This is a genomic window from Streptomyces sp. NRRL F-5122 (genome assembly GCF_001507435.1).
GTDB lineage: Bacteria > Actinomycetota > Actinomycetes > Streptomycetales > Streptomycetaceae > Streptomyces > Streptomyces lannensis.
The window spans coordinates 1-57,671 of the sequence record NZ_LMWH01000259.1; the positions used below are offsets into that span (position 1 = coordinate 1).

A 57,671-nucleotide genomic window follows, 5' to 3' on the forward strand; every position below is an offset into this window, starting at 1 on the left:
TCATCACCGACCTCGCCGTCCTCGACATCACCCACGACGGACTCCTCCTCACCCAAACCGCACCCGGCGTCGGCATCGACGAGATCAACGCCAAGACCGGCGCCGAGGTGGCTGTGGCGAAGGAACGCGCGTGAAGGGCGACGGCGACACCACCGGCGGGGGGAAACCCACCGCCCCCCGCCGCGACGACGGCATCCCCTCCCCGTGCATCGGTGTGGGCCAGGGCCGCACCCCCGCCCCCGAACGCTAGGACCCCGCATGGCTCTCACTCAGCACGACATCGACGTCGAGATCGCGGCCGAACACGCCGCCTACGAGAAGCGGGTGGCCGAGGGCGCGCCCGTCGAGCACCATCCGCGCCGCGACTACGCCCCGTACCGCTCCTCCGTGCTGCGCCACCCCCGGCAGCCGCCGATCACGATCGACGTCGGCCAGGACCCCGAGATGGTGGAACTGTCCTCCCCGGCCTTCGGCGAGCGCGACATCACCGAGATCGACAACGACCTCACCCGGCATCACCGCGGCGAGCCCATAGGCGAGCGGATCACCGTCTCCGGGCGGCTCCTTGACCGCGCCGGACACCCGGTTCGCGGCCAGCTCGTCGAGATCTGGCAGGCGAACTCCGCCGGGCGCTACGCGCACCGGCGCGAGCAGCACGACGCCCCGCTGGACCCCAACTTCACGGGCGTGGGCCGTACGGTCACCGACGCCAGCGGCTTCTACCGCTTCACCACCATCCAGCCCGGGCCCTACCCCTGGCGCAACCATGTGAACGCCTGGCGCCCGGCGCACATCCACTTCTCGCTCTTCGGGAGCGCCTTCACCCAGCGGCTCGTGACGCAGATGTACTTCCCGAACGACCCGCTCTTCCCGTACGACCCGATCCTGCAGTCCGTGACCGACGACGCCGCCCGGCAGCGGCTGATCGCGACGTACGACCACAGCCTCTCGGTGCCCGAGTTCTCACTCGGTTACCACTGGGACATCGTGCTCGACGGCCCGAACGCCACCTGGATCGAGGAAGGACGCTGACCTGCCATGACGAAGATCGACACAAGCAGGCCGGAGAACGTGCTGCCCACCCCCTCGCACACGGTCGGCCCCTTCTACGGATACGCGCTGCCGTTCCCGGGCGGCGGTGAGATCGCGCCGCCCGGCCGGCCCGACACCATCACGATCCAGGGATACGTCCTCGACGGCGAGGGCCGCCCTCTGCCGGACGCGCTCGTGGAACTGTGGGGGCCCGATCCCGAGGGCAGACTGCCCACCGTCGACGGCGCGATGCGGCGCGATGCGGCGACCGGTGGCCATCTGGGCCGCAACGGCGTGGAGTTCACCGGCTGGGGCCGGATCCAGACCGACGCGAACGGCCATTGGTACGCCCGTACGCTGCGCCCCGGCGCACGCGGTCGCAGCGCCCCGTACATCAGTGTGTGCGTGTTCGCTCGCGGCCTGCTCACGCACCTGTTCACCCGGATCCACCTGCCGGACGACGAGGCGGCGCTCGCCGCGGACCCGCTGCTGTCCCGGCTCGACGAGAAGCGCCGCGACACGCTGATCGCGGTGGCCGAGGGCAACGGCACGTACCGTTTCGACATCCGCCTTCAAGGCGAAGGCGAGACGGTCTTCCTGGAGTTCCAGTGACATCCGACACCGGCCTGCTCGCCCCCGGGTGGGTCGGCTCCCCCGCCGCGGACACGACGAGCGACACCGCCTGGCTGCGGGCCATGCTCGACGCGGAGGTCGCGCTGACCCGGGCCCTGGCCTCGTCGGGCCTGGCTCCCGCGGCGGCGGCCGCCGCGGTGGCCGAGGCGGCCCGTAGGAACCGTTTCGACGTGTGCTCCATCGCCCGGCGCGCCCGGGCCGGCGGGAACCCGGTCATCCCCCTGGTCGCCGATCTGACCGAGGCGGTGGGCGCGGAGCACGGGCCGTACGTGCACCGGGGAGCGACCAGTCAGGACATCCTGGACACGGCGACGATGCTGGTCGCCGTGCGCACGCTCGACCCGGTCCTGGCCGACCTCGAGCGCACCCAGACGGCGCTGGCCGAGCTCGCCGCGCGCCACCGGGACACGGTCATGCCCGGGCGCACGCTCACCCAGCACGCCGTGCCGACGACGTTCGGCCTGAAGGCGGCGGGCTGGCGGTCGCTGGTACTGGACGCCCGGGACCGCGTGCGCACCGTCCGGGACGGCCTGCCCGCCCAGCTCGGCGGTGCGGCCGGCACCCTGGCCGCGTTCACCGCGTACGGCGCGGACGACCCACGGGCGCTCACGGCCGCGTACGCACAAGAACTCCGGCTCGCCGACCCGGTCCTGCCCTGGCACAGCCTGCGTACTCCGATCGCCGATCTCGCGGGCGGACTCGCCTTCACGGCCGGGGCCCTCGGCAAGCTCGCCGCGGACGTCCTGACCCTCGGCCGCACCGAGATCGCCGAGGTGGGCGAGGCCGCGGGCGGCGGATCCTCCGCGATGCCGCACAAAGCGAACCCCGTGCGGGCGACGCTGATCGCGGCCGCGGCCCGACGGGCGCCGCAACTGGCGGCAACGCTGTACGGATCGCTGACCGCCGAGGACGAACGTCCCGCCGGGGCCTGGCACGCCGAGTGGGAGCCGCTGCGCGATCTGCTGCGGCTGGTCGGCGGCGCCGCCCGCGACGGGGCCGAACTGGCCGAGGGTCTGCAGGTGGACGAGGAGTCCATGCGCCGGCATCTGTTCCTCACCCACGGGTTGATCGTCTCGGAGCGGCTGGCGGCCGAGCTGACTCCGCTGCTGGGCCGCGCCCGCGCCAGGGAGCTGCTCGACGAGGTCGCCAGGCGCGCCCGGACGGAGAGCCGAAGCCTCGCCGAACTTCTCTCCGCGGATGCGGAGTTGAAGGAAATCGACCTCGAGGGTCCCACTGACCCGGCCCAGTACACCGGCTCCGCCGGATCCCTCACCGACCGTGCCCTGGAGCGTTCGTGACCGACATGCTGCCGCACCACCGTGCCGAGGGCGCCCACACCGCTCCCCCGCTGTTCCTCGGTTCGTCGCTCGGCACCTCCTACGCCCTGTGGGACAGGGTCGCGCCCGAACTGTCCGCTGACCATCGGGTGATCCGCTGGGATCTGCCCGGCCACGGCGGTTCGGCGCCGGGCCTCATCGGTCCCGGGGCGACGGTCGCGGATCTCGCGGGGCTGGTGCTGGCGCTCGCGGACGCCCTGGACGTGGAGCGCTTCGCCTACGCCGGAGTGTCACTGGGGGGTGCGGTGGGACTGCATCTGGCCGTGCACCACCCCGAACGGATCTCGTCGCTGGCCGTCCTCTGCTCGTCCGCGCACTTCAACGGCGCGCGGCCGTGGGAGGAGCGGGCCGCCCTGGTGCGCAGGGAGGGCCTGGCCCCGGTCGCGGCGACCGCCGAAGCCCGCTGGTTCACGGACGGGTTCACCGTGCCGCGGCTCGTGCAGGACCACCGCGACGCAAACCCGGCCGCGTATGCCGCCTGCTGTGACGCACTGGCCGCCTTCGACATCCGTGACCGGCTGGCATCGATCACCGCGCCGACGCTGCTGATCGCGGGACGGAAGGACCCTGCGACACCACCGGCCCATCTCCGGGAGATCGCGGACGCGGTGCCCGGCGCCGCGCTCGTCGAGATTCCCGGAGCCTCGCACCTGGCGCCCGCGCAGTGCCCGAAGGCCGTCCTGACGGCGCTGCGTGCGCACTTCTCGGGAGCCTCCGGATACGGCATGCAGGTGCGCCGCGAGGTCCTCGGTGACGCCCATGTGGACCGGGCGCAGACGCGTCAGACGCCCTTCACCGCCCGGTTCCAGGACTTCATCTCGCGCTACGCCTGGGGCGAGATCTGGACGGACCCCACGCTCTCGCGCCGGGAACGCAGCATGATCACGCTGACCGCGCTCGTCGCCCACGGGCACCTCGACGAGCTTGCCATGCATGTCACGGCGGCCCGGCGCAACGGGCTGACACCGCAGGAGATCGGCGCGGTACTGCTGCAGACCGCCGTCTACTGTGGCGTTCCGGCCGCGAACTCCGCGTTCGCGGTGGCGCAGCGGGTGCTCGCGGAGGAGGACTCGCCCGAAGGGTGATCCTGCCGGTCGTAGCTTCAGCAGGGCCACCCGACCACGCGGGACGGTGCCTAGGCTGAAGGCATGTCCACTGTTCTGATCACCGGTGCCACCTCAGGTCTCGGCCGGTATGTCGCCTTCGAGTTGGTCCGCTCGGGGCACCTGGTCCTCGCCCACGGAAGGGACGCGGCCCGCACCGAACGGCTCGTCGAGGAGCTGCGCACCGAGGGCGAGGCGCAGGGCTTCGTCGCGGACCTGGCCTCGCTCGCCGAGGTGCGGCGCCTCGGCGCGGAGGTGAGCGCGGCGCAGCCCCGCCTCGACGTCCTGATCAACAACGCGGGTCTGGGCGGCGGTCCGCGCGGCTCGGAACGGGAGATCAGTGCCGACGGTCACGAACTGCGGCTCGCCGTCAACTACCTGGCGCCCGTCGTGCTCACCCGTGCACTGCTGCCCGTTCTGCGGGCGAACGCCCCCGCCCGGATCGTCAACGTGGGCTCCGCGGGCCAGGAGCCGCTGGACTTCGACGACCCGGAGCTGACACGCGGCTACAGCGGCCTCTCGGCCTACTGCCGCAGCAAGTTCGCCCTGGCCGCGTACACGTTCACACTGGCCGAGGAGCTGCACGGCAGCGGTGTGTCGGTCAACGTCCTGCACCCGGCGACCTACATGGACACCGCGATGGTCCGTGAGGGCGGCATCACCCCCTGGAACAGCGTGGCCGACGGCGCGCCCGGGGTGCTGGCCCTGGCGACCCGGGACGCGGGCACCGGCGGCTACTTCGACGGCACCCGTCCGGCACGGGCGCACGAGCGGGCGTACGACGGGGAGACGCGGAAGCGTCTGGAGACCGTGACCGGTCAGCTGCTGGCGCTGTGACGGGCGGTCAGCGCAGCCCCCTGCCGTGGTCCAGCACCTCCTGCGCCCGCGCCGCCAGCCCGTCTGCGCCGCACGACCGCGCCAGTGTCAGTCCACGGTTGAGCTCGGCCACCGATTTCGCGGCGATCCCGTACTCGACCCGGGCCGCCGCGTGCTCGTAGGCGCAGGGCGAGGACTCCAGGTAGGTCACCGCCTGGGCGTGCAGCGCCACCGAGCGCTGGCCCGTCTCCAGTGCGGCGGCGACCCGGAGGGCCTCGCCGATCGCCGTGTCGGTGCCGAGGAGCTCCGCCTGCTGCCGCGCCGTCGCGGCCAGTTCGGCCGCGCGGCGCGGGTCGTCGGAGACCAGCGCACGGGCGAGGTCACCCGCCCAGGGGGCCAGCACCGGATTGCGGCCACGTCCGGCGCAGGCCTTCTCGGCGGCCTCCAGTTCGTTGACGCCCTCCTTGGTCCGGCCCACGGCGATCAGCAGCCGGCCGCGCACGGAGCGGGTGTCGGGCAGCACGATCGTGGACGGGTAGGGCGGGGCGAAGCCGTAGCGCTCCGCGATCGACCAGGCCTCCTCCACATGTCCGCGGGCGAGCAGCGTGTCGACGAGTCCACAGGTCGACGACCAGTACAGGGGCAGTCCGCGGCCGACGCGCTCGGCGAGGCGCAGTGACTCGCGCAGGGACGCCTCCGCGTCCCTCAGACGGCCCCGCCTGCGATGGGCGAGCCCGACATAGGCATGGGCCAGGGAGAGATGACCGCCGCTCCAGCCGGCCGTCTCATAGGCGCGCAGGGCCTCGGTGAACAGGCTCTCGGCGCGGTCGAGGCGGTCCGTGTAGGCATAGGCGCTGCCGAGCATCAGGAGCAGTTCGATGCCCCATGCGCTGTCGGTCCAGCCGAGTCCGGGGGCCAGCCGGCCGTTGACGAGGGCGCGGTCGCACAGCTCCACGACCTCCTCGGCGCTCTCACCGTGGGTCATCGCGTCGAAGCCGCGCAGGATGAGCAGGGCGCGCTCGGAGTTGTCCCGCCCGGTGCAGGTGGCGGCGAGTTCGGCCAGTTCCCGGGAGCGGGCCGGGGAGTCCTCCTCCGCCGCGTGGATGCCCTCCCACATGTAGTGCACCGCCTGCAGGCGCATGCGCGCGGGGCCGGGCTCGAGCCGGGCGGCCTCCTCGTCGACGGTGCGAATGGCCTCGTCCAGCTGGTCGTTGTGCAGCAGTGCCTGGGACAGCCGGTAGACGGCGCTCACCCGGTCGCCGCCCTCCAGGCCCGGCATGGCGAGTGCCGCCTGGAGGTACTCGATGGTGGTGGAAGGCGAGGTCAGCAGAGTGGCGCAGCCAAGTTCGTAGAGCACATGGGGGTGGACCTCCGGCAGCGGAGGCTCCAGCAGGGCCCGCTCGAGACAGCGGCGGGCGGCCTCGGGCGCGCCGACCGCGAGGTGCTCGCGCGCGGCCTCACGCATCTGCTCGACGAGTTCCTCGTCGTCGTCCGGATGGACCTCGAGGAGGTGGCGGGAGGCGGCCGCCGCACCGAGTCCCGAGTCGGTGACGACCTGTGCGGCGATGCCGTGCATCGCGGTGCGCAGTCCGTCGGGGATCGACCGGTAGACGGCGCTGGCGATCAGCGGGTGCACGAACTCCAGCTCGCCGCCGTCCGCCTGGCGGTTGGCCGCGTCCGGCTCGGTGAGGATGCGGGCCGCGCTCAGGAGTTCCGCGCAGCGCACCGCCTCCGCGGGACGCATCGTTGCGAGGCGGGCCACCAGGTCCACGGTGATGCCGGTGCCGAGGATGGCCGCGGCCCAGGCGAACCGGGTGGCCTCGATGCCGAGGCCTTCCAGCCGGGCCACCAGGCCGTGGCCGCGGGCCGAGCGGTTCAGGCCGCGCAGTTCGGCGGCGGACGACTCGACCGGTTCCAGCTGGCTGTCCTGCACCTTGGCGAGGAGTTCGACCGTCTCGTAGGGGTTGCCCCCGGTCACGGCCCACACCTCGCGGCAGAACGGGGCGTCGGCGTGTGCGCCGACTGTGGCCCGGGTGAGTCCCGCGGCGGCATCGGGGGTGAGCGCCGTCAGCGTGGTGAGCGGGAGGCGGGCGGCCGCGGCGATCGTCTCCAGATGGCGTTCGCTCTCGCCGGAGACCTCACCGGGGCGGCGGGCGACGACGACGAGGACACGCAGTTCGTCGAGGCGCTCGCAGAAGGCCGCGAGCCAGTGGAGGGTCTCCTGGTCGGCCCAGTGCGCGTCGTCGATGAGCAGGACCAGCGGCCATTCCCGCTTGGCGAGCCGGGAGACGGCCGCGACCAGCCCGTCGCACACACCCTGCGGGTCGGCCTGGCGCTCACCGGGGTCGGTTATCCCGAGGGCGGGGCCGGCGACCTCGTACCAGTCGCCCAGGTACTCGCGCGCCTCCTCCGGCATCAGTGAGACGAGCGCGGGCTGCAGCAACTGCCGTACGACATTGAACGGAACGGACGTGACGGTCTCGCCGCCGCGCGCCGACCACACTGTGCACCCGCGGCGTTCGGCGATGCGGCGTGTCTCGGCGAGGAGCGCGGTCTTGCCGATGCCGGCCTCCCCGCCGAACATCAACAGGCTCCCCATCTCCGTCGGCGAGGAATCGTCGCGCAGGGCGTCGATCGCATCGGTGACGACGGCGAGTTCCGCGTCGCGTTCCCACAGGGAAGCCGAGGCGGCCCCGCCGGGCCCTGCCTCCGTCATCCCGGTACCTCCCCAGATCGCCCAAACGACGTACAGGCATCGAGCCTAGTCTCCCGCGGGCCCCGACGGAGCCAGGTCGTGACACCTGTTGCCGTGACGGGTGACGCGGGGTGTCCGGGGGCGACGCCGATGGCGGCCGACCAGGTCCGATGAAAGTTATTGACAGTAAAGCCCGTTGGAAATGAGGCAAACTTTCCCACGGGGTCACGGCATCCGAAAGGCCCGTGCACGATCGTCCTCGCCCACGACCCGGCCACTCGCACGACACGGGCGGGACATCCCCGAACCGGCCTGGTCACCGGGGAGTTGAGCAACTCGCGCGCGGAGAGCGGGATCGGCGTCCGCGCCCGCTCCGCCGGCGTGATCGGGGCTCGCTCCCGCACCCCGCAGGGCTGCGGACACGAGATGGCGTCAGCCCTCTTCGCACTCGCGTTCCCCCTCGGGCGTCCGGAACCGGGGCCTCCGGCAGGCCGGCGACCGAATCGGGGGCCGTCCGGCGCGACGGCATTCGATCAAGGAAAGCCGGCGTTCCGGGTGCGGAGGCGCGCTCGTGCCGCGGTCGGGCGGCGCGCCGGTTTCCCGGCGTACGGGGACGCTCTCATCCGTCTTTCACGCATGCCTCATACGGTGGATCCATGACGCAGGTGACTCCTCCCGGGTGGTACCCCGACCCGGGGCAGACAAGTGACGCGCCCGCCACCGAGCGCTGGTGGGACGGATCGGCATGGACGGACCGGACCCGCCTCGCGGAACCGTCCGCCGCGTGGGGTCCGCCGACGGTCGTCGCCCAGCCGGGCGCCCCGTTCGGCGTCGGCCCGTATCCGGGCGCGGCACCCGCGCCCGCACGGCGCCGTGGGCGCACCGCGGTGGCCGTCGCGGCGGCGATCCTGGTCCTCGCGGGAGTCGGCGGCGGCGTGTACGCGCTCACCGCGGACGACGGCGGCAGCGGAAACACGGCGCGCTCCGAGGCCCCCGGCGGGCAGGGCGACCGGGGCGGCCCCTTCGGCGGCCAGGGAGGTCCCTTCGGGGACCAGGGCGGATCCGGTGGTTCGGGCGGTTCCGGCGGTCCGGGCGGTTCCGGGGGCTCCGACGGGCAGACGCCCGCACCCGGCGAACCCGGGGGGCCGCAGTCCGAGGACGGATACGCCCTCGACCCGTTCAACGGCATCAGCATCCCCGTGCCGGACGGCTGGAGCGGCGGGATGATCGACGGAGGGGCGACCGTCCAGTCCAAGGGCGAGTACAAGTGCCCCGGCGACCCGTCGAAGACGTGCAGCACCGGAGGGGCGTACTCGGCTTCCGCCGACGCGCAGGGGCTGGCGGCCGCCACGGCGGAGGCGGCGGCGAAGCAGGACATCGCCAAGAACGCCGAGGAGTCCTACGGCGGCAATTCCTACGGCGGGATCACCTCGCACCAGGTGCTGGCCTCCAAGGCGGTGACCGTGGCCGGTCAGCAGGGCTACATGGTCCGCTGGAAGGCGATCACCAAGACCGGCGCCGACGGCTACGTCGAGTCCCTGGTCTTCCCGTCGCCGGCCGACACAAAGCACCTGGTCGTCGTCCGTTTCGGCATAGACGTGGGGGCGAACGCCCCCGCGCCCTCCGTTCTCGACCAGATCACCAAGGGCATCAAGTCCGCCTCGGTGAGCGGCAACGGGCAGAACGCCTGAGCCGCTTCGGCCTCCCCGCCCGGCCGGATGCCATGCGGCCGGGCGGGGTTCCCCTCCGCTCAAGGGGAACCCCACCCGGCCGGGGTGGTGCGCCGCCCCCGTCCCCACGGTGCGGCGCGAACAGGCCGTCGTCCGGTCATCCCGCGGACGACGACCTGCGTCTCAGGTGAGTCCGAGCCCCGGAAGCATCACCGCGTCCACGAAGCGTGTGAGATATTCCTCATCCGCGTGCCGCCCCTCGAGGATCGGACGCAGTCGCAGCAGGCCCAGCAACTGCGCGGGGATGTACTCCAGTGCCGGATGGTCGGCCGGCACCTCCCCGCGTTCCACACCGCGGCGAACGATCTCCTGCAGCGCCCTGATCTCGGGCTCCACAAGGGTCTCCCGCAGCGCCTGGGCGAGTTCCCGGTCCTGCATGACGGCGGGACCGAGGGCCTGGAACAGCGCGCTGTCGCGACGCGACCACTCCGCGGCGGCCTGCGCCGCGGCACGCAGGTCCCCGGCGAAGGAGCCGGTGTCGATGCCCGAGATCCGCACGCAGCGGGTGGCTCTGAGGGCGGCCGCCACGAACTGGGGCTTCGTCTTCCACTGCCGGTACAGCGTCGACTTGCTGCACCGGGTGCTGGCGGCCACACCCTCCATCGTGACGGCCTCGTAGCCGCAGCTGCGGATCTGCTCGAGAACGGCGTCGAAGAACTCCCGCTCCCGTTCGGGCGTGATCTTGGAACGGCGCGAGGCGGCAACCGTGTCCGGTGCATCCGCTGCCTGCGACGTCATGACGTGGCTCCTCGGTCGTGGCCCCGGCCCGTGGGCCGCTTCACACCAGTATATCGATACGCCAGTGTACCGGTACGGGAGCGTATCGGTACACTGGCGTATCGATGAGCCTTGGACAGGACCCACTCGTCTGTCGAGTGGACCCTTTCCTGGGCTCACCACGCACCACCCCACGCACGTACCGTCAGCAAAGGGGCCGGGGGATGCATTCCCGTACCGAGCCTGAAGGAGACGGAGCCGCCGCAATACGGCGGCCTCCCCTCATCCGCGAGCTCCTGCTGGTCGCAGGGCTCTTCCTCGTCTACAAGTTCGGCCGTCAGTTGGCGAACGGCCACACGGCCGAGGCCTTCCACAACGCACACCGGGTCTGGCACTGGGAGCGCTCCCTCCATCTGCCGGGCGAGAGCGACGTGCAGTCCGTGCTGCTGCACGGCGACACCCTCGTCCGCGCCGCGAACACCTATTACGTCGCCGTCCACTTCACGGCCACCGCGATCTTCCTGGCCTGGCTCTATCTGCGGCGCCCCGAGCACTACCTGTGGGCCCGCCGCATCCTCGCCCTGCTGACCGGGGCGGCGCTGGCACTGCACCTCACGTTTCCGCTCGCCCCTCCGCGGATGCTCGACGTGGCCCATCTGGTGGACACCGGTCAGGCGTACGGACCGACCGTGTACGGGGCGAAGCCGGCGGCCGACTCGATGGCCAACCAGTTCGCCGCCATGCCCTCACTGCACTTCGGCTGGGCACTGATGGTCGCGATCGGGCTGATCGCGGCGACCCGGTCCCGCTGGCGGTGGCTGTGGCTGCTGCATCCGCTGCTGACCCTGGTCGTGATCGTCGGCACGGCCAACCACTACTGGCTGGACGCCGTCGTCGCCGCCGTGCTGCTCTGCATCGCACTGAACATGGTCCACGCCCCGTCGCCGACCTCGCGGGGAACGACCGGAGTGGTGCCGCGTCCGGTGCCGTCGCCGCGACGGGTCGGGCCCACGAGGGCCGACGGCCCCGGCCTGGTGGGAGCCGGCCGATGAGCGCCACGGTCCTCGCCGTCGTCCTGTCCCTGTTCTCCGCCGTCGCGTACGCGGCCGCCGCCGTCGCCCAGGAGCGGCTCGCGGCGCGCACCTCCGGCGCCGGTGTGCTGCGGCTGTTGCGGCACCCCGCCTGGTGGTGGTCGGTCGTGCTGAACGCCTCCGCCGCGCTTCTGCACGTCGCCGCCCTCAAGTTCGGTCCGCTGACGCTGGTCCAGCCGCTGGGCGCGCTCACGCTGGTGGCGGCGGTGCCGCTGGGCGCGCGGGTCGCGGGCCGCAGGGTCAGCAGGGTCGAGTGGCGGGGCACCGCGCTCACTCTGATCGGTCTCGCGGCGCTGCTGGTGACGGCGTCCGGACCCGAACCCGACGACATACTGAGCCCGCCGGAGGCACTGGCCGTGGCGGGCACCACCGCCGCCCTGATCGGCCTGCTGACCCTGCCCGGCTCCCGGCTCCGCCCCGTCGGCGGGACAGCCGCCGGTTCCCGTACCGGGCTTCGGCACGCGACCGCGTCGGGCTTCGCCTCCGGTGTCGCCTCGGCTCTCACCCAGACGGTGACGGTGGCGGCGACGGACCGTTCGGGATCGCTGCTCAGCCCGCAGGTCGTCGTGGTCGCGCTGCTGGTGGCCGCGTTCGCGACGGGCGGTCTGCTGCTGTCGCAGACGGCGTACCGGGGCGGTCTCGGTGGACCGCTCGCCCTGGTGACCCTCGCCAACCCCGTGGCGGCGGCGGTGATCGGCCTCTCCCTGCTGGGCGAACGCCTTCAGGGCGGGGCGGCGGGCGTACTCCTCGCCCTGGCCGGCGCGGCGCTCGCCTCGTGGGGTGTGGTGGCGCTGTCGCGGTCGGCGCCCGAGCCCGTCGTGGCGCCCGCGGACGAGGACCATCCGGTGGCGGCGGTGCTCGCCCTTGAGTCCCTGACGCTCCCCTACGAAGGCCCCCTGGTGCCGAAGCAACCGGCGCCCACGCCGCCGGAGCACCTGACGGCGATGTAGGACGAACGGCGGCCGGAGCGTGTGTGCACGCTCCGGCCGCCGTGATGGTCCGCCGCGGTCCGGGAGACTCAGCCGAACCCGCGGGAGTCCTGCTTCAGTGCCGTGTCGACGGTGAGCGCGGTGGCCACGACCAGGCTCAGCAGGGGCTCGGGCAACTGGTAGTGGATCTGCAGGACGTAGTTGTCCGCGGTCGTGAACATTGTCTTCGCCAGGCCCTCCCAGGTCTTCGTGATCCGCGCGACCTCGTTCTCGGCGTGGTCGACGATCGCGAAGTTCCAGGCGCGCCAGTTCTCCGCCTTGATCGCGCCGACCTGCCGGCCGTTCGCGATCATCGCGAAGTTGATCTTTCCGATTATGTTCTGCTGGACGATCTCACCGACGGGCTGTCCGTCCGGACGCTCCACGACCACCCGGGACTTCAGGAACTTCGCGGGCCGGATCAGCACCAGCTGCGGCTGCCCGTGGGCGTCCCGGATCTCCAGCTTGTGGGTCAGGAACTGGTCCACACTGGAGACGAAGCGCAGGGCCTTCTTCAGCACGCTCTGCCCGATCTCGGTGACCGAGCCGATCTGGTTGCCGTTCTGGTCGAAGACGCTGTACTCGTTCGTCAGCTCGATCAGTTTGGCCTTCTGGTTCACGACCAGCACCGGTTCGGTGAACAGCGTGCCGCCGCCGGAGCCGCTCGCGGCGACTCCGGCCTGCTGCTGCACCTGACGCTGTACGCGCGGGTCCGGCGCCGCGGCCTGCTGCTGCGCATACGCCTGCTGCGGCACCTGGCCCTGGCCCTGGCCCTCGGCCTGGGTGTGCTGGGTCCACTGGGCGCCGTCCCAGTACCGCAGGGTACGGGGCGCGCCGTGCGGGTCCGGGTACCAGCCCGCAGGAGTGTTCGATTGCGTGGTCACCGGGGCACACTACCCCGAGCACACCGGTAACCGGCGAGCCCCCCACAACACCGGATCCATGGCGCGTACGGCGTCGGCACCATGTCTACTTCGCGGCGATCGCGGGATCGCTCACGCCCGGCTGTCCGTTCTCGACGTGTCCGGCGAGACGGCGCAGGAAGGACGGGTCGGCGTCGGAGGTGACGGTCAGGTCGTACCAGCGCCGGCTCGCCTTCAGGTCGACGGTGTACTTCACGGTGTCGTGGGAGCGCACCGTGAACGTCTTCGCCTTCCCGCCGTATCCGTCGCCGACCTTCAGCTTCACCGTGCGGGAGCCCTTGTTCACAAGGGTCAGCTCGATGTCGTCGCCGATGTACCGCGCGCCGACCTCGGGACCCGCCTGCTTGCCGGGTCCCTTGAAGACGCGCAGGAAGCCGTTCGGCCCGTGCACGGTCAGGTCGTAGGACCCTCCGGAGTACGCGGAGTTCCACGTGTCCGACAGCGTCTTGCCGGCTGCCGTGGTGTAGGTCCAGGGGCCGTCGGTGCGGTTGCCGGAGGTGACGAGGAACGCGGCACCCGCGTGTGCACCGGAGGCGAACGTCAACGTGAACTTTCCGGCTGCGGGGTCCGAGGAGCCCGTCACGACCGGCGCGTACCCGAGCGGGCGGGCGGGCCGCAGTCCGCGCTCCTGCTTGGGCAGGACCGAGTCGGCGGGCGGGGTGGGCACGAAGTCGGGGTGACGGTCGCGGTCCGGCGGCTCGTAGCCGTCCGTGGCCGGCAGCGACACCGGCTTGGTGTCCTTGCGCGAGAAGTCGAACGCCGAGGTCAAGTCACCGCAGACGGCACGCCGCCAGGGCGAGATGTTCGGCTCGTGGACGCCGAAACGGCTCTCCATGAACCGGATCACGGACGTGTGGTCGAACGTCTCGGAGCAGACGTAACCGCCCTTGCTCCACGGCGAGACGACAAGCATCGGCACACGCTGGCCGAGTCCGTAGGGACCGGCGACATGGGAGGCGTCGCCCGCGAGGACGTCCGGGCCGGCGTCGACCGTGGACTTGCCCTGCGCGGCGGAGGCCGGCGGGAACGGCGGGACCAGGTGGTCGAAGAAGCCGTCGTTCTCGTCGTACGTGATGAACAGGGCAGTCTTGGCCCACACCTGCGGGTCCGAGGTGAGCGCGTCGAGGACCTGGGAGACGTACCAGGCGCCGTAGTTCGCGGGCCAGTTGGGGTGCTCCGTGAAGGCCTCGGGGGCGACGACCCAGGAGATCTGGGGCAGCTTGCCGCCCTTGACGTCCGCCTTGAGCCGGTCGAAGAAGCCCTCGCCCTTGCGGGCGTCGGTGCCGGTACGGGCCTTGTCGTACAGCGGGTCGCCCGGCTTGGCGTTGCGGTACTGGTTGAAGTACAGCAGCGAGTTGTCGCCGTAGTTGCCCCGGTAGGCGTCCTCGATCCAGCCCCAGCCGCCGGCCGCGTCCAGGCCGTCGCCGACGTCCTGGTAGATCTTCCAGGAGACCCCCGCCTTCTCCAGGCGCTCGGGGTAGGTGGTCCAGCCGTAACCCGCCTCGTCGTTGCCGAGGACCGGGCCGCCGCCCTTGCCGTCGTTGCCGGTGTAACCCGTCCACATGTAGTAGCGGTTCGGGTCGGTGGAACCGATGAACGAGCAGTGGTACGCGTCGCAGATGGTGAAGGCGTCGGCGAGCGCGTAGTGGAAGGGTATGTCCTCACGCTGCAGGTACGCCATCGTCGTCGAGGACTTGGCGGGCACCCACTTGTCGTACTTGCCACCGTTGAAAGCGGCATGGCCGTCGTTCCAGCCGTGCGGGAGGTCCTGGATGAAGGCCAGGCCCAGGTCGTCGGCGTCGGGCCGGAAGGGGAGGATGTCCTTCGACCCGTCCGACTGGTGCCAGACCGACTTGCCGTTCGGCAGGGTTACGGGGCGCGGGTCGCCGAAGCCGCGGACGCCTCGGAGCGTGCCGAAGTAGTGGTCGAAGGAGCGGTTCTCCTGCATCAGGACGACGATGTGCTCGACGTCCTCGATCGTGCCGGAGCGGTGGTGCGCGGGAAGGGCCGCGGCGCGCTCAATGCTGTTGGAGAGCGCGGTGAACGCGGCGGTACCGCCCGCGAGTTGGAGGAATCGGCGCCGGTTGACCTCGGGCATGACTGAACGACCTCTCATCCTTGTGCGGATGGCCGGAACATGAGGAAATGTGTGCGCAGCGAGTGTTCCAAGGGCAACAAACGTCAAGGAAGGGTTCGATGGCGCGCATGTGAATGTCGCCGGTACAAGTGGTGTTTCTGTGCGCAGCACAGGCCGCCAGGTGGCGCTTCACCGCAGGTCAAAGAGCTGAACGCGCCTGCCATGACGATGACTTGTCCGGAGAGGTTGCCGCCGCGGGCTCCGTCGGGGACTCCCTGTGGACGCGTCCGGCGCAGGCGGTGGCGGGGTCTCGCACGACCGCGGATGAGGACCGCCGGGTCCGCCGAGGGACACTCGACTGTCGGCCAGGACCGGCTCCTCGGGGATGCGCCCCACCGACGGCGGATGCGTCGTCACACGTCATTTCGCGGGAGCAGTCAACGACAGTGCGGCGGTTACGGAGCTCAGCGCGCCCCGAGCACTGCACTGCGGCGTGGCGGTGATATGGGTCAGCGGCAGGTCGCCGACTGTCCGGCGCGGCTTTTCGCCGCCCGGTTGTGTCCGCCGGGCGGCGACGGGTCGGCCGACGCCTCACATCTGTTGTCGGCCGCCGGAGCGGTCCACGGATCACGCTCCCCGGAATGCGGCCGGAAGGTCACGGACGATACGCACCCGACGTGGGCCGGAGAGACGAGCGCGGAATTCGGCCCCTACCGCGTGGTGACAACGCGATCGCCGGGTACGACGGTGAATTCCCGTCGTGGGCATCGAGCCGGGCCCCGCGATCACTCCTCGGGAGGTCCCGGCCCTGCCGCCACGCCGAGGGGGCCCGGTGGGCACAGCTCATGCGCTGACGGCCTCGGTCTGGATGTCGTGACGGACATGGCCCATCAACTCGCCCAGGTCGCCGACGTCGGGGTCGAGCTCCTCGGCCCGCGGTGCCGCCTTCTGGAGCCATGCCGCCGTGGCCAGGGCCAGCTCGACGGCCTCCTTCCGCCGGCCGTCGCCGAGCAGCTCCTCGATCTTGAAGGAGATCCCCGCCAGGGTCTCGTCGTCCGTCTCCGGCACCAGGCTGTCCCTGAGACCGGCCGGATAGGGCGTCCGCTGCCGGGACTCCCGGAGCGCGGTGACGACCGCGGTGTTCTCGCTGTACTGGTCGAGGAGGCCCATGAGGACGTACAGCCGCGCCACGAGCCGCGGCAGACCCGGGTGCCGGTCCAGCCAGACCATCAGCTGCGTCTGGCCACCGAGGTGCTCGATCAGCTCCGACATCGCCGAGGCGAGTGTGTTGGGCAGGACCCAGTGGAACGGCACCAGCCGCGCCACCTGGTCGGCGAGTTCCGACTCCTCCTGCCGGTCGGTCGAACCGGCGATGAAGTCGCTGACCAGCACACGGTCCAGCCCGAAGCCCGGAGGCGCGGTCCTGTCGGTCGAGGAGTGGGACGAGTCGTGACGCAGGCGCAGGAGCTCGTCGGCGATCCTGCTCAGCAGTTTCTCGTGCATGAGTCCTCCTGGCGCGCCGTACGTTCCTCGTCGTTCCCGGTGGGTGTTCGCTCCCGGCGGCATGCCGTGGGGGCGCGCGATCGACGGATGAATTGTCCCGAAACCTCCCTCAATACTGTGCCCCACCGACGCCCGGGCTGCGCGTCCGCCGGTCCGGGCGGGCTACGCACGGCCGGGCCCGGTGGGCGGTCGCCCGGCCGGTGAGCGTTCGCTCACGGACCGTCCCGACGGCCGTGTCCGGCGTCGCCACGCCGTCGGCTCCTGCATGCGGCCCGGCAGCGGTCACCCGGAACCCGGCCGCGGGACGGGGCAGCACGTTCCCCGTCCGCGGTGCGTGCCACGCCTGCGCCACGCGGTCGACGTCGCCGTGGAGTTCCTCCCGACCGGTGAGCGGCGGACCCTCCGGGCCGACGTGCTGGTCCTGGCGACCGGATACCGGCCGCGCGACCTCTCCACCCTGCTCGGCGAGTCGGCCGAGCTCTGTCCGCGGGACGACGGGGACGCGCTGCGGGTCGGCCGCGACCACCGGGTGGAGACGGTGCCGGAGGTGACCGCCGGCACCTATCTCCAGGGCGGGACGGAGCACACCCACGGCCTGACCAGCACCCTGTTGTCGACCACCTCGGTCAGGGCCGAGGAGATCCATCGGTCCCTGCTGAAGGGGCGGACGCGGGCCTGAACCTCGCCCGGGCGGGACGTCCGCCGGCCTACGCGGTCACGGCGCGAGGAGCAGGCTGTCGCCGCGCTCCTTGGCGGCCGCGTAGCGCCTGGCCACGTCCTGCCAGTCGACGACCTGCCACATGGCCTCGATGAAGTCCACCTTCTGGTTCCGGTACTGCAGATAGAAGGCGTGCTCCCAGGCGTCGAAGACCAGGACAGGGGTGGAGCCCTGGCCGACGTTGCCCTGGTGGTCGTAGACCTGCTCGACGATCAGGCGTCCGCTCAGCGGTTCGTATGCCAGCACACCCCAGCCCGAGCCCTGGGTGGTCGCGGCGGCCTTGGACAGGTGCGCCTTGAAGGCCGCGAACGAGCCGAAGGACTCGGCGACGGCGTCCGCGAGCTCGCCCACCCCGTCCTTCTCCAGGGGCTCCCCGCCGCCGTCACCGGACATGTTGCGCCAGTAGATCGAGTGCAGGATGTGGCCCGAGAGATGGAACGCCAGGTTCTTCTCCAGGGCGTTGATCGAGCCCCACGCCTCCTTCTCCCGGGCTTCCGCGAGCTGCTCCAGCGTGTCGTTGGCACCCTTCACGTACGCCGCGTGGTGCTTGTCGTGGTGCAGCTCGACGATCTCCGGGCTGATGACCGGGGCGAGAGCCGCATAGTCGTACGGAAGTTCCGGGAGTGTGTACAGCCCCATGTCCAACGCCCTCCGACCTTATTGCCAATCATGCGCAACTGCATGCCAGCAGCAAGATCCTCGCGTCGGGCCGCAGCCGGCCCTATTCGGCACCTTCCTCGGCCGGGGCGGGTCCGGCCAGGCCCGCGGTCCACTTCTCCTCGATACGGCCGACCTTCCACACCAGCAGGGCGACGGCCCAGGTGGCGAAGAACAGCCCGACGATGACGTAGCCGATGATGTTCAGGTCCAGGCCCGAGACCCAGTCCCAGAAGGCACCGTGCAGACCCGCCTTGTCGGCGATCAGACCGAGCAGTTCGACGGTGCCGATGATCAGTGCGACCGCGACGGACAGTCCGGTGATGGTGAGGTTGTAGTAGACCTTGCGAACCGGCTTGGAGAACGCCCAGCCGTAGGCGAAGTTCATGAACGACCCGTCGATCGTGTCGAGGAGCGCCATGCCCGCCGCGAACAGGACCGGGAGGCACAGGATCGCGTACCAGGGCAGCCCGGACGCGGCGCCGGACCCGGCGAGCACGAGGAGCGCGATCTCGGTCGCCGTGTCGAAGCCGAGGCCGAAGAGCAGGCCCAGAGGGTACATCTGCCAGGGCCTGGTGATGGACTTCATCAGCCGGCCCAGCAGACGGTTCATGAAGCCGCGGCTGTTGAGCTGCTCCTCCAGCGCGGCCTCGTCGAAGTGGCCGGACCGCATCTGCCGGAAGACCTTCCAGATCCCGGCCAGGACGAGCAGGTTGATGATCGCGATGACGTACAGGAAGGTCCCGGAGACGGTCGTACCGATCCAGCCGGTGACACCGTGCAGTTCGGAGCCGTCGTTCTCGACCGGCCCGGCCAGCGCCTTCACACCCATGGACAGCAGGAAGGCCAGCGCGAAGACGACGCTGGAGTGCCCGAGGGAGAACCAGAAGCCGACCGACAGCGGGCGCTGCCCCTCGCCCATCAGCTTGCGGGTCGTGTTGTCGATCGCGGCGATGTGGTCGGCGTCGAACGCGTGCCGCATGCCGAGCGTGTAGGCGGTGACGCCTATGCCCGCACCGAAGGTCTTGGTGCCCAGACTGTAGTGCCCGGGGGTGACGATCGCCACCAGCGTGAACCAGCCGATGACGTGCAACGCCACGATGAAGGCGGCCATCCCGCCCAGACGTACCCACTCCCTGCGGGTCATCGATGTGCGTACGCGATGCCACAGGACGCCCCGCCCGGCGGCCGGGCGGGCGGGAGCGGAACCAGGAGCGGTGGTCATGGGGGCGCGGGCCTCACTTCTCGGTGATCGACTGTCTTCAGTCGCGCCCCTCCAGGTTTCTGCGAATAGATTGCAACAACAACATGAGAGCAGCAAAACTCGCGCCAGGCTTCGGTCAACAGCCTCCCAAAGGAACCGCGCCCGGATCGCCCCGCGCTTCGCCACCCCGCGGACCCGGGCGGCGAAGCGCGGGGCGAGGGGGTCACGAGGTCGAGTAGGCCTCCACCTCACTGAACTGCCCGGCGGGCCAGCCGCTGTTGGCAGTGACGGTCAGCCTCAGGTAGCGCAGATCGGTGCCGGCGGGCAGGGTGACCGTGGCCGTGTTGCCGGTCGCCGGATCGAAGCGGTAGCCCTGTGGGCCCGCCACCGTCGAGTAGCTCGAGCCATCGGTGCTGCCGAGCACCGCGACAGTCTGGGTGCGCGCGCCCCACGCCGAGGACGGCGGCAGTTTCAGCACCAGTCGGCGCACGGCCTCGGCCGAGCCGAGGTCCACCGTCCAGGACTGCGGGAAGGCGTTGTTGGTGGACTCCCAGTAGCTGTTGGCGTCCCCGTCCACCGCCTTGCCGGGGGTGTAGACGTCCTGCGATCCGGTCGCGGTGGCCGGGCGGCCCTTGGCCAGGTTGCGGTTCGGGTCCTGGGGCGGATTGCCCTGACCGGGCTGGGGCCAGGTCGAGCAGTCGGACCATGTGCTGTTCCAGCCGGAGTTGCCGCCCCCGTCGGTGAGCGCGAAGCTGCCGGAGCCGGACGGGTAGGGGCAGTTGTAGATCCCGGCGGAACCCACACCGGAGGCGGTCACATTACGGAAGACGGCCGCGCCCTGGGCTTCGGCCTGGACGACCACCGTGCCGGTGTTGCGCACGGTCGCGCCGTCCACGGTGACGTTCCTGACCGGGTAGCCCTGCCCGCCGCCCGATACGAACTCGAAGGCGCTGTAGGGGCTGTCGGTGATCGTCGTGTTGGTGATGGCGACCGTGGCGTTGATGGCGCTGTCGTAGGAGTCGACGCGCAGGGCGCTCATGGGGTGGTTCCAGTTGGGGTTCATGGCGCCGGTGCGGACGAGGGTGTTGCCGTCGACCGTGATCGTGCCCGCCAGCGGGTTGAAGGGGTCGAGGAACTTCTGGTTGGAGATCGCGATACCGCTGCCGAGGGCGTTGGTGTCGGAGATCAGGTTGTTCCTCACGGCGATGTCGCTGCCGCCGTAGATCGCGATGCCGTTGGCGAGGTTCGGCTGGGAGATGGTGTTGTTCTCGAAGCTGCTGTTGGTGTCCGGCGCGTACAGCGACCACATGGCGAGCGAGTCGTCGCCCTGATTGCGCAGGAAGTTGTTGCGGACACGGACGCCCTTGGCGCTGCCGTTGAGGTTCAGGCCGTCGGCCGTGGTGTCCAGGATGCGGTTGTTCTCGACGACGAGATTGTCGTTGTTGCCGGTCAGCCAGAGGCCCACCTTCAGATGCTGGATCCACATGCCGGAGACCGACGAGTTCGGTCCGAGCGAGCCGTTGACGAAATTGTCGGGGCTGGAGTCGACACGCTCGGTGACCTCGCCGATGACCGCGAAGTCCTTGATGTGGACTCCCCCTGACGAGCCGGACTGGTCGATGAAGCGGGAGGTGTGCACGACGGAGTACCAGCTGCCGGCACCCTGGAGTGTCACGTTCTGCACGCCGCCCAGCGACGAGGTCAGCCGGTAGTCGCCCGGCGGGATCCAGACCACTCCCCCCTGGGCTGCGGCGATGGCGTCCCGGAAGGCCTGGGTGGAGTCGCCCTGCCCGCTGGGGTCGGCACCCTTGGAGGTGACGGAGACCGATCCGGCCGGCTGGGAGGCGGCGGGGGCGACCTGTTCGAAGTCGGCGACGTCGACCGTGACCTGCGTGCCCGTCGACTCGAAGGCGATCCTGTCACCCGCCTGGACGTTCTGCCCGAGCAACAGCCGCGCGTTGTCGTAGAAGTGGTGAGTCCTCGAGCCGGGGATCCACCCGGTGTCGACGTAGGAGTACTTGGAGGTGACCGCGAGGGTCTTGGACAGCCTCGTTCCGTTGACGTAGACGTTCAGCGTGCCGGACTGACCGTCGGGGACGCTGTAGGCGACGTTCACCGCGTTGGCCGCCCGCGGAACGGTGAACTCGACCCGCTGCCCGGCACCGAGCCGCACGGCCTGGCGCCCGGACGCCTCGGAGGCGAGGGCGCCCTGGGTGTAGTCCGGGCCGATCCTGGTACCGGTGGTCGTCGCCGACTCCGCCTCGACGGAGGTGAAGGGCAGGGTGGCGCCCGCGGCCGCGTGGGCCGCCGGAGCGAGGGAGACGAGCATGCCCGCGGCGAGGGCGACGGCCGCCCCCATTGCTGGCATGCGCCTGACATGTCTACCGGTGCTGCTGTGCATGTGCTGATCCCTTCATGGTGGGGGTACGGGGATAGCAGGGTGTGGTGCGGCACAGCGGCTCAGGCGCGCAGCCAGGCCGCCGTGTCCTTGGGCAGCCGGCCCTGGTCGTCCAGCGGACCGCTGGCGATGAGGACGCGGCTGTGCGGGGGGAGGTCGGCGGGCGTGGCGGCGAGGTTCACCACACAGCTCACACCGTCGGCCCGGGTGAAGGCGAGAACGCCCTCGGGGGCGGGCACCCAGGTCAGCGGGCCGTCCCCGAACACGGGGCGCAGCCGGATCGCCTCCCGGTAGAGGGCGAGCATCGAGCCGGGGTCCCGGTCCTGGAGGTCGGCGGCGTATGTCGCCCAGTCGGCCGGCTGCGGCAGCCACGGCTCGTCCCGGGAGCCGAAACCGGCGTACGGCGCCTCGGCGGCCCAGGGCAGCGGGACCCGGCAGCCGTCACGGCCGGGATCGGCGCCGCCCGAACGGAAGTACATCGGGTCCTGGATGCGGTCCACGGGTATGTCGGCCTCGGGCAGCCCCAGTTCCTCGCCCTGGTAGACGTAGACCGCGCCGGGCAGGGCCAGCGACAGCAGTGCGGCGGCCCGCGCCCGGCGGGTACCGAGGGCGAGGTCGGTGGGGGTGCCGAAGGCCTTGGTGGAGAAGTCGAAGCCGGTGTCCGTCCGTCCGTAGCGGGTGACCGTGCGGGTCACGTCGTGGTTGCACAGCACCCAGGTGGCCGGGGCGCCCACCGGGGCGTGCTCCGCGAGAGTCGTGTCGATCGACGTGCGCAGGCGCGCCGCGTCCCAGGGGCAGGACAGGAAGGAGAAGTTGAAGGCCGTGTGCAGTTCGTCGGGGCGGAGGTAGCGGGCGAAACGCTCGGCGTCCGGCAGCCACACCTCGCCCACGAAGATTCCGTCGTGGTCGTCGGCCACGGCCCGCCAGGAGCGGTAGATGTCGTGGAGTTCGTCGCGGTCCACGAGAGGGTTGGGGTCCCGGCCCTCGACGAAGTCCGGCAGTGCGGGGTCCTTGGCGAGCAGGGCCGCCGAGTCGATGCGTACGCCCGCGACGCCGCGCTCGAACCAGAAGCGCAGGATGTCCTCGTGCTCCTGACGGACGGCCGGGTGGGCCCAGTTGAGGTCTGGCTGCTCCGGCGTGAACAGGTGCAGATACCAGTCGCCGTCGGGCAGCCGGGTCCAGACCGGCTCCGTTGAGCCGGCGAACTGGGACGGCCAGTCGTTGGGCGGCAGTTCGCCGTCCGCGCCGCGTCCGCGCCGGAAGTGGAAGAGTTCACGCTCCGGGCTGCCGGGTCCCGCGGCGAGGGCCGCCTGGAACCACGCGTGCTGGTCGGACACGTGGTTGGGCACGATGTCCACGATGGTGCGCAGGCCCAGCTCCCGCGCTTCGGCGATCAGTTTCTCGGCCTCGGCGAGCGTGCCGAAGGCGGGGTCGATGGCGCGGTAGTCGGCGACGTCGTAGCCGCCGTCCTTCATCGGTGACAGGTACCAGGGGTTGAACCACAGCGCGTCCACGCCGAGTTCGGCGAGGTACGGCAGCCTGGCGCGGACGCCCGCGAGGTCTCCGGTGCCGTCCCCGTCGCCGTCCGCGAAGCTGCGTACGTACACCTGGTAGATGACGGCGGAGCGCCACCAGTCCATGTCTTTCCGGGCAGGGGTGGGCTGTCCCACTGTGCTTGCCTTTCTGTCTCGGCGAGGAGGGCGATGTCAGCCCTTCGTGCTGCCCGCGCTGATTCCGGCGATGATGTGCCGCTGGAAGACGAGGAACAGCGCGACCATGGGAATGCTGGCGATCACCATCGCGGCCACGAGCACGGTCAGCTGGATGTTCTGTGACAGCTGGACCAGGGCCACGCTGATCGGCTGCTTGTCGGTGTCGGAGAAGACCATCAGGGGCCACAGGAAGTCCTGCCACACCGCGACCAGCGCGAAAATCGAGACCACGCCGAGGACGGGTCGCGACATGGGCAGCACGATCGACCACAGGGTGCGCAGCGGGCCGGCGCCGTCGATCTCCGCGGCCTCCAGGACGTCCCGCGGGATCTGGTCGAAGAAGCGTTTGAGCAGGTAGAGGTTGAAGGCGTTGGCGACCGCGGGCAGCCAGATCGCGAGGGGGTCGTTCAGCAGGCTGGTGTGGAGCAGCGGCAGGTCCGCCACCGTCAGGTACTTGGGCACCACCAGCGCCTGGACCGGGACCATCAGGGTGGCGAGGATGCCGCCGAGGATCACCTTGCCGAAGGCGGGCCGCAGTTTGGACAGCGCATACGCGGCGGCCGTGCAGAACACCAGCTGGAAAAGCCAGGCGCCGGCGGCCTGGACGACCGTGTTCCACAGGTGCTGCGGCAGCTGCATGAGGTCCCAGGCGTCGGTGTAGCCGCCCAGGTTCCAGTGCCGTGGGACCAGTGTGGGCGGGGTCTCGGCCACCTCGTCGGGCGACTTCATCGCGCTGGTCGCCATCCAGTACACGGGGAACAGGAAGGCGAGCGTGAACAGCGCGACGACGCCGGTGAACACGGTCCAGTACGCCGCCCTGCCGCGCGGGCGGGCCAGGGCGGCCGGCGACACCAGGGTCCGGGTGCTCATGCGTCCTCCTCTCCGGAGCGGGTCAGCCGCAGGTAGAGGGCGGAGAAGAGGCCGAGCAGCACCAGCAGCATGACGCTCAGCGCACAGGCGCCGCCGAAGTCGTTGTAGAGAAAGGCGTACTTGTAGATCAGATAGAGCACGGTGACCGTGGCGTTCTCCGGGCCGCCGCCGGTGATCACGAACGGCTCGGTGAAGACCTGCATCGTCGCGATGATCTGCAGCAGCATCAGCATGAGGATGACGAACCGGGTCTGCGGGATCGTCACGTGCCGGATGCGCTGGAGGAGGTTCGCGCCGTCCAGTTCCGCGGCCTCGTACAGCTCGCCGGGGATGGACTGGAGGGCGGCCAGGTAGATCAGGACGGTGCCGCCCATGTTGGCCCAGGTCGCCACGAGCACCAGCGATACCAGAGCGGTGTCGGCTCCGTTGGTCCAGTTCGAGGTGGGCAGGTGCAGGAAGCGGAGCGCCTCGTTGGCGAGGCCGGCTCCCGGATCGTAGAACCACTTCCACAGCAGGGCGCTGACCACCGGCGGGATCATCACCGGCAGGTAGACCACGACCCGGAAGAACGCCTTGGCGTGGCGCAGTTCGTTCAGGACGAGGGCCAGGACGAAGGGGACCGCGAAACCGATCAGCAGGGCCAGCAGCGTGAAGGTGAGGGTGTTGCGCCAGGCGGCGCCGAACTCCGGATCGTGCAGCACTCGGGAGAAGTTCGCGGTGCCGACCCACTCGGGCGGGGAGCCCGGCGTGAACTTCTGGAAGGCGATCACGACCGCGCGGATCGCCGGGTACCAGGAGAACAGGGCGAAGCAGGTCAGCCCGCCGAGGAGGAAGCCGTACGCGCGGGCCTGGTCCGCGAGGCGGCGCCGCCTCCGGCCCCCTACCGGAGGCGGCGCCGGTACCGGGTGTACGGGGACCGCCGAGGCCGTCCTCCGTGCAGCCGTCTTGGTCATCGCCGTCAGCCCCGGGCCAGGATGCCGTCGATCTTGCCGGAGGCGTCCTTGAGGAGCTGGTCGATGTCGGCGTCCTTCTTGGTGAGGACGGCGGAGACGGCACCGTCGAGGACGGAGTAGATCTGCTGGGCGTTCGGCGGCTCGATCTTCATCTGGAGCGCCTGGTTGCCGTCGAGGAAGGACTGGTAGTTCTCGACCGGCACGTTGGCGTTGGCCTTCTTGACCTCCTGGTCCTTGGCGTCGGCGGCGCCGGTGAACAGCCGGGGCTCCGGGAGACCGACCGGGGCGTTGTTCTGCTTGGCGCGCGCGTAGTCGCCGAGGAAGCCCTTGCCGGGGGTGAGGAACATGTGGTCGAGCCACTTCAGTCCGGCCCGGATCTGTTCCGGGGTGGCCTTCTTGTTGAACATGTAGCCGTCGCCGCCGATCAGCGTGCCCTTTCCGCCGGGCATGGGGCCGATGGCGAGATCCTGGTAGTTGCCGCCCTTCTCCTTGACCAGGATCGGGATGTTGTCGGGGGCGGAGAGGTACATGCCGAGCTTCCCCGAACCCATCAGCTGCTGCACGTCGTTGAGGACGAGGAGCTGCTTGCTGCCCATGGAGTTGTCGGTCCAGCGCATGTCGTGCAGGTTCTGCAGCACGGCGTGGCCCTCGGGGGTGTCGACGGTGGCGTTCTTGCCGTCGGCGCTGACGACGTCCCCGCCCTGCGAGTACAGCTCGGCCGTGAAGTGCCAGCCGCCCTGGTTCTGTGCGCTGTAGTCGGCGTAGCCCACGGTCCCGTTGCCGAGCGCGGCTATCTTCTTGGCGTCGGCGCGGACCTCCTCCCAGGTGGCCGGGGGCTTCTCGGGGTCGAGGCCGGCCTGCTCGAAGAGCTTCTTGTTGTAGATCAGCCCCATCGAGTAGCCGGTGCGCGGGACGCCGTAGATCTTGCCGTCGACGGTGTAGATGTCCCGCAGCTGCTGCTGCAGGGTGTCGTAGCTCTTCAACTCCTTGACGTACGAGGTGATGTCGGCCGCCTGCCCGGTGTCGACGACGTGCTTGACGTCCGTGAAGTACGTGTAGAACACGTCCTCCATCTGGCCGCCCGCGAGCTTGGCGTCGAAGGTCTTGGGGTCCTCACAGGGGAATGCGTCATGGGCGACGACGTCGATGTCCGTGTTCTTCTTCTCGAAGGACGCGATGTCGTCCTCGAAGAACTTGCGGTCCACCTTGGCGCTCTTGGGCGGCTCGCAGTTGACCGTGATACGCGTCTTGCCGCTCGCCGAGTCGCCGTCTGATCCGCATGCGGACGCGGCGAGGGCGAGCGAACAGACGCTGAGCGCGGCGAGGGTACGGCGGATCCCGGTGCTTCTCATCGGTGGACCCCTTCGGGCAGGAGCGGTGGGCGCCGCACACTCAAGCACCGACAGCAGCAAGTCGCAAGATGTCGCGCAGAATCTGAAATTATTTGACAGTACACCGGATCTCAGTAACGAGGTGCTTGCGCAGTCGACCCCCTGACCACCAGCTCGGGCTCGAACAGCAGCTCGTCCGCCGGGACGGAACTGCCCCCGATCTGTACGTTCAGCAACTCGACGGCGGCCTTCCCCATCGACTCGATCGGCTGCCGGACGGTGGTGAGAGGCGGTTCCGTGCAGTTCATCAGTGCCGAGTCGTCGTAGCCCACGACCGAGATCTGCGACGGGACGTCGAGGCCCCGGCGGCGGGCGGCCCGCACCACGCCCAGCGCCAACGGGTCGCTGGCGCAGATGAAGCCGGTGACCCCTCGGTCGATGAGCTTGGCCGCCGCAGCGTGTCCGCCCTCGATGGAGAAGATGGTCCGGGCGACGAACTCGTCGGGCAGCTCCCCGGCGATCGCCCGCGCCGCCGCGAGTTTACGGGCCGACGGGACGTGGTCCCCGGGCCCGAGCACCAGCCCGATCCGCTCGTGCCCCAGCGAGGCGAGGTGACGCCAGGCCTGCTCCACGGCCACCGCGTCGTCGCAGGAGACGCCGGGGAAACCCAGGTGCTCGATCGCCGCGTTGACCAGCACCACCGGGATGTTGCGGTCGGCGAGCAGCCGGTAGTGGTCGTGCGGCGCGTCGGCCTGCGCGTACAGACCGCCGGCGAAGACCACTCCGGAGACCTGTTGTTGCAGCAGCAACGCCACATAGTCCGCCTCGGAGACACCGCCCTTGGTCTGGGTGCACAGCACGGGAGTCAGCCCGAGTTGCGCGAGCGCGCCCCCGATGACCTCGGCGAACGCCGGGAAGATGGGGTTCTGCAGCTCCGGGAGGACGAGCCCGACGAGCCGGGACCGCTCCCCGCGCAACTGCGTGGGCCGTTCGTAGCCCAGTACATCGAGGGCGGAGAGCACCGACTGCCGGGTGGCCTCGGAGACACCGGGTTTGCCGTTGAGCACCCGGCTGACCGTGGCCTCACTGACCCCGACCTTCTTCGCCACTTCAGCAAGTCGTCGCGTCATGCGCGCAAGAATAGCGCAAGGAATGCAAGCCTTTTGCGTTCGGGAGACAATCGCCGTCTCGATCCGACTGCGGGCATCCCCGGCCCCGGGCCGCGAGCGGCGGCGGGAGGGACCGCGGCGTGCAACGCGCCGCATGCCGCCCCAGGGTCCCTCGTCCGGATCATGCCGGCGTCGCGAGCCGGCCGAGAGGCGCAGTCCCTCTCAGCCGACCCGATCCCGACGAAAGGCCCTAGATCCGGCTCTCCGTCGCCGTGTCCGCCGACAGGCGCTGGGCGATGTAGATCGGGATCACCGACAGCAGCACGAGCACCGCCGCCACCACGTTCACGACCGGGGCCTGTTGCGGCCTGGTCATGTTGTTGAAGATCCAGATCGGGAGGGTCTCGATGCCGGGTCCGGCCGTGAACGTCGTCACCACGATCTCGTCGAAGGACAGCGCGAAGGCCAGCAGCGCACCCGCGAACAGTGCCGAGCGCACCAGCGGGAAGGTGACGTCGACGAAGGCGCGGAACGAGTCGGCGCCCAGGTCCATCGCCGCCTCCTCGTACGTGCCGGAGGTACGGCGCAGCCGCGCGACCACGTTGTTGAACACGACGACGATGCAGAACGTCGCATGTCCGACGATCACGGTGAACAGCCCGAGGCCGACGCCGAGCGGCTCCAGCACCGTGCCGAAGGCCGAGTTGAGCGCGATGCCGGTGACGATGCCGGGCAGTGCGATCGGCAGCACGACGACGAAGGAGAGCGCGTCGCGCCCGAAGAAGCGGTGCCTGGCCACCGCGAACGCGATCAGCGTGCCGAGCACCAGCGCGATCGCCGTGGCCCCGAGGCCCGCCTTCACCGAGACCCACAGCGCGTTGCGGGCCCCGGCGTTCTCCCAGGCCACCGACCACCAGTGGGCGGTCCAGCCGGGTGGCGGCCAACTCGCGCTGCGGTCGGGGTTGAAGGAGTTGACCAGGACGAGCGCGAGCGGAACGTAGATGACCGCGAAGCCCATTCCGGCGGCGATGCGCAGCGCGATACGCGCGGGGCGGGACAGTTGCATGACGAGGGACCTCTTCTAGAGGCTGCTGAGCGCGCCGGTGCGGCGCATCGCCAGCAGGTACAGCACGATGACCACCACCGGAACCGTGCCCAGGGCAGCGGCCATGGGCAGGTTGAGCTCGATGTTGGAGTACACGAGGTTGCCGATCAGCTGGGTCTTGCCGCCGACGATCTGGACCGTGATGTAGTCGCCGAGACTGAGGGAGAAGGTGAAGACCGAGCCGGCGGCGACCGAGGGCAGCACCATCGGCAGCACGACCGAGCGGAAGGTGCGACCGGGCCGCGCCCCCAGATCGGCCGACGCGTCCATCAGGCCCGCGGGCAGCTGCTCGAGCGCCGTGTGGATCGGCAGGATCATGTACGGCAGCCAGAGGTAGGTGAGCGTCATGACCGTGGCCGGGAGTCCGAAGCCCGGACCGTCGAGGCCCAGCGGCTTCAGCATCCAGTCGGCGAGCCCGCCCTCGGACAGGATCAGCCGCCACGCGTACACCTTCACCAGGTAACTCGCCCACAGCGGCGTGAGGATGGCGACCACCAGCCAGGGCCGCCACCTGGGCCGGGCGACCCGCGCGGTGTAGAAGGCCACCGGGAAGGCGATCACCGCGCACAGGACGGTGACGGCCAGGGCCACGCCGACGCTGCGCAGGATGACCTGGCGGAAGACGGGCGTGGTGAACAACTCGTGGAAGTTGTCCGTCGACCAGACCTTCACCACCTCGGAGGTGAAGGAGTTCGTCGTCCAGAACGCCGAGATGAACAGGATGGCCAGCGAGCCGAGATACAGCACGGCCAGCCACAGCAGCGGGGCGGTCAGCAGCAGGGACAGCCGCAGCCGCGGGCGGCGGTGCAGCAGCCCGGCGAGCCGCCGGACGGGGGACCGTCCGGCGGCAGGCAGGGTGGCGGTCATCGTGGTGCCTCAGCCCTTGATCTCGGTCCAGGCCTGGACCCACTTGGCGTACGGGACGCACTTGACGTCCGTACGGCCGTCAAGGCACTGCTCGATCGGCGTGTTCCAGAAGGCGACGTTCTTCCAGTAGGCCGTGTCGGCGGCGTGGAAGGTGGTGCAGAAGCTCTTGTCGCTGGTCTCGTCGCACGCCTTGGCGTTGGACGGGGCCTCACCGAAGTACTCGGCGACCTGGGCGTTGACCTTCGGCGAGATGATCCAGTCCATCCACTTGTAGCCGCAGTTGGGGTGCTTGGCCTTGGCGGAGAGCATCCAGGTGTCGGACCAGCCGGTCGCCCCCTCCTTGGGCACGAACGCCTTCACCTTGGCGCCCTCGCCCTGCGTGAGGTTGGCGATGACCTGCCAGGTGGTGCCGATCACGGAGTCGCCGCTCTTGAAGGCGGAGATCTCCTTGAGGTAGTCGCTCCAGTACTCGCCCACGTTCGCGTTCTGCTTCTTCAGCAGATCGACCGCCGCGTCGAACTGCTTCTGGTCCAGCGCGTACGGGTCCTTGATCTTCAACTCGGGCTTGGTCGCCTTCAGATACAGCGCCGCGTCCGCGATGTAGATCGGCGAGTCGTACGCGGTGACGTGGCCCTTGTACTTCGCCGCGTCGTCGAAGACGGCGGACCAGGAGGTCGGCGCGGGCTTGACCTTGTCGGTGTTGTACATGAGCAGGTTGGCACCACGGCCGTGCGGGATGCCGTACGCCTTGCCGCCCACGGAGTTCCAGGCCTGCAGCTTCAGGTCGCCGAAGACGTCCTTGTAGTTCGGTACGAGGTCGGTGTTCACCGGCGCCGCGTCACCGGAGGCGATCAGCCGGAGGGAGGCGTCGCCCGAGGCGGAGACGGCGTCGTACTCGCCGGTCTTCATCAGCTTGACCATCTCGTCCGAGCTGGCGGCGACCTTGGAGTGGACCTGACATCCGGTTTGCTTCTCGAAGTCGCTGACCCAGTCGACCTTGGGGTCGTTGGAGCCGTCCTCGACATAGCCGGCCCAGGCGATCAGGTTGACCTGCCCCTCGGTCTTGCCGAGCTTGGACGGCGCCTTCAGGTCCGGCGGGTTGAGGCCCGTGGACGAGGAGGAGCCGCCCGAGTCGGACGAGCCGCAGGCGGTGGCCGCGATCAGCACCGCGGCGGCGGTCACGGCCTTGAGGGTGGGAGTGAGACGCACGACGTTCTCCATACGTGACGGTGAGGGTGGCGTGGAGCGGGTCAGCGGTCGGCGGGGACCTGCACGGCGTGGCGGCGGTGCCACTGGAGGCGCACCCGAGCGCCCCGGTAGGCCGCGACGTCCTCGGAGGAGGTCTCCAGGTTCTGCTGGAGCGCGGTGAGGCGGCCGCCCGCGTCGAGGTCGACGAGGAAACGGGTGACGTCTCCCACGTAGACCACTTCGGCGACGGTGCCGGTGGCGGTGGAGTGCTCCGGCTCGTCCGCGATGGCGGACTCCTTGAGGACCCGGATCTTCTCGGGCCTGATGCTGTATGTGCCGGCCGTGCCGGTGACCTGTTCGGCCGCCTCGCCCCGGAGCAGGTTCGAGGTGCCCACGAAGGAGGCGACGAACGCGGTCGCGGGGCGCTCGTAGATCTCGGCGGGCGTGCCGACCTGCTCGATACGGCCCTGGTTGAAGACGGCGATGCGGTCGCTCATCGTCAGGGCCTCATCCTGGTCGTGGGTGACGAACACGAAGGTGATCCCGACCTCGCGCTGAAGCGCCTTGAGTTCGACCTGCATCTGCTCGCGCAGCTTCAGGTCGAGCGCGCCGAGCGGCTCGTCGAGCAGCAGCAGACGGGGGCGGCCGACGAGGGCTCGGGCGAGTGCGACCCGCTGCCGCTGGCCGCCGGAGAGCTGACCGGGCCGCCGCTTGCCGAACCCTTCGAGACGCACGTCGGCGAGTGCCTCACGGGCCCGCTGGAGCCGCTCCGCCTTGGGCACCTTGCGCACCTTCAGGCCGTACGCGACGTTCTGCTCCACGGTCATGTGCGGGAAGAGCGCGTAGTCCTGGAAGACGGTGTGCACATCGCGCTCGAACGGCGCGAGTCCGGTGACCTCCTGGCCCGCGAGTCGGATGGTCCCGGAGGTGGGGCTCTCGAAGCCCGCGATCATGCGCAGGACGGTGGTCTTGCCGGAGCCAGACGGACCGAGCATCGAGAAGAACTCGCCGTCGGATATCTCCAGATCCACCCCGGCCACGGCGGTGGTGTCGCCGAACTCCTTGCGGAGTCCGTGCAGCCGGATCGCGCTTCCCTCCATGGACGGGAACCTTTCTGGTGCACTCTTACGTTGAGTGTAAAGATATGAAGTCATAGTTCAAAGCTCAAGCCCCTCTTAAGGTAAAGGTTGAGTCAACGCACAAGGTGGTGACCGTGAAGCACAACAGAGGCGACGGAGCCCGGAGAGCCGTGTTCACTCCGGTGGACACCAGGGCGCGCGTCGAGACGGTCGTCCGCCGGCTCGGCGACGCCATCGAGCTCGGCCTGCTCGCCGACGGGGAACAACTGCCCGGCGAGAGCGAGCTGGCGGGACAGCTCGGCGTGTCCACCGTGACCCTGCGGGAGGCGCTCATGGCGCTGCGGCAGCAGGGGCTGGTCACCACCCGGCGCGGACGCGGCGGCGGCAGCTTCGTCTCGCTGCCCGCCGACCCCTCCGAGGAACGGATCAGGGCGCGGCTGGCGGGCTGGGGCACGGAGGAGCTGCGGGACCTGGGGGACCACTGGGCGGCCGTGTCCGGCGCTGCCGCCCGGCTTGCGGCCCAGCGCACCGAGCCGGACGACCTCCAGCAACTGCGCCGGACCCTGGAGGAGTTCGCGAGGGCCGAGGACGCCGCGGCACGCAGCCGGGTCTACGGCCGGTTCCATGTGGAGCTGGCCGCCGCCGCGCAGTCGGCCCGGCTCACCCGGGAGCAGGTGGCGCTCCAGACGGAGGTCGGTTCTCTGCTGTGCCTCGTCCTCGGCGACGACGCCTATCGCGAAGAGGTGGCGGACCGTCACCGCTCCGTAATCTCCGCCGTGCAGGATGGGGCCCACGATTCGGCCAGGGAGCTGGCCGAGCGGTGCGTCCAGGAATCGACGGCACGGCTCATCGCGCTGCGCCTCACCCTGTAACGCGCCGGCTTCCGGTCCATGTGCGCGGGAGGGCGCCGATGCGCAGGAGCCCCGGTACGGTCGCCCCGCCGGAGACGGACGTGACGGCACTGACGGCTTCCGCCCTGGAGACGGTCTTCGACGCCGTCGTGCAGACCGGCGCCGACGCCGCGGCACTGCTCGCGCGGGTGGCCGGACAGGGACGGCGGCCCGCGACCGTGGATCTGGCGGGACTGCGCCCCGGACTCCATGCCCGCCTCGCCCGGCAGGAGTTGGTGTCCGGCGTGGGGTTCGTGGCCGCACCGGGTCTGCTGAGCGATGTGCCGGCGTGGCTGGAGTGGTGGCAGACCGGATCGAACGGCGGCGTGACACCGCTGCTGCTCGACCTGGACCCGGCTCGCTCGGCGTACTCCGACTACACGCACTGGGACTGGTTCGCGCTGCCCCGGGACACCGGGCGGCGTGCGGTGGCGGGACCGTACGTGGACTACCTCTGCTCGGACGAGTACAGCCTCACCCTGTCGGCGCCCGTGCGCCTGGCGGGACGGTTCGCGGGGGTGGCCGCCGCCGACGTGTACCTGCGGCACTTCGAGGCGGCCGTGCTGCCGTTGCTGCGCCGCCTGCCGGAGCCCGCCCATCTGGTCAACGCCCGTGGCCGGGTGGCCGCGTCGACCGACACCGCACATCTGGCCGGTTCGCTCACCAAGGGCCCCGACTTCGCCGCCGTACTGGAGCGGGGTCGCCCCGGCAGCTGGCGGGACCTGCGGCTGATCCCGTGCGACGGTGTTCCGCTCGTGCTCGTGGTGGGCCGCTGAGCAGGGACCGTGCCCCGGGACGGGAACGAGCCCCGGCGCCGTCGGCGACCTGAACGCCGACGGTGCCGGGGCCCCGCGAAGGTGCGGCGCACGGTCCGCATGCCCCGGTGAACGGGCCCGGGAAGTCAGCCCCGCGAGGAGTGCACCACGCTGAGATGGCTCCCGGTGCGCCCGGCACGGCGCGGCCCGGGGGCGGAGGGCACGGGACGGCGCGCCTCGCGCAGCACCAGGGTCAACCGTGAGTACCCCATGTCCTGAAGGGTCTTCGGGGTCTCCCCCACCACCCGGCAGTCCCTGCCCCACCGCGGGTCGGGGTGCAGCAGCGGACGCACCGCCCCGTCGTGCTCCACCGCCTCCGGCCCGACCGCGCGGATCCAGTGCGGCAGTCCCTGCCGGTAGGCGGCCTCCATGATCGGGTCCTGGGCGATGTCACGGCGGATGGACTGGAGTTGGTGGTCGTGGCCGTGCCGCTCCACCGCTGCGGCGAAATGCGCCAGCATCGGCAGGCACCAACTCGACTCGTGCTCACCGAGGACCGTGCCCGCGTCCGGGTGGAACAGCACGAAACGCAGGAAGTTGTCGCCCGGCATGGCCGTCGGATGGGGCGCCACCGAGCGGAAGAGCACCTCGAACGCGGTATTGGCGAGAACGACGTCCCAGCGGTGGTCGAAGACGACCGACGGGAAGGGGACGGCTTCCAGGAGCGTGGCGTAGTCCTGCAGATACGCCCGTGCTCGTGGACTGTCGGGGACGGGCCGCGGCTGCGACCGCTGCCCTCCTGCCTGATACGCCATCGGGAGGTCACCCCTCTTGCCCTTGCGCCCTTCACGCGGCGCCCCGATCCTGGTGCCCCGAGTCCATCCGTGTCAACTATCGTGGCATTTGGCTCCTGTTGACGGCCGAATCTCGCCACAGTTGTGGCGAGACCTGGATGTGAGTTCGAGAAAACGGCTAACCTCCGGATGGTTCCGGACCACCAAGACGACGATGTGAGCGAGACGTAGGAGACCTGTCGGTGACGGATGGCTTCGAGGTTCCGGGCGCCACGGCGACGGGTCTGCTGCCGGCCGTCGTCGCCCGTGTCACCGCCCTCGCCGACCGGCTGGGCGTGCCGCACGCGGAGGTCTTCGACGTCCCCCGCCTGTCGGCCGCATCCGGCGTGGCCGAGCCGGTGGTGAAGGCCCTGCTGGGCGGGGTGCCCGCCGGGGAGCCCGATCTCCAGGCGCGGTTCCTCCAGCGGCTGGACCTGTTGCGGCGCACCCGGCTCAAACCCAATGGACGCAAGTACACCCAGCAGGAGATCGCCGACGGAGCGGGGATGTCGCGCCAGCAGGCCGGCGCGCTCATCAACGGCGACCGGCGCCCCACCATGGAGCACTGCGACGCCATTCAGCGTTTCTTCAAGGTGCATGCCGGGTTTCTCTCGGCCGAGGACCCGGAGGCGCTCGTGAACACCCTGCAGCGCTGCGAACAGGAGCTCCTCCAGCAACTCGCGGACCGTGAGCGTGAGGCGGCCGCCGCCACCGAGGACCCTTTGGAGCAGCTGCTCCAGGACCACGGCGTCCGCGGCATCGCCTGGCGGGCGGCCCAGCTGCCCACCGACCAGCACCGGGACAAGGTCGCGGAGTGGCTGGACATGCTCCTGGAGAGCGTCAAGCGGCCCGAGTCCTGATCCGGGGGAGAACTGTGGGCATCGGAAGGGAAATGCGCCGCCTGTGCGGCGAGTTGGTCACGGAGCTGTCGCTCCCGGCCCCGGCGCAGCCGGCCGACCTCTATGCCGCGCTGTGCGACGGCATGAGCAGACGCCGCGGCCGTCCCGTCCAGTTCCGCACCGCGGCCTTCCCGCCGGGCACGGCCAGCGGGCTCTGGCTCGACATGGCCGACCAGGACCTCGTAGTCGTCGAGGAGCGCACCGCCCCAGACCACCAACTGGTGATTCTCGGCCACGAGTTGTGGCACATGAACGCCGGTCACCACGGCCACCACGTCGATGGCGCCGTGGTGGCTGCGCGGCTGCTGAGCGACACCGCGGACCTGCAGGCGACCGTCCTGAAGGTCGCCGCCCGTACGCACTTCGACGTCACCGACGAGAAGGATGCCGAGAGCTTCGGACTGCTGCTGGCCAGCAAGTGCCGCACATGGCTGGCCGGTTCGTCGCTGCGCGGTCCCGTCCAGCGCGACGGCCTCGCGGGGCGGATCGAGGCATCCCTGGGGTATCGCGGACCGCAGGGCTGAGGGACGAAGACAACAAGACCATGGACGGGTCCAGTTACTACATACCGGCCGCCGCGATGGGCGTGGCGCTCACCATCAAGGCGCCCGCGCTCATCCGCTCCTGGCGCGACCCGCTGCTGCGTTCGGTGTGCGCGCTGCTCTCGCTGGCCGGCCTAGTGTTCTTCTTCGCGGCGCCGCCGACGATCGCGAAGGTCAACGACGTCACGGGCATCACCAACGTCTCCGCGCCCTTGGTGTACTGCCTGCTGAGCGCGTTCAGCGCCTCCTGTCTGGTGCTCGTCGTCAACTGGCGTGGCGGCCCTCCCGAGGAGACCCGCCGCACCACACGGCGGATCGTCGCCGGGTACGGCGTCGTGGTGGTCGCCCTGATCACGCTGTTCCTGCTCGGTGACGCGCCGGTGGAGAGGCTGGTCGACTTCGACACGTACTACGCCCGCGCCCCGTACATGCGGGAGATGATCGTGCTCTACCTGGTGGCGCTCACCGTCGCCGGAGTGGCGATGAACTTCATGTGCGGTCGCTGGGCCCTCCAGGTGCGCGGCTGGCTGCGCGCGGGACTGCTGATCATCGTGATCGGCTATCTGTTCAACCTGGCCTATCTGACGACCAAGTTCACTGCCGTCGTCGCCCGCTGGAATGGTCATGACCTGGACTATCTGAGCAGCGACGCGGCACCTGTACTGGCCTCAGCCGGGGCTCAGATCAGCGCGGTGGGATTCTGCCTCCCGCTGGCCTGCCGGCGCGTCGGCGACAGCTGGAACTCGTGGTCGACATACCGCCGGCTCGGACCGCTGTGGCGTGAGCTGCGACCGGTCTCCGCCCACGCGGAACGCGGGGTGAGGATCGCCTGGTGGTCACCTGTCGCGTTGCAGGTCACACAGCGGGAGTCCGACATTCACGACGGCATGCTCGGCCTGTACCCCTACTTCGACACCGGGGTGCGCTCGCGCGCCTACGACGCCGCCGTGGCCGCGGGCTCCGACCCCGCCCAGGCGCAGGCCGAGGCCGACGCGGCGATGGTGGCGGTCGCGGTGCGGGCGAGGGCCGCCGATCCGGACGGCACGGTGATCAGTTCGGCAGGGGCGGGCAACGCCCTCGCCGCATCCCCCGAGGGCCCCCGGGACCTCGTGCGGATGTCGATCGCTCTGCGTCACTCACTCGTCGTCGCGGCCGCCCGGGAGCCGGCCGGGACCAGGCCAGGAAGCGACTTCCATGAGCGAACCCGCTAGCACCACCACGGGTGCGGCACCCCGTAGAGCCGTCGTCGTCGGCGGCGGCATGGCCGGCATGCTGGCCGCCGCGGCACTGAGCTCGTACGCCGACGTCACCGTCGTCGAGCGGGACGTGCTGCCCGAGGGCCCCGAGCCGCGCAGGGGACTGCCGCAGGCGCGGCATGTGCACGTGATCTGGTCCGGGGGAGCCCGTGCCATGGAGGACCTGCTGCCGGGGGTGACCGACGCCTGGCTGGCGGCGGGCGCGCGGCGTGTCCCCCTGCCGACCGGGCTCGTGTCGATGCAGCCGCGAGGCTGGTTCCGGCGCTGGCCGGAGATGCAGTTCATGATCGCGTGCAGCCGTGATCTGCTCGACTGGGTCGTCCGTGAGCGCATCGCCAAGAACGATCGCGTGTCCGTGCTGCAACGGACCGAACTGCTGTCACTCGAAGGCGATGAGTCGCGGGTTACGGGCGTGCGCATGCGGACGGCCGACGGCGAGGAGCACGTACTCGCGGCCGACCTGGTCGTGGACGCGTCCGGGCGCGGTTCCCGGGCCTCGCTCTGGCTGGAGGCGCTCGGCGTACCCGAGGCGCCGCTGGAGGAGGTGGACTCCGGACTCGTCTACTCCAGCCGGATCTTCCGTGCGCCGCCGGGCACGGAGGACTTCCCACTGGTCAACGTCCAGTCGGATGCGACGATTCCGGTGCCCGGCCGGACCACGACCATCGAGCCCATCGAGGGCGGACGGTGGCTGGTGACGCTCTCCGGCACCCGTGGCGGGGAACCGCCGTCCTCTGCGGAGGAGTTCGAGACGTTCGCCCGCGAGAGCGTCCGGCATCCGGTGGTGGGCGAGCTGATCGCCCACGCGGAGCCGCTGTCGGATCCGGCCGTCACCCGCAGCACGGTGAACCGTCGGCGGTTCTACGAGCGGATCAAGGGCTGGCCGGAGGGGTTCCTCGTGCTCGGCGACTCGGTGGCCACGTACAACCCGGTGTACGGACACGGGCTGTCCGTGGCGGCCCAGGGTGCGCTGGCGCTGAGTGAACTGCTGGCCGTGCGTGGGCTGACGGCGCCGGGGCTGGCGCGGCGTGCGCAGCGGGCGGTGGCCCGTCCGGTGGCGACCGCCTGGGAGTTCGCGACCAGCACCGACATCCACTATCCGGATGCGCTCGGCAAGTCCCCGAGCCTCGCGAACCGCCTGCTGGGCGCGTACGTCAATCGGCTGATGCTCACCGCGACCGGGCGCCCTCTGGTGGCCCGCGCGTTCTTCGACGTGATCACCCTGTCCAAACCCGTGGGAGAGCTGCTGCGACCGGCGGTGGCGATCGCCGTGCTCCGCGGCCCGCGCCGTCCGCGGCTGACAGAACCGCCGCTCACCCCGGCCGAGTGGGCCGCGGTCACGGGTGCGGCGAGCAGAGAGCGGGCAGCAGGGTCCTCCGCACCCGACGACGGTGCCCGCACCGCCGACGCGACCGGCCGTCCCTGATCGCATGGCCCCCGCGCGACCGCTCGCCCGAGTCACGTCCTGACGCACAGCCAGGTGGGCGAGCGGGCGCCGGCCCCGGGGTCCGCGGGGTGCCCCGGCACGGAATGCGAGGCGAGGCCGGCGAGCGGTTTCACCCCCGCCGAGCGGGCGAACCCGCCGCTGCGGAAACGGGATTGTCAGTGGCGGACGGCAAGCTGGAGGTGCGCCACCCGGTACGCGCGGCGACCGTCCGCTCGGCCGGGGAGGCGTGAGCCGTGCAGATGCCGCCGCGCGACGACCGTCGCCCGGCCGACCCGGGGAGAGCCGACCGATGCCGACCGCCGTACTGACAGACCGTGAACGCGCCGCCGTGCAGGCCTATCTGCGCCTCCTCCACACCGTACGAGCCGCTTTCGACGGACCGCCGGACCCGCGCCGACCACCTGTGGTCCCGACCGCCGCCCTCGCCGAGGCGGACCGGGCGCTTGCCGCGGCCGGGCTCACGGGCACGGAGGAGGAGTTCTTCCGGCTGCTCGGCGACTGGTGTCCGCCGTGAATCAGGCGCGAGGAACGACGACGGCCGTCGCGGCGAGCCCGTGACTCGTGGTCCAGCGGCCGTCGAAGGCCTCGACGCGGCGGCCGTAGACCACCGGTCCCGGGACCAGCAGTCGCGCCCGGAAGCCGCCGGAGACGTCCGAGGCGTCGCCCGGATCGATCTCTATGTCGGCCTCCAGGAAGTCGAGCCACAACCCCGTCAGCGGGAACCACGCCTTGTAGACGGACTCCTTCGCGCTGAACAGCAGCCGGTCCCAGTGGACGGACGGACGGCTGCGGGCGAGCTCCCTCAGCCGCGTCCGCTCCGCGGGCAGTGTCGTCACGTCCAGCACGCCCTCGGGCAGCCGGTCGTGGGGCTCGGCGTCGATGCCCAACGAGACCAGTTCTCCGGCCCGGGCGAGCGCGGCGGCACAGTAGCCGTCGCAGTGCGTCATGCTGCCGATCAGACCGTCCGGCCAGCGCGGTGCGCCGCGCTCGCCGGGCAGAACGGGCTGGGGCGGCACGCCGAGCTTCTCCATGGCGTGCCGCGCGCAGGCCCGGACGGCCGTGAACTCCCGTCGCCGTTTGTCGACGGCGCGGGCGACGACCGCCTCTTCCTCGGGGTGCAGGACCGCACCTTCGGCGACGGTGTCACCGTCGAAGGCCTCCACCACCACGACCGATCCCGGAAGCAGATCCTCGAACACCCTCTCGAACCTCCATCGGCAGAATGCGACGCAGTCTCCCGGGCGGCTCCGGGCGTGGGCCCCATTCACGCGGATAGCCGACCGACACCTCTTCGAAACGGACGCCCTCGTGGTGGGTGGTCCGCGGGATGTGGAGATGGCCGTACACCATGCAGGCGACCCGGAAGCGCTGATGCCAGTCGGAGGTGAGATCGGTGCCGCACCACATGGCGAACTCGGGATAGCGCAGGATGTCCGTGGGGTGCCGGTCCAGCGGGTAGTGGTTCACCAGCACCGTGGAGAGGTCGCCGGGGATCTCCTCGAGCCTGCGCTCGGTCTCGGCGACCCGGGCTCTGCACCACGCCTCGCGGCTCGGGTAGGGGTCGGGGTGCAGCAGGAACTCGTCGGTGCACACGATCCCGGTGCCGTGCGCGTACTCGAGTCCCTGCTCCTTGGTCGTGCAGCCCTGCGGCAGGAACGAGTAGTCGTAGAGCAGGAAGAGCGGTGCGACGGCCACCGGGCCGCCCGGCCCTTCCCAGACCGGGTAGGGGTCTTCGGGGGTGACCACGCCCAGTTCCCGGCAGACGGCCACGAGATGGTCGTACCGCTCCACTCCGCGCAGGGTCAGGGAGTCGTTCTTGTGGGTCCACAGTTCGTGGTTGCCCGGCGCCCAGATCACCTTGCGGAAGCGGCCGGCGAGCAGTTCGAGGGCCCAGCGGACATCGGCGACGGTCTCGGCCACATCACCGGCCACCAGCAGCCAGTCCTCACCTGAGGTGGGGTGCATGCGCTCGACGAGGGCCCGGTTCTCGGGATACCCGATGTGCAGATCACTGATGGCGAGCAGCTGTCCACGGCCGTCCGTCGGCTCCACCCTCGCCCCTTTCGAGCACCGAATGGGAACACGAGAACACAGGGGGCCGCCGAGGGACAAGGGCGACCCGCGGCAGGTACCCGACTGCCTCGGGAAACAGCCTGCAGCCGGTGCACACGTGCTGCTCGGAACCCTTCCTGTCGCCGCGGCGAACGGCTGGGGAAATCCGTAACACACGCGTAGCGAGGAGGGGGTCCGAAGGGCCTATGATCGCCCCAACACACTCGCCTCGGACGCCTTTCCGCGTACGGCGGTTCGGTGTACCCCTCCCTCGACCCCTGGCCGGGCACGGCCTGCTCCGCCGTGCCCGCACACCCTGAAAGGCGGCCTGCATGGTCTCTCGCGTACGCGTCTGGCTCAACCGCACGTACGCGGAGAACGTGTTCTTCATGGATCAGCTGCGGCGAAATCCCAGCGACCGGGCCGTCGACATCCACGCCACGCACGGCGACCCCGACTCCCCCATCCTCGCCGCGGCGGACACCGCCGACCTCGAGCCCGAGGGCCTGTCCCCGGCCGGATACGTCGAGTACGCCCTCGCCCAGTGCACACGCCGCGGAATCGACGTGTTCGTGCCCCGTCTGCACCAGGACGCGATCGTCGCCCACCGCGCCGAGTTCGAGGCACTCGGCACGGCTCTGCTCGCACCGCCCGTGGAGGCGGTGGCGGTCTTCCAGGACAAGGCGACGGCGTACCAGGCCGCCGCGTCGATCGGGGTGCCGGTTCCGCCCTGGTGGCGGGTCCGCAACGAGGAGCAACTGCTCGCTGCCGTAGAGGCGTTGGAGGCAGGAGGGCACCGGGCCTGCTTCAAGCCGGCGGCGGGCGCGGGAGGAGTGGGCTTCCGCGTCATCACACGCACCCCCTTCTCGCTCGCGCACCTCAGCGGGTTCCCGAGCGCCTATGTCCCGCTGGACCTGGTCGTCCAGGCGGTGCGCGAGGCCGTCGAGCCGGTCGACTGGCTGGTGATGCCGCGTCTGGAGGAGCCGGAGGTGTCGGTGGACTGCCTGACCGGCCCCGACAACCGCATCCGGATGGCGGTGGGCCGCACCAAGATGGGCCGCCGCCGGGGCTTCACGCTCCACGAGCAGTGGCTGGAGCCGGCCAGGCGGCTGGCGGAGGGCTTCGGGCTGCACCATCTGTCCAACATCCAGTTCCGGATGTACCGCGACGAGCCGGTACTGCTGGACGTCAACACACGCCCGGCGGGCGGACTCCACCAACTGTCGCTGTGCGGTGTCAACGCCCCATGGGCGGCAGTGCGGTTGGCTCTCGGAGAGGACCCGGGAGAGGTGGTGCCGCCCTTCCTGGGGACGGACTACACGGTGGTGTCGGGGCCCCGCCCCCTGCGCGCCCCCTCGGTGCCGCAGCAGAGGGCGGACGAGATGGAGCAGACACCCGTGCTGCCGACGGCCCCGGTCGGCACGGTCGAGGTCGACGCCGCGCAGGCGCTGCCCCTGTAGCGGGCGCTGCCCCTGTAGCGCGCACTCCGGATGCGGGCCGCCCGCGCCGCCGCACCCCCCGCGGGGGCGCGGCCCGGCGGACCCGCCCTCGCGCGGGCACCACGCACCGGTCTGGGCCAATCCGCACCGACACCCTTGACAGTGAGATTGGTCCATACCAACTTGGTTGCGCACCCTACTGCACTCTCCTGCACTCCCGAACCCCCCATCACCTTCAGGGAGATCGCGTGCGCACACTCCTCCAACGTTCCAGACGTGCCTTCTTCGCGCTCGTCGGTTCCGCCGCGCTGGCCCTGGCCGGCGCGGTCGCCCTCCCCGGAACCGCCCAGGCCGCCAACATCCTGTCCAACCCGGGCTTCGAGTCCGGCAGCCTCTCGCCCTGGTCCTGCACCGGAAACCTGGGCTCCGTCGTCTCCAGCCCCGTCCAAGCGGGCTCCAGGGCCCTTGCGGGCGCGGTGAGTTCGAGCGACAACGCCCAGTGCAGCCAGACCGTCCCGGTCCAGCCGAACACGACGTACTCGCTCAGCGGGTGGGTCCGCGGCAGTTATGTCTACCTCGGTGTGAACGGCGGTGCCTCTACCTGGACTTCCTCGCCGTCGGCCTACAGCCGGCTCTCCGTCTCCTTCACCACCGGCGCCTCGCAGACCAGTGCCACGATCTATGTCCACGGCTGGTACGCGCAGGGCACGTACTACGCCGACGACATCAGCCTGGACGGACCCGGAGGCGGCGGGGGCTCGGACACCCAGGCGCCGACCGCGCCCACCGGCCTCACCTCCACGGGCAAGACCTCCTCCAGCGTGTCCCTGTCGTGGTCGGCCTCCTCGGACAACGTCGGGGTGACGGGGTACGACGTCTACAGCGGCTCGAACCAGGTCCTGACCGTCTCGGGCACCTCGGCCACGGTCAGCGGGCTCTCCCCCAGCACCTCCTACACCTTCACCGTCAAGGCCCGCGACGCGGCCGGCAACGTCTCGGCGGCCTCCAACGCGGTGGCCGTCACGACGAACGCGGGCAGCGGTGGCGGCTCCGGCTTCAAGCAGGCGGCACCGTATCTGTTCGAAGGCTGGGGCGATCCGCCCAGCCCGAGCACGGTGATGAGCGCGACCGGCGTCAAGTGGTTCACGATGGCGTTCATGCTCGACTCGGGCGGCTGCAACCCCGCCTGGGACGGCAACCGTCCGCTGACGGGCGGCGTCGACCAGACGGCCATCAACCAGATCCGCTCCGCCGGCGGTGACATCGTCCCGTCGTTCGGAGGCTGGCAGGGCAGCAAGCTCGGCGCCAACTGCTCCTCCGCGAGCGCGCTCGCCGGGGCCCTGCAGAAGGTGATCGACGCCTACAGCCTCAAGGCGATCGACATGGACATCGAGAACACCGACGAGTTCGAGAACGAGGCCGTCCAGGCCAGGATCCTGACAGCCCTGAAGACAGTCAAGGCCAACAACCCGGGCCTGAAGACCATCGTCACGTTCGGCACCTCGACGACCGGTCCGTCGTACTACGGCAACCGTCTGATCGAGCAGGCGAAGTCGCTGAACGCCGACATCGACGTCTTCACCATCATGCCGTTCGACTTCGGCGGCGGCTCCGACATGTACGGCAACACGGTGAACGCGGCCGAGGGCCTGAAGGCCAAGCTGAAGTCGACCTTCGGCTGGGACGATGCCACGGCCTACTCGCACATCGGCATCTCCGGCATGAACGGCCTGTCCGACCAGCAGGAGAACACCACCCCGGCGATCTGGACCCAGATCCGCGACTGGGCGAACGGCCACCACATCGCCCGGCTGGCCTTCTGGGCCGTCAACCGCGACCGGCCCTGCCCGGGCGGCGGCGTGGTCAGCAACTGCTCGGGCATCAGCCAGAGCAACTGGCAGTTCACGTCCATCACGGCGGGATTCACCGGCTGAGCACCGGCGTGGGGGGGGCCCCGGGCGGGGACCCCCCCCCTCGGCCCCCCCGCTCCAGCTCGCAGTCCAGCTCCACGGCGAGCACCGTGGCGTGCGGGTCCAGGTCGGCCATTGACGGCGGCTCGATCCACAGCACCCCGGGGGTCTCGTGCAGTCCACCGGTGACCCGGTGGGCCAGTTCGGTGCCGCTGCCGAGCACGCTGACCCTGCGCACCGAGCCGAGCAGCCCGCGCACATTGATCTCCGCGCGCGGGGCGTCGAAGAGCATCAGATACAGCGTCCGGCGGTCCGCCGAGAGGGTGCTCGGGCCGTAGTGGTGCCCGGCGGGCAGCCCCCGCAGCGTCCCGTACACGGCGTCCTCGTGCCTGCGGATCCAGTCGCCCAGTCCTTCGAGGGGCCGGGCCTGCTCGTCCGGGATCGTGCCGTCCTCCCGGGGGCCGACGCTGAGCAGCAGGTTGCCACCGCCGCCGATCGTCTCGGTGAAGTACCGGATCAGCTGGTCGACGGACTTGTGGTTGCGGTCGTGGTGCTGGTGACCCCATGAGTCGTTGATCGTCAGACACAGCTCCCAGGGGCCCTCCGGCGGTACGACGGGAGCGCCCTGTTCGGGTGTCGCGTAGTCCCCCTCGCCGAGCATCCGGGCGTTGAGGACGACCCGCGGCACCTCGGCGCGGATCAGCGCGGCTAGCTCGGGGATGCGCCACTGCTCCTCGCTGCGCTCCCATTCTCCGTCGAACCACATCAGGTCGGGCCGGTAGCGGCTCGTGAGCTCGCGGACCTGTCCGTCCCGGTAGGCGATGAACCGATCCCAGGCGTCCAGGTCCTCGTCCTCCTCCGCTGCCTCGGAGTACCGGTTGTCCTCCAGCTCCGGTGGACGCCCCGGCCTGCGTGTCGAGGCGTAGTCGGGGTGGCTCCAGTCGGAGTGCGAGTAGTACAGGCCGACCTTGAGATCCTGCTCCCGCAGGGCATCGGCATAACCGGCGATCAGGTCGCGGCCGACGCCGAGGCCGCCGTACGCGCTGTCCCACAGGGCGACACCGTCGTGGTGCCGGCTGGTGAGCACGGCGTACCTGGCTCCCGCCCGGGCGAACAACGCCGCCCAGGCGCGGGGGTCGTAGCGCGAGGCCGTGAAGCGGTCGAGCTGGGACATGTACTGCTCGTAGGGGACGATGTCGTCGTAGAACGACCAGGACTCCTGGACGCCGTCGACGGCGTATATCCCCCAGTGGATGAAGATCCCCAACTTGGCGTCGGTGAACCAGGGTTGCATGGGCACAGGTCAGCTCACCCCGGCGCGTTCGAGCCGCAGCGTCAGGATCTGGAAGGGCCGCAGCACAACGCGGACACCGCCGTCGGCGTCCCGTTCGGCGTCCTCCAGCGGTCGCTCGAGCAGATCGGTGACCTGGGCTCCGGCGAGCGCGAAACCGGTGCGCAGCACACCCTGCGCCCGGCCGCCCCGGGACTCGTACAACCGCACCACCACATCGCCGGAGGCGTCGTCGGCGAGCTTCACCGCCTCGACGGTCACGCCGTCGCCGTCCACGGAGACGACCGGTTCCGGTGCGCCCGCCGAGTCCGCGACCCGCAGGGGCAGGTTGAGGGCGTATCCCTCGGCCACCGCGTCCTCGATGCTCGCGCCCGGCAGGAGCGAGTACGTGAAGCGGTGCCTGCCCTGGTCGGCCTCCGGGTCCGGAACGCGCGGGGCGCGCACCAGGCTGAGGCGGACCGTGGTCGTCGTACCGCCGTCGTCACGGACCGTGCGGGTGACGTCGTGGCCGTATGTGGAGTCGTTGAGGACCGCCACACCGTAGCCGGGCTCGCCGATGTGCACCCAGCGGTGGCCCGAGACCTCGAAACGGGCCGCCTCCCAGGTGGTGTTGGTGTGGGTGGGCCGCTGGATGTGGCCGAACTGGATCTCCGCCGAGGAATGGGCCGCTCGGATGTCCACCGGGAAGGCCGCCTTGAGGATCTTCTCGGTCTCGTGCCAGTCGATCTCGGTCTCGAAGTCGACGCGCGGGCTGCCGGCGCGCAGGGTGATCGTCTGTGTGATCCTCGAGCCCTTGCCGAAGGTCCGCTCGACACGGATCGCGCCGAGGAGCGGGTCGCTCTCGACCACCGTCACCGAGTCCGCTTCCAGCAGATCCGTGTACCGGTTGCGGTAGTGCTTGTCGATGTCCCAGGCGTCCCAATAGTTGGGCAGGTCCGTGTGCAGCCGGAGCAGGTTGCCCGGGTCGGCGAGCACTTCGCGGTCGGCGCGCAGGTCGCGGACGGAGGACAGGGTCCCGTCCTCGGCCACCTCGACCCGGACCAGGCCGTTGTCGAGGACGTTCTGGCCGGCCGTCACGGCCGCGGGAGCCGAGCTGCCGGTGAGAGGCGCGCTTGCGCCCGCCAGGACCTCCACGTAAGCCGTCCCGCCCTCGGATGTGCGGATCACCTCGGCACGGGGGTACGGGCTCGTGTTGAAGACCCGGGGCCCGCCGCCGCCCAGCGCGGCGACCGCCTCGGCCGTCAGCTCCTCCAGCTCCGCCGCCACGCGGGCGTACTCGGCCTCGGCCTCGCGGTGGACCCAGGCGATCGACGACCCGGGCAGGATGTCGTGGAACTGGTGCAGCAGGACCGTCTTCCACAGCCGGTCGAGCCTCTCGTACGGGTAGGACCAGTCCGGCGCGTGCAGCGCCGCCGTGGTCGCCCACAGCTCGGCCTCGCGCAGAAGGTGCTCGGAGCGGCGGTTGCCCTGCTTGGTGCGGGCCTGGGTGGTGTACGTGGCGCGGTGCAGCTCGAGATACAGCTCGCCGACCCACACCGGAGCGTCGGGATACTCCTCCCGCGCGGCCTCGAAGAAGGCGTCGGGGTGTTCGACGACGACCTTCGCGGACCCCTCGAGGTCCTTCAGCCGCCGGGCACGTTCCATGATCTCGCGAGTGGGGCCGCCACCGCCGTCACCCCAGCCGAAGGGTGCAAGGGAGCGTGTGGCGCTTCCCTTCTCCTGGTAGTTGCGTACCGCGCGGGCCATCTCCTCGCCGCTGAAGCAGGCGTTGTAGGTGTCGACCGGTGGGAAGTGCGTGAAGATACGGGTCCCGTCGATGCCCTCCCACCAGAAGGTGTGGTGGGGGAACTTGTTGGTCTGGTTCCAGGAGATCTTCTGGGTGAGGAACCACTCGTTGCCGGCGAGCTTGGCGAGCTGCGGGTAGGCGGCCGTGTAGCCGAAGGAGTCCGGCAGCCAGACGCCCTTGGTCTCGACGCCGAAATGCTCGATGAAGAACCGCTTGCCGTGGACGAGCTGGCGGGCCATCGCCTCGCCGCCGGGCAGGTTTCCGTCGGCCTCGACCCACATGCCGCCGACCGGGGCCCACTGGCCCTTCTTCACTGACTCCTGGATACGGGCCCACACCCGCGGGTAGTTGTCGCGGACCCACTCGTACTGCTGGGCCTGCGAGCAGGCGAAGACGAACTCCTCGTACTCGTCGGCGAGCGAGGTGACGTTCGAGAAGGTGCGGGCGGTCTTGCGCTTGGTCTCCCGGATCGGCCACAGCCAGGCCGAGTCGATGTGCGCGTGGCCGACGCCGGAGACGATGTGGGCGCTGGCGTGTGCGGGCCTGGACAGCACCGGCTCGAGCACCGCGCGGACGGCCGCCGCGGAGCCGGAGACGTCGTCGAGGTCGAGGGCGTCCATCGCCCGGTCGAGCGCGTGCAGGATCTCGTGCCGCCGCGGGTCGTGCTCGCCGAGCTCCGCCATCAGCTCGCGCAGCACCTGGAGGTCCAGGTCGAGGTGCCACACGTCCTCGTCCAGGACGGCCACGTCGGCGCGCCTGAAGGTGTAGAGCGGCTTGTCGCCGGCCGTGAGCACATCGCCGAGCGGGGTCGGGCGCGCGAAGCCGCCTGCGAGGATGTCCGGGTTGGAGGCGGCCTCGACGAGGTAGTGGATCTCCTCGCCGCCCACCGCCGGGTCGGCGATCGGAACGTACTGGTTGAGCGGGTTGACGGCCTTCAGCGGTGTCCCGTCGGTCAGGTGGACAAGGGCCTCGGCCTGGTTCCCGGGCCAGTCGCCCACGAAGCCGAGGTCGATGACCGCCTCGACCCGCTTGCCCGCCCAGTCGTCGGGCACCCGGCCGCTCATCCGGAACCAGGTGGTGCCCCAGGGCGGACCCCAGGGGGTGTCCATCGTGAAGGGGGCGTACGGGGCGGCTGCGGCCTCCGTGAAGGGGACCGGCTCGCCCGGCGCCTGCCATGCCGCCACGTCGAGCGGCACGGAGGCGGCGTAGATCGCGGGCTTGATGCGCTGGTTGTGGACGCGCTCGACGCGCTCCTCGATCCGACGGCGTTCGTCGTGCATGAAGAGTCTCCAGGAGAAGGGAGGGTACGGAAGCGCTCAGCCGAGATAGGCCAGGCCGGGGTGGACCGACGTGTACCCGTCGACCAGCCGGCGGGCCACGTTGACGGAGTCGACGAGCGGATGGAACGCGAACGCCTTCACCGCAGTCGCGCGGGAACCGGACTCGGCCGCGGCGAGCACCTCGCGCTCGACCGCCTTGACCGCGCAGACGAGTCCCGTCGCGTGTCCGGGGAGCGGGTCGACCGCGACCGGGTGCGCGCCGTTGGCGTCCACCAGGCAGGGGACCTCGATGACTGCGTCGGCGTCCAGTACGGAGAGGGAGCCGCGGTTGCGCACGTTGAGGATCAGCGTCGTACGCTCGTCGCGGGCGATGGCCCGCATCAGCGCGAGGGCCACCTTCTCGTAGCCGCCGGAGAGGTCGTCGGCGTCGCGCTCGCCCGCGCCCGCCGTCTGCCGGTTCTCCGCCATGTAGGTGGCCTCGCGCTCGGCGCGTGTGCGGTCCCAGGTCCGCAGGGCCGAGGCGGCCGGGTTCTTCACGTCCTCGTAGAAGCGCGCCTGCTGGTCGCGCAGGAAGGCGCCGCGGGTCTTCTCGGCCTCGCGGTAGGCGCGCACGGCCTCGCGGTTGAAGTAGTAGTAGTGCAGATACTCGTTCGGGATCGCGCCCAGGGACTGCAGCCAGTCCGGGCCGAACAGCTTGCCCTCCTCGAACGAGCCGAGCAGCGCCGGGTCGGAGAGCAGCCGCGGCAGTTCGTCGCGTCCGGCGACGCGCAGGCCGCGCACCCACCCCAGGTGGTTGAGCCCGACGTAGTCGATGAAGGCCTCGCTCGGGTTCGCGACGCCGAGTACGCGGGCGATACGGCGGCCGAGGCCGACCGGGGAGTCACAGATGCCGATGACACGGTCGCCCAGGTGGCGGGACATCGCCTCGGTGACCATGCCCGCCGGGTTGGTGAAGTTGATGACCCAGGCGTCGGGAGCCAGCCGGGCCACCCGCCGCGCGATGTCGACGGCGACGGGCACCGTTCGCAGGCCGTACGCGATGCCGCCCGCGCCGACCGTCTCCTGGCCGAGGACGCCCTCCGCGAGCGCCACCCGCTCGTCGTCGGCGCGTCCCTGAAGTCCGCCGACCCGGATCGCGGAGAAGACGAAGTCCGCGCCGCGCAGCGCGTCGTCGAGATCGGTGGTGGCGGTCACCTCGGGGGCGTGCGGCACATCCGCGGCCTGTTCCGCGAGCACCCGGGTCACGGCCGACAGCCGCTCCGCATCGAGGTCGTGCAGCACGACACGGGTGACACGGCCGTCGGCGCGGTCCCCGAGAAGCGCCCCGTACACGAGCGGCACCCGGAATCCGCCGCCGCCCAGAATCGTCAGTTTCACGCTTGCACCTTTCCCGCCACGATCAGCTCGACGCCCGCCTCGTCCAGGGAGGACCGCGTCGCCGGCTCGACCGGCGCGTTCGTCACCACCGCGTCCAGGTCCCCGGCGTCGCAGACCTTCGCCATGCCCGTACCCGGGAACTTGGCCGCGTCCGCGAGCAGCACGATCCTGTCGCTCGACTTGATCATGGCGCGCTTGACCGGTACCTCGACGACCGTCGTGTCCATCACCTGCCCACCCGGCCGTACCCCGCTGGTGCCGAGGAAGAGCCAGTCGGCGTGCAGCTGGCGCAGGTTGTCCTCGGTGAGGAAACCGACCAGGGAGCGGTACTCGCGGCGGACCATGCCGCCGAGCAGCACCAGTTCGATGCCCTCGTCGTCGGCCAGCTCCTCGTAGACCACCAGGTTGCTGGTGATCACGGTCAACCGCCGTCCGTGCAGCTGCCGGGCCAGCCGGAAGGCGGTGGTGCCGATGTCGAGGAGCACGGACTCGCCGTCCCGGATCATCGCGGCCGCTCTGACCGCTATGGAGTCCTTCTCGGGCACGCGCACTTCGGCGACCTCGGCGAAGGGCTGGTCGCCCTCGTCGGCCACCGCGCCTCCGTGCACCCGCGTCAGCAGCCCGTCGTCCTCCAGCTTGACCAGGTCGCGTCTGATCGTCGCGGGGCTCACGCCCAGTTGCTCGGAGAGATCGGTCACGGCCGCGGGGCCACCGGAGCGCAGGGCCCGCAGGATGAGTTGGTGTCGTCGTTCTGCCAGCACGCCGCGAACACTACTCGTCATCCTCAATCATTTCTATGCTCAGTTCTGCTCGACTATTGACCAATGTCGACGAGAGGCGCACGATTCCGTGCACCGAATTTGAACAGTTCTGACGAGAGGACGTTCGTGTGCACGACGACCGGCCCGATGTGCTGCTGACCGGGCTGCTCTTCTACGACCTCGTCCTCACCGGACTGGGCGGCCCCCCGGCCCCCGGCGAGGAGATCTGGACCGAGGGCATGGGCAGCAGCCCCGGCGGGATCGCGAACCTCGCCGTCGCGGCCGCGCGTTTCGGTCTGAGGACCTCGCTCGCCACGGTCATCGGCGACGACTTCTACGGCGCGTACTGCCGGGACGTCCTCGCCGGCCAGGAGGGGATCGACCTCTCGCTCTCCCGAACGGCACGGGACTGGCCCACCCCGGTCACCGTCTCGCTCGCGCTTCCCCCGACCGGCGGCGCCTTTGCCGTGCACGACCGCGCACTGGTCACCCACGGCCAGGAGCCCCCGTACTCGCAGGACGAACTCATGGGCGAGGTGCCTCAGGCACGCACCGCCCTGGTCCACCTGGAGGCGGAGCCGCGCGGCTGGCTGGCCAAGGCGGCCGCGAACGGCACGCAGATCTACGCGGACGTCGGCTGGGACCCCACCCGGCAGTGGTCCCCCGACCTGCTCGGCCAACTCTCCCTGTGCCACGCGTTCCTGCCCAACGAGACCGAGGCCATGGCGTACACGCGCACCGACAGCGCGGTCGCGGCGCTCGGCGCGCTCGCCGATCTGGTGCCGGTCGCCGTCGTCACCCGCGGCGGCGCCGGCGCGGTCGCGGTGGACCAGACGACGGGCGAGTACGCGGACGTGCCCGCCCTCGACATCGATGTGCTGGACCCCACCGGGGCCGGCGACGTCTTCGGCGCGAGCTTCGTCGCGGCCTCCCTCGGCGGCTGGCCGCTGGAGGAGCGGCTGCGGTTCGCGTCACTCGCCGCCGGTCTGTCCGTGCGACATCACGGCGGCGCCCTGGCCGCGCCCGGCTGGTACGGCGTCGACCGGTGGTGGCGCTCGCTGACCGACCCCGCTCTTGGGGAGGCGTACGCGTTCCTCACCGACCGACTACCGGCCGACCCGGGCCCACCCGTCCACCACGCACCCGTCACGCCGCCCGATCCCGCGCGGCGGCACTGACATCCCCTCGTATGCGACACCCGAACAGACCCGAAAGGCGGTGGGAGCAGTGCCGCTCTCACGAAGAGGCCTGCTGCGCGCGGGCCTGGCCGGTACGGCCGCCACGGCGCTCGGCGGCCTGGCGTCCGGCTGTGCCGTTCCGACCGGTTCGACCGGCCGGAACATGGTCCTGTGGTACTGGGACGGGGGCCTCGGCGACACGGTCCTCGACAAGGCCAGGGCCCGCTACGGCGGCTCGGTCGACCTGCAGGCCATCAAGATCGGCGGCTACTACCGGTCCAAGCTGATCACCACGATGGCCGGCCGTGCCCATGTCCCGGACATCGCGGGGCTCAAGGGCGAGGACATGGCGTCCTATCTGCCCAACGCCGACCAGTTCGTGGACCTGCGGACACTGGGCGCGGAGAAGTACAGAAGCCAGTACCTGCCGTGGAAATGGGACCAGGGCATCGCCGACGACGGCACGATGGTCGGCTTCCCGATCGACTGCGGTCCCGTCGCGCACTTCTACCAGTACGCCGTCTTCCAGAAGGCGGGACTTCCCTACGAACCGGACGACGTCTCCAAGGAGTTGAACACCTGGGAGAAGTTCTTCGGGGCGGGTGAGCGACTCAGGAAGAGGATCCCGGGGACCTACCTGCTCAGCGACGTCAACGTGGTCTTCGAGAACGCGGTGCAGCAGGGCAGCAAGCGCTACGTGGACAAGGACCGCCACTTCATCGGCGATCAGCAGCATGTGCGCACCGCCTGGGACCTGGCCGTGGAGGCGAAGCGGCGGGGGATCGTCTCGGACCTCGTCACCGGCACCCCGGACCAGTTGTCGGCCGTTCAGGACGGAAAGCTGCCGAGCCAGCTCGGCGCCTCCTGGGCCACCAACGACCTCAAGAGCGGCGTACCGAAGACCAAGGGCAGATGGCGGGTGGCCGACATGCCCGTGCGGCCCTCGAACAACGGCGGCTCGTTCCTGTCGATCACCAAGGCCTGCCGGGAGCCCGAGCGGGCCTTCGAGATCATCACCTGGCTTCTCGACCCCGCCAACCAGGCCCAGGGTTTCGTCGACGCGGGGCTCTTCCCCTCCACGCCCGCCTCGTACGGCCTCCGGAAACTGCGCGAGCCCGACCCGTTCTTCGGCGGGCAGGTAACGATGGACGTCTTCGGGCCCGCCGCACAGAAGATCGCGGTCGCCTACAACAGCCCGTACGACGTGGCGCTCGGGCAGCCCATCAAGGACGAGATCAAGAACGTCGGCGTCCTCGGCAAGGACCCGAAGAAGGCCTGGAGCGACGCCATGAGCAAATGTCGGCGAATAGCGGAGCACCTGGGGGTGAGCCACTGATGGCCACCGTCCCCGCACTGGACAGGCCCCCGGCGGCCGTGGCGGACACGCCCGTCACGCAGCCGAGGAAGGGCTTCAGGAAGTACTGGCACCTCTACGCCGCCATCTCCCCCTTCTACCTTCTCTTCCTCGCCTTCGGTCTGGTCCCCGTCGGCTTCTCGCTCTACGTCTCCCTGCACCGCTGGGACGGCCTCGGCTCCATGGAGTGGGCGGGCCTGTCCCAGTACCAGTACCTGCTCGGCGACAGCGACTTCTGGAGTTCGGTCGGCAACACCGTCCTCATCTGGGCGCTGGCCACCTTCCCGATGATCTTCCTGGCCATGGTGACGGCCGTGATGCTCAACTCGGCGGTCCGCTTCAAGAACGTCTACCGCTTCGCCTACTTCCTGCCGAACGTCACCTCGGTGGTGGCGATCGCGATCGTCTTCGGCTCGGTGTTCTCCACCAACTTCGGTCTCGTCAACGCCCTCTTGCAGGCGCTCGGCCTGGACCAGGTGGCCTGGCTGAACACACCGTGGGGCATCAAGATCGCCATCGCGACCCTGATGACCTGGCAGTGGACCGGCTACAACGCGATCATCTTCCTCGCGGGTCTGCAGACCATCCCCGGCGAGCTGTACGAGGCGGCGCGCATGGACGGTGCGGGGCCCGCGCAGACGTTCTTCCGGGTCACGCTGCCGCTGATGCGCCCCGTCCTGCTGTTCGTGCTCGTCATCTCGACCGTCACCGGCCTGCAGAGCTTCTCCGAACCGCAGGTGCTGCTGCAGAACACGGCGAACGAGTCGACCTTCTCGGGCGGCCCCGGACACGCCGGCCGCACGATGGTCCTCTACTTCTTCCAGCAGACCTTCGACAACAACGACTTCGGCTACGGCGCAGCCGTGGCGTGGGGCATCTTCCTCGTCGTCATCCTCTTCTCGATCATCAACTGGCGTCTGGTGCAGCGCCGGGGCGAAGACTAGGGAGTCCGGTCACCATGGCATCCATCCACAGCACACGGCGACCGAAGGCCATCCGGGGCACCCGGAGCCGGGGCATCGCACTCCACGCGGTCCTTGTGATCGGACTGCTGCTGTCGGCCTTCCCGTTCTACTGGGCCGTGATCATGTCGACGCACACGTCGTCGGAGATCTTCTCGTATCCGCCCAAGCTCCTGCCGGGGCCGCACTTCCTCGAGAACGTCCGCCATCTCTTCGACAACATCGACTTCTTCGGCTCGATGTTCAACTCCCTGCTGGTGGCGGGCTCGGTGACCGTCCTGGTCCTGTTCTTCGACTCGCTGGCGGCCTTCGTCTTCGCCAAGTTCGAGTTCCCGGGCCGCAGGGTGCTGTTCGCCACTTTGATGGTCATCTTCATGGTGCCGGCGCAGCTGGCCGCCATCCCGCAGTTCGTGATCATGGCGAAGCTCGGCTGGATCGGCACGATGACCTCGCTGATCGTCCCGGCCGCGGCCAACGCCTTCGGCATCTTCTGGATGCGCCAGTACATGAAGGGCGCCATCCACGACGAACTGCTCGACGCCTCGCGCATCGACGGCGCGAACTTCCTGCGCCAGTACTGGCACGTGGCGCTCCCGGTCGTCCGTCCGGGCCTGGCCTTCCTCGGCATCTTCACCTTCATGGGCCAGTGGAACGACTACGCCTGGCCTCTGATCGCCCTCACCAACCCGGACAACGTGACGCTTCAGGTCGCCCTGTCCCAGCTCAACGGCACCCATGGCACCACCGACTACGGGATGGTGATGACCGGTGCGCTTCTCGCCCTGGTCCCGCTGCTGATCGTGTTCGCGATCGGCGCCCGGCAGATCATCGCCGATCTGGGCAAGGGGGCCATCCGCTGATGACCCGCGATCCCCTGATCGCGCTGCGCCCCTGGGAGTCGCCCGAGGTGACCTCCTGGGGGCGGCTGCCCATGTGCGCGGTCGACCGCCGTTCGCAAGCGATGCCGCTGGACGGCCGGTGGCGCTTCCAGCTGCTGCCCGCACCGGACGCCCCCGTGACCGGCGACTGGGCGTCCCAGCACGTCCCCGGCGCCTGGACCCTCCAGGACACCTGGGACCTGCCGCAGTACACCAACGTCCGCATGCCGTTCGACACGTTCCCGCCCGCCGTGCCCGCCGCCGACCCGACCGGCGTGTACGAGCGTGACGTGCGGATACCCGCCGCGTGGGCGGACCGGCGGATCGTGCTCCAGGTCGGGGCCGCCGAGAGCGTGCTGCTGGTGCATGTGGACGGACGGCCCGTGGGCGTCTCGAAGGACTCCCATCTGGCCGCCGAGTTCGACCTTTCCGGTGTACTGCGCCCCGGCGAGCGAAGCACCCTGCGCCTGACGGTGGTGAAGTGGTCGGACGCCACACACCTCGAGGACCAGGACCAGTGGTGGCACGGCGGGATCACCCGGTCGGTGCTGCTGTACACGACGGATCCGCTGCACCTGGCGGACGTGACCGTGCGGGCGCGGCGGAGCGGGGAGCTGCGGGTCGACTGCCGGGTACGGCACGCCGCGGGCGCGCTGCCCGAGGGCTGGTACGTCAGCGGCGAGGTGGACGGCCGGACGCTCACCCAGGACGAGGACTTCGACCGCGCCAACGCCGAGGACGAGCGTGTCTCGGCGTTCCTCGGCGAGGCACGTCTGCTCACCACCGTGCCCGAAGTGCGCACCTGGACCGCCGAGACGCCCGAGCTGTACGAATTGACCGTCCGGCTCCACCGTGCCGACGGCACGGTCGCCGACACCTCGCACCATCGTGTCGGCTTCCGCGACGTCGAGATCGTCGGCCGGGACCTGCTCGTCAACGGCGAGCGTGTGTTCATCCGGGGCGTCAACCGGCACGACTTCCATCCGCTCACCGGCCGGACGGTGACCTACGACGACATGCGCGCCGATCTGGCCGTGCTCAAGCGCTTCGGCTTCAACGCGATCCGCACCGCCCACTACCCGAACGACCCGGCGCTCTACGACCTCGCGGACGAGCTCGGCCTCTACGTCGTCGACGAGGCGGACATCGAGTCCCACGACCACGCCCACGAGATCGCCGACGACCCCCGCTATCTGAACGCCTTCGTGGACCGTGTCTCGCGGATGGTGCTGCGGGACAAGAACCACCCGTCGATCATCGTCTGGTCGCTGGGCAACGAGTCCGACTACGGCGCGAACCACGACGCGGCGGCCGGCTGGCTGCGCCGGCACGATCCGACCCGGCCCCTCCAGTACGAGGGCGCCGCGAAGCTCGGCTGGGCCGACCCGGGCCTCGCCTCCGACATCGCGTGCCCCATGTACGCGCCGATCGAGGACTGCGTCGCGCACGCCCTGTCCGGCAAGCAGACCAAGCCGCTCATCCAGTGCGAGTACTCGCACGCCATGGGAAACAGCAACGGGACCCTCGCCGACCACTGGGCCGCCATCGAGGCCACCCCGGGTCTTCAGGGCGGCTTCATCTGGGAGTTCTGGGACCACGGCATTCTCCAGCAGGTGAGCGACGGAAGACCGGCCGGGCGCGCGGGCGCCGGCCTGCATGGCAACGGTGTCGCCGCGCCCGGGCATCGCTGGGCGTACGGCGGCGACTTCGGCGAGACGGTGCACGACGGCGCATTCATCGCGGACGGCGTGGTCTTCCCCGACCGCACGCCCAAACCGGTGATGTACGAGCACCGGGAGATCGCGGCGCCGCTACGGGTGGAGTGCTACAGGCACGAGGGCATCGTCCTGCGCAACCACCAGCACTTCCGGGGCCTGGACTGGCTGACGGGCCGGTGGGAGCTGGCGCTCGCCGACGGCCGCACCCTGAGCGCGCCTGCCGTTCTGCCCGATCTGCGGCCCGGCGAGACGGCGGCGGTCCCGCTGCCGTTCGAGCTGCCGCGGGACGGGGGCGAGGCCTGGCTCACGCTCCGCGTGAGCACGGCGGAGGATCTGCCGTGGGCGCCGCGCGGTACGGAGGTGTGCGCGCCCCAGGTGCGGTTGCGGCTGGTCCCGAGGACCGTTGCCGAGCCGGCGGCGGACCGGCGGGTTCAGGTCGACGCGGAGGGGCTGCTCGTCCATCCGCTGCTGGTCGCCGCCCCCACACTGTCGCTGTGGCGGGCACCGACCGACAACGACGAGCTGGGCGGCATCGCGCCGCGCTGGCGGGCCTGGGGGCTCGACGCGCTCGTACGCAAGGTCGTCTCCGTCCAGCGTGACGCATCACGGGTGACGGTGCTGGCGGAGTACGCCGGCACGGTCGGCGTCGTCCGCCACCGCCAGGTGTTCACCCCGGTCGAGAGCGGCATCCTGGTCGACGAACAGGCCGAGCTGCCCGAGGAGTTCGACGACGTGGCACGCGTCGGCTCGGTCTTCGAGACGGTGGCGGGATTCGACCTGCTGGAGTGGTTCGGACAGGGACCCTGGGAGTCGTATCCCGACCGCAGCGCGGGCGCGCCCGTGGGCCACCACCGCGTCCCCGTCGACGCGCTGTTCACCCCTTATCTGCGTCCGCAGGAGAGCGGCGGCCGGCACGGTGTACGCCACTTCACCTTGAGCGGGCCGGACGCCACCGGTCTCGGCGTGGTCCTGGACGAGCCGCGCCAGGTCTCCGTGACCCGCTACCGCGCCGAGGATCTGACCGGTGCCGCACACCACGACGAGCTGAAGCCCCGCTCCGGCTGCGTGGTGCACATCGATGCCGCACACCGCGGGCTGGGCACGGCCTCCTGCGGTCCCGACACCTCGTCCTCGTATCTCGTCCCCCCGGGCGTCCACCGCTGGAGCTGGACGCTGCGCAGTCTCTGACCCCGGCCCTTCCCGCACCCCCCGCGCTTCCCCTCCTCTGCCACCTCTCACGGAGCACA

The 57,671-nt window shown here is 70.4% G+C and carries 46 protein-coding genes and 1 pseudogene; 23 read left to right on the forward strand and 24 right to left on the reverse strand.

Annotation, left to right across the window (positions count from 1 at the left end; all coding sequences use genetic code 11):
- The first annotated feature begins 258 nt into the window (after window positions 1–258).
- The 5 genes from pcaH to ADL25_RS34315 all read left to right on the forward strand — a co-directional run bounded on the left by pcaH (window position 259) and on the right by ADL25_RS34315 (window position 4,942).
- The gene (gene pcaH, locus ADL25_RS34295; RefSeq protein WP_059131805.1) at window positions 259–1,032 is read left to right on the forward strand and encodes a protocatechuate 3,4-dioxygenase subunit beta; all 774 of its coding nucleotides are present in this window, start codon (window positions 259–261) and stop codon (window positions 1,030–1,032) included.
- Window positions 1,033–1,038: 6 nt separating this feature from the next.
- On the forward strand, window positions 1,039–1,644 hold the full coding sequence (gene pcaG / locus ADL25_RS34300) for a protocatechuate 3,4-dioxygenase subunit alpha (RefSeq protein ID WP_059131806.1): 606 nt from the start codon (window positions 1,039–1,041) through the stop codon (window positions 1,642–1,644).
- Window positions 1,641–2,963, forward strand: a complete 1,323-nt coding sequence (gene pcaB, locus ADL25_RS34305; protein WP_059131807.1) for a 3-carboxy-cis,cis-muconate cycloisomerase — start codon at window positions 1,641–1,643, stop codon at window positions 2,961–2,963. Before pcaG ends, pcaB begins: the two co-directional genes overlap by 4 nt.
- Window positions 2,964–2,968: 5 nt before the next feature.
- Window positions 2,969–4,087: a 3-oxoadipate enol-lactonase gene (pcaD, locus tag ADL25_RS34310; protein ID WP_402527741.1), complete on the forward strand. Its 1,119-nt coding sequence runs from the start codon at window positions 2,969–2,971 to the stop codon at window positions 4,085–4,087.
- A 63-nt stretch (window positions 4,088–4,150) separates the two neighbouring features.
- On the forward strand, window positions 4,151–4,942 hold the full coding sequence (locus ADL25_RS34315) for an SDR family NAD(P)-dependent oxidoreductase (RefSeq protein ID WP_059131809.1): 792 nt from the start codon (window positions 4,151–4,153) through the stop codon (window positions 4,940–4,942).
- 7 nt (window positions 4,943–4,949) lie between these two features.
- Here ADL25_RS34315 and ADL25_RS34320 read toward each other — a convergent pair whose 3' ends face one another.
- A complete protein-coding gene (locus ADL25_RS34320) occupies window positions 4,950–7,637 on the reverse strand; it encodes an ATP-binding protein (protein WP_059131810.1) in 2,688 nt (895 codons plus the stop codon).
- A 635-nt stretch (window positions 7,638–8,272) separates the two neighbouring features.
- Between ADL25_RS34320 and ADL25_RS34325 the strand changes: the two genes are divergently transcribed.
- Window positions 8,273–9,307, forward strand: coding sequence for a DUF2510 domain-containing protein (locus ADL25_RS34325; protein WP_059131811.1), 1,035 nt, complete (start codon window positions 8,273–8,275; stop codon window positions 9,305–9,307).
- Between the two features lie 162 nt (window positions 9,308–9,469).
- Here ADL25_RS34325 and ADL25_RS34330 read toward each other — a convergent pair whose 3' ends face one another.
- Window positions 9,470–10,084, reverse strand: coding sequence for a TetR/AcrR family transcriptional regulator (locus ADL25_RS34330; protein ID WP_059131812.1), 615 nt, complete (start codon window positions 10,082–10,084; stop codon window positions 9,470–9,472).
- Window positions 10,085–10,287: 203 nt separating this feature from the next.
- On the opposite strand from ADL25_RS34330, the gene ADL25_RS34335 reads away from it, so the two are divergent.
- Both ADL25_RS34335 and ADL25_RS34340 read left to right on the forward strand, forming a co-directional pair.
- Window positions 10,288–11,115, forward strand: coding sequence for a phosphatase PAP2 family protein (locus tag ADL25_RS34335; RefSeq protein WP_059131813.1), 828 nt, complete (start codon window positions 10,288–10,290; stop codon window positions 11,113–11,115).
- Window positions 11,112–12,104, forward strand: coding sequence for a DMT family transporter (locus ADL25_RS34340; protein ID WP_059131814.1), 993 nt, complete (start codon window positions 11,112–11,114; stop codon window positions 12,102–12,104). The genes ADL25_RS34335 and ADL25_RS34340 overlap by 4 nt, the downstream gene beginning before the upstream one ends.
- Before the next feature lie 68 nt (window positions 12,105–12,172).
- Here ADL25_RS34340 and ADL25_RS34345 read toward each other — a convergent pair whose 3' ends face one another.
- From ADL25_RS34345 to ADL25_RS34355, 3 genes are all read right to left on the reverse strand, one after another.
- A complete protein-coding gene (locus tag ADL25_RS34345; RefSeq protein ID WP_059131815.1) occupies window positions 12,173–13,006 on the reverse strand; it encodes a phospholipid scramblase-related protein in 834 nt (277 codons plus the stop codon).
- Window positions 13,007–13,091: 85 nt separating this feature from the next.
- Complete coding sequence (locus tag ADL25_RS34350; protein WP_059131816.1) at window positions 13,092–15,143, reverse strand: phosphocholine-specific phospholipase C; 2,052 nt, start codon at window positions 15,141–15,143, stop codon at window positions 13,092–13,094.
- A gap of 822 nt (window positions 15,144–15,965) precedes the next feature.
- Window positions 15,966–16,625: a hypothetical protein gene (locus tag ADL25_RS34355; RefSeq protein WP_059131817.1), complete on the reverse strand. Its 660-nt coding sequence runs from the start codon at window positions 16,623–16,625 to the stop codon at window positions 15,966–15,968.
- Window positions 16,626–16,980: 355 nt separating this feature from the next.
- Here ADL25_RS34355 and ADL25_RS34360 point away from each other — a divergent pair.
- Window positions 16,981–17,304, forward strand: a pseudogene (locus tag ADL25_RS34360) (L-lysine 6-monooxygenase); the annotation flags it as partial.
- A gap of 36 nt (window positions 17,305–17,340) precedes the next feature.
- On the opposite strand, the gene ADL25_RS34365 reads toward ADL25_RS34360, so the two are convergent.
- From ADL25_RS34365 to ADL25_RS34420, 12 genes are all read right to left on the reverse strand, one after another.
- The gene (locus ADL25_RS34365) at window positions 17,341–17,982 is read right to left on the reverse strand and encodes a superoxide dismutase (RefSeq protein WP_059131819.1); all 642 of its coding nucleotides are present in this window, start codon (window positions 17,980–17,982) and stop codon (window positions 17,341–17,343) included.
- A gap of 82 nt (window positions 17,983–18,064) precedes the next feature.
- Window positions 18,065–19,225, reverse strand: coding sequence for a HoxN/HupN/NixA family nickel/cobalt transporter (locus tag ADL25_RS34370; protein ID WP_199839258.1), 1,161 nt, complete (start codon window positions 19,223–19,225; stop codon window positions 18,065–18,067).
- A 202-nt stretch (window positions 19,226–19,427) separates the two neighbouring features.
- Complete coding sequence (locus ADL25_RS34375) at window positions 19,428–21,605, reverse strand: discoidin domain-containing protein (RefSeq protein ID WP_059131821.1); 2,178 nt, start codon at window positions 21,603–21,605, stop codon at window positions 19,428–19,430.
- Window positions 21,606–21,664: 59 nt separating this feature from the next.
- The gene (locus ADL25_RS34380; RefSeq protein WP_059131822.1) at window positions 21,665–23,272 is read right to left on the reverse strand and encodes a glycoside hydrolase family 13 protein; all 1,608 of its coding nucleotides are present in this window, start codon (window positions 23,270–23,272) and stop codon (window positions 21,665–21,667) included.
- A gap of 36 nt (window positions 23,273–23,308) precedes the next feature.
- The gene (locus ADL25_RS34385; protein ID WP_059131823.1) at window positions 23,309–24,184 is read right to left on the reverse strand and encodes a carbohydrate ABC transporter permease; all 876 of its coding nucleotides are present in this window, start codon (window positions 24,182–24,184) and stop codon (window positions 23,309–23,311) included.
- Window positions 24,181–25,137, reverse strand: a complete 957-nt coding sequence (locus tag ADL25_RS34390) for a carbohydrate ABC transporter permease (protein WP_059131824.1) — start codon at window positions 25,135–25,137, stop codon at window positions 24,181–24,183. Before ADL25_RS34390 ends, ADL25_RS34385 begins: the two co-directional genes overlap by 4 nt.
- Window positions 25,138–25,142: 5 nt before the next feature.
- Window positions 25,143–26,489 carry an ABC transporter substrate-binding protein gene (locus ADL25_RS34395; protein WP_059131825.1) on the reverse strand — a complete coding sequence of 449 codons (1,347 nt, stop codon included), beginning with the start codon at window positions 26,487–26,489 and terminating at the stop codon, window positions 25,143–25,145.
- Between the two features lie 110 nt (window positions 26,490–26,599).
- Window positions 26,600–27,598: a LacI family DNA-binding transcriptional regulator gene (locus ADL25_RS34400; RefSeq protein ID WP_181923207.1), complete on the reverse strand. Its 999-nt coding sequence runs from the start codon at window positions 27,596–27,598 to the stop codon at window positions 26,600–26,602.
- A gap of 229 nt (window positions 27,599–27,827) precedes the next feature.
- Window positions 27,828–28,643 (reverse strand): ABC transporter permease, encoded by an 816-nt coding sequence (locus ADL25_RS34405; protein WP_059131827.1) that lies wholly within the window; start codon window positions 28,641–28,643, stop codon window positions 27,828–27,830.
- A gap of 15 nt (window positions 28,644–28,658) precedes the next feature.
- Complete coding sequence (locus ADL25_RS34410; RefSeq protein ID WP_059131828.1) at window positions 28,659–29,549, reverse strand: ABC transporter permease; 891 nt, start codon at window positions 29,547–29,549, stop codon at window positions 28,659–28,661.
- A 9-nt stretch (window positions 29,550–29,558) separates the two neighbouring features.
- Window positions 29,559–30,770 carry an ABC transporter substrate-binding protein gene (locus ADL25_RS34415; protein ID WP_181923206.1) on the reverse strand — a complete coding sequence of 404 codons (1,212 nt, stop codon included), beginning with the start codon at window positions 30,768–30,770 and terminating at the stop codon, window positions 29,559–29,561.
- A gap of 29 nt (window positions 30,771–30,799) precedes the next feature.
- Window positions 30,800–31,837 carry an ABC transporter ATP-binding protein gene (locus ADL25_RS34420; protein WP_059131829.1) on the reverse strand — a complete coding sequence of 346 codons (1,038 nt, stop codon included), beginning with the start codon at window positions 31,835–31,837 and terminating at the stop codon, window positions 30,800–30,802.
- Window positions 31,838–31,950: 113 nt separating this feature from the next.
- On the opposite strand from ADL25_RS34420, the gene ADL25_RS34425 reads away from it, so the two are divergent.
- Entirely contained in the window at window positions 31,951–32,688 is a 738-nt protein-coding gene (locus tag ADL25_RS34425) for a FadR/GntR family transcriptional regulator (RefSeq protein WP_059131857.1), read from the forward strand.
- A gap of 38 nt (window positions 32,689–32,726) precedes the next feature.
- On the forward strand, window positions 32,727–33,482 hold the full coding sequence (locus ADL25_RS34430) for a cache domain-containing protein (protein WP_059131830.1): 756 nt from the start codon (window positions 32,727–32,729) through the stop codon (window positions 33,480–33,482).
- 125 nt (window positions 33,483–33,607) lie between these two features.
- Here the strand turns inward: ADL25_RS34430 and ADL25_RS34435 are convergent, their stop codons facing one another.
- On the reverse strand, window positions 33,608–34,276 hold the full coding sequence (locus tag ADL25_RS34435) for a hypothetical protein (protein WP_059131831.1): 669 nt from the start codon (window positions 34,274–34,276) through the stop codon (window positions 33,608–33,610).
- A 221-nt stretch (window positions 34,277–34,497) separates the two neighbouring features.
- Between ADL25_RS34435 and ADL25_RS34440 the strand changes: the two genes are divergently transcribed.
- From ADL25_RS34440 to ADL25_RS34460, 5 genes are all read left to right on the forward strand, one after another.
- Entirely contained in the window at window positions 34,498–35,154 is a 657-nt protein-coding gene (locus ADL25_RS34440) for a helix-turn-helix domain-containing protein (protein ID WP_059131832.1), read from the forward strand.
- Window positions 35,155–35,186: 32 nt separating this feature from the next.
- On the forward strand, window positions 35,187–35,717 hold the full coding sequence (locus ADL25_RS34445; protein WP_059131833.1) for a hypothetical protein: 531 nt from the start codon (window positions 35,187–35,189) through the stop codon (window positions 35,715–35,717).
- A 20-nt stretch (window positions 35,718–35,737) separates the two neighbouring features.
- Entirely contained in the window at window positions 35,738–36,946 is a 1,209-nt protein-coding gene (locus tag ADL25_RS34450) for an MAB_1171c family putative transporter (RefSeq protein ID WP_059131834.1), read from the forward strand.
- A complete protein-coding gene (locus ADL25_RS34455) occupies window positions 36,930–38,417 on the forward strand; it encodes an NAD(P)/FAD-dependent oxidoreductase (protein WP_059131835.1) in 1,488 nt (495 codons plus the stop codon). Before ADL25_RS34450 ends, ADL25_RS34455 begins: the two co-directional genes overlap by 17 nt.
- 310 nt (window positions 38,418–38,727) lie before the next feature.
- Entirely contained in the window at window positions 38,728–38,952 is a 225-nt protein-coding gene (locus ADL25_RS34460) for a hypothetical protein (protein ID WP_059131836.1), read from the forward strand.
- Window position 38,953: 1 nt separating this feature from the next.
- Here ADL25_RS34460 and ADL25_RS34465 read toward each other — a convergent pair whose 3' ends face one another.
- Both ADL25_RS34465 and ADL25_RS34470 read right to left on the reverse strand, forming a co-directional pair.
- Window positions 38,954–39,637, reverse strand: coding sequence for a 4'-phosphopantetheinyl transferase family protein (locus ADL25_RS34465; protein ID WP_059131837.1), 684 nt, complete (start codon window positions 39,635–39,637; stop codon window positions 38,954–38,956).
- On the reverse strand, window positions 39,582–40,490 hold the full coding sequence (locus ADL25_RS34470) for a metallophosphoesterase family protein (RefSeq protein ID WP_059131838.1): 909 nt from the start codon (window positions 40,488–40,490) through the stop codon (window positions 39,582–39,584). Before ADL25_RS34470 ends, ADL25_RS34465 begins: the two co-directional genes overlap by 56 nt.
- Before the next feature lie 332 nt (window positions 40,491–40,822).
- Between ADL25_RS34470 and ADL25_RS34475 the strand changes: the two genes are divergently transcribed.
- Together ADL25_RS34475 and ADL25_RS34480 are read left to right on the forward strand one after the other, a co-directional pair.
- Window positions 40,823–41,950 carry an ATP-grasp domain-containing protein gene (locus ADL25_RS34475; RefSeq protein ID WP_059131839.1) on the forward strand — a complete coding sequence of 376 codons (1,128 nt, stop codon included), beginning with the start codon at window positions 40,823–40,825 and terminating at the stop codon, window positions 41,948–41,950.
- Between the two features lie 227 nt (window positions 41,951–42,177).
- Window positions 42,178–43,863 (forward strand): carbohydrate binding domain-containing protein, encoded by a 1,686-nt coding sequence (locus tag ADL25_RS34480; RefSeq protein ID WP_059131840.1) that lies wholly within the window; start codon window positions 42,178–42,180, stop codon window positions 43,861–43,863.
- Here the strand turns inward: ADL25_RS34480 and ADL25_RS34485 are convergent.
- Genes ADL25_RS34485 through ADL25_RS34500 form a run of 4 tightly spaced genes read right to left on the reverse strand, consistent with a single transcriptional unit; the run spans window position 43,853 to window position 50,334 of the window.
- Window positions 43,853–45,139 (reverse strand): alpha-L-fucosidase, encoded by a 1,287-nt coding sequence (locus tag ADL25_RS34485; protein ID WP_199839259.1) that lies wholly within the window; start codon window positions 45,137–45,139, stop codon window positions 43,853–43,855. The genes ADL25_RS34480 and ADL25_RS34485 overlap by 11 nt on opposite strands.
- Before the next feature lie 3 nt (window positions 45,140–45,142).
- Window positions 45,143–48,196, reverse strand: coding sequence for an alpha-mannosidase (locus ADL25_RS34490; RefSeq protein WP_059131842.1), 3,054 nt, complete (start codon window positions 48,194–48,196; stop codon window positions 45,143–45,145).
- A gap of 36 nt (window positions 48,197–48,232) precedes the next feature.
- Entirely contained in the window at window positions 48,233–49,573 is a 1,341-nt protein-coding gene (locus ADL25_RS34495; RefSeq protein ID WP_059131843.1) for a 6-phospho-beta-glucosidase, read from the reverse strand.
- Window positions 49,570–50,334, reverse strand: a complete 765-nt coding sequence (locus tag ADL25_RS34500; protein WP_059131844.1) for a DeoR/GlpR family DNA-binding transcription regulator — start codon at window positions 50,332–50,334, stop codon at window positions 49,570–49,572. The genes ADL25_RS34495 and ADL25_RS34500 overlap by 4 nt, the downstream gene beginning before the upstream one ends.
- Before the next feature lie 128 nt (window positions 50,335–50,462).
- Here ADL25_RS34500 and ADL25_RS34505 point away from each other — a divergent pair, with 128 nt between their 5' ends.
- Genes ADL25_RS34505 through ADL25_RS34525 form a run of 5 tightly spaced genes read left to right on the forward strand, consistent with a single transcriptional unit; the run spans window position 50,463 to window position 57,612 of the window.
- Window positions 50,463–51,512, forward strand: coding sequence for a carbohydrate kinase family protein (locus ADL25_RS34505; RefSeq protein ID WP_059131845.1), 1,050 nt, complete (start codon window positions 50,463–50,465; stop codon window positions 51,510–51,512).
- A gap of 49 nt (window positions 51,513–51,561) precedes the next feature.
- Window positions 51,562–52,848, forward strand: coding sequence for an ABC transporter substrate-binding protein (locus tag ADL25_RS34510; protein ID WP_059131846.1), 1,287 nt, complete (start codon window positions 51,562–51,564; stop codon window positions 52,846–52,848).
- Complete coding sequence (locus ADL25_RS34515) at window positions 52,848–53,810, forward strand: carbohydrate ABC transporter permease (RefSeq protein WP_059131847.1); 963 nt, start codon at window positions 52,848–52,850, stop codon at window positions 53,808–53,810. Before ADL25_RS34510 ends, ADL25_RS34515 begins: the two co-directional genes overlap by 1 nt.
- A gap of 14 nt (window positions 53,811–53,824) precedes the next feature.
- Window positions 53,825–54,688 (forward strand): carbohydrate ABC transporter permease, encoded by an 864-nt coding sequence (locus ADL25_RS34520; RefSeq protein ID WP_059131848.1) that lies wholly within the window; start codon window positions 53,825–53,827, stop codon window positions 54,686–54,688.
- Window positions 54,688–57,612 carry a glycoside hydrolase family 2 TIM barrel-domain containing protein gene (locus ADL25_RS34525; protein WP_059131849.1) on the forward strand — a complete coding sequence of 975 codons (2,925 nt, stop codon included), beginning with the start codon at window positions 54,688–54,690 and terminating at the stop codon, window positions 57,610–57,612. Before ADL25_RS34520 ends, ADL25_RS34525 begins: the two co-directional genes overlap by 1 nt.
- The last annotated feature ends 59 nt before the right edge of the window (window positions 57,613–57,671 follow it).

Coding starts and splice junctions, on each gene's coding strand:
- pcaH (WP_059131805.1), top strand. CDS start 259: ATGGCTCTCACTCAGCACGACATCGACGTCGAGATCGCGGCCGAACAC.
- pcaG (WP_059131806.1), top strand. CDS start 1,039: ATGACGAAGATCGACACAAGCAGGCCGGAGAACGTGCTGCCCACCCCC.
- pcaD (WP_402527741.1), top strand. CDS start 2,969: ATGCTGCCGCACCACCGTGCCGAGGGCGCCCACACCGCTCCCCCGCTG.
- ADL25_RS34315 (WP_059131809.1), top strand. CDS start 4,151: ATGTCCACTGTTCTGATCACCGGTGCCACCTCAGGTCTCGGCCGGTAT.
- ADL25_RS34320 (WP_059131810.1), bottom strand. CDS start 7,637: ATGACGGAGGCAGGGCCCGGCGGGGCCGCCTCGGCTTCCCTGTGGGAA.
- ADL25_RS34325 (WP_059131811.1), top strand. CDS start 8,273: ATGACGCAGGTGACTCCTCCCGGGTGGTACCCCGACCCGGGGCAGACA.
- ADL25_RS34330 (WP_059131812.1), bottom strand. CDS start 10,084: ATGACGTCGCAGGCAGCGGATGCACCGGACACGGTTGCCGCCTCGCGC.
- ADL25_RS34335 (WP_059131813.1), top strand. CDS start 10,288: ATGCATTCCCGTACCGAGCCTGAAGGAGACGGAGCCGCCGCAATACGG.
- ADL25_RS34340 (WP_059131814.1), top strand. CDS start 11,112: ATGAGCGCCACGGTCCTCGCCGTCGTCCTGTCCCTGTTCTCCGCCGTC.
- ADL25_RS34350 (WP_059131816.1), bottom strand. CDS start 15,143: ATGCCCGAGGTCAACCGGCGCCGATTCCTCCAACTCGCGGGCGGTACC.
- ADL25_RS34355 (WP_059131817.1), bottom strand. CDS start 16,625: ATGCACGAGAAACTGCTGAGCAGGATCGCCGACGAGCTCCTGCGCCTG.
- ADL25_RS34365 (WP_059131819.1), bottom strand. CDS start 17,982: ATGGGGCTGTACACACTCCCGGAACTTCCGTACGACTATGCGGCTCTC.
- ADL25_RS34370 (WP_199839258.1), bottom strand. CDS start 19,225: ATGACCACCGCTCCTGGTTCCGCTCCCGCCCGCCCGGCCGCCGGGCGG.
- ADL25_RS34375 (WP_059131821.1), bottom strand. CDS start 21,605: ATGCACAGCAGCACCGGTAGACATGTCAGGCGCATGCCAGCAATGGGG.
- ADL25_RS34385 (WP_059131823.1), bottom strand. CDS start 24,184: ATGAGCACCCGGACCCTGGTGTCGCCGGCCGCCCTGGCCCGCCCGCGC.
- ADL25_RS34390 (WP_059131824.1), bottom strand. CDS start 25,137: ATGACCAAGACGGCTGCACGGAGGACGGCCTCGGCGGTCCCCGTACAC.
- ADL25_RS34395 (WP_059131825.1), bottom strand. CDS start 26,489: ATGAGAAGCACCGGGATCCGCCGTACCCTCGCCGCGCTCAGCGTCTGT.
- ADL25_RS34400 (WP_181923207.1), bottom strand. CDS start 27,598: ATGACGCGACGACTTGCTGAAGTGGCGAAGAAGGTCGGGGTCAGTGAG.
- ADL25_RS34405 (WP_059131827.1), bottom strand. CDS start 28,643: ATGCAACTGTCCCGCCCCGCGCGTATCGCGCTGCGCATCGCCGCCGGA.
- ADL25_RS34410 (WP_059131828.1), bottom strand. CDS start 29,549: ATGACCGCCACCCTGCCTGCCGCCGGACGGTCCCCCGTCCGGCGGCTC.
- ADL25_RS34415 (WP_181923206.1), bottom strand. CDS start 30,770: ATGGAGAACGTCGTGCGTCTCACTCCCACCCTCAAGGCCGTGACCGCC.
- ADL25_RS34420 (WP_059131829.1), bottom strand. CDS start 31,837: ATGGAGGGAAGCGCGATCCGGCTGCACGGACTCCGCAAGGAGTTCGGC.
- ADL25_RS34430 (WP_059131830.1), top strand. CDS start 32,727: ATGCGCAGGAGCCCCGGTACGGTCGCCCCGCCGGAGACGGACGTGACG.
- ADL25_RS34435 (WP_059131831.1), bottom strand. CDS start 34,276: ATGGCGTATCAGGCAGGAGGGCAGCGGTCGCAGCCGCGGCCCGTCCCC.
- ADL25_RS34445 (WP_059131833.1), top strand. CDS start 35,187: ATGCGCCGCCTGTGCGGCGAGTTGGTCACGGAGCTGTCGCTCCCGGCC.
- ADL25_RS34450 (WP_059131834.1), top strand. CDS start 35,738: ATGGACGGGTCCAGTTACTACATACCGGCCGCCGCGATGGGCGTGGCG.
- ADL25_RS34455 (WP_059131835.1), top strand. CDS start 36,930: ATGAGCGAACCCGCTAGCACCACCACGGGTGCGGCACCCCGTAGAGCC.
- ADL25_RS34460 (WP_059131836.1), top strand. CDS start 38,728: ATGCCGACCGCCGTACTGACAGACCGTGAACGCGCCGCCGTGCAGGCC.
- ADL25_RS34475 (WP_059131839.1), top strand. CDS start 40,823: ATGGTCTCTCGCGTACGCGTCTGGCTCAACCGCACGTACGCGGAGAAC.
- ADL25_RS34490 (WP_059131842.1), bottom strand. CDS start 48,196: ATGCACGACGAACGCCGTCGGATCGAGGAGCGCGTCGAGCGCGTCCAC.
- ADL25_RS34515 (WP_059131847.1), top strand. CDS start 52,848: ATGGCCACCGTCCCCGCACTGGACAGGCCCCCGGCGGCCGTGGCGGAC.
- ADL25_RS34520 (WP_059131848.1), top strand. CDS start 53,825: ATGGCATCCATCCACAGCACACGGCGACCGAAGGCCATCCGGGGCACC.
- ADL25_RS34525 (WP_059131849.1), top strand. CDS start 54,688: ATGACCCGCGATCCCCTGATCGCGCTGCGCCCCTGGGAGTCGCCCGAG.